The following is a 57,671-nucleotide window of genomic DNA, read 5'->3' as shown; positions in this document are numbered from 1 at the left end:
TCGGCTGCACTGCTAGTTATTGCTCCCCATCCACCATTCACTGGATATTCCCAGTCTATATCTATACCATCTAAAGCATATTGGTTCACATAGTTAAGACAACTTTGTGCAAATGCACTTCTACCTGCAGATGTAGAAGCTGCTTGAGAAAATCCATCCATTCCCCAACCACCAACTGACAAAATAACCTTTAAATTAGGATTCTTTGATTTTAATGCAGTTAGGGTTTTAAGATCTGATGTGTTTTCCACCTTTATAGTATGATCTGAATTTATTGAAGCAAAGGCATAGTTTATATGCGTAAGCTTCGTAGCATCTATACTGCCAGGTGTACCATAAACATAGCCAACTACCTTATATCCGGTTGCTGCTTGTACTTTAATATTAGGGGCATAACCTAATATTAACAAAAATGCAAAAATACTTGCCAAAAAAATCGCTGTAACTCTCTTTTTCATCTTTCCATCTCCCTTTAAATTTTTAAAGCTTGTCCTTTTATTATGAACAGTAAAGTCCAATCACCTCCGATACATTTTACTTTTAAAATCGTTAACTATCGTTGTAACTTGATAACAGCAAATAACGTGCCAAAACTCTAACGAGATACTTTTAGTTGTTTTATTGGCTATATATTAAACTTTCATGAATATTTTTACTGAACTGTTTTATTAATTACCACTGTTTTATTGTAGATTTTTAGTGTTTTGTACTCGAAAACAAAAAAAACTCCAAAATCAAACAAATATATAAATGTGTTTGATTTTGGATGATTTCAAATAAACTATACACCAATACTTATATTAATTTTTTTATCTAAATTTCTTAAGAATTCATTATTATCATCAAATATCATTTCATTACTTAATAACAACCTATCAAACAATCTGTTTATTTCTAAAGTTTCGTTGTATACTTGCGCTAGAGATTTCCCCAGCATAGCTTTCTTTGTTGCTTCCACTACATGCATAGTACTTGCAAAAGGTATAGTTTTCACTTTGACACCTAAAATTTTTTCAATCTCTAACTCCAAGTTTATTAAAGGATCCATGTCAATTAGAAGCAGTATGTCAGATTTTGTTTTAAGTTTTCTAATATTTGATATTACTCTTAATATCAACTCTTGTGGATTTTCATTAAATGCAAAATCAATACCTATTGAATACCTTACACCTAGTAGCTTGTTCACAGCCTCAACCATGGAGCTTGCTGTCGTATTACCGTGTGCTATAACTATCACCTTTACACAACCATCATACTGTATAACTTGATCAAAACCATAAACTAGAAATGCTGCAAATACTGCTACTTCTTTTTGTGGTATGGATATATCAATAAAATTTTCAATGATTTTTATACAATGTTCAGCAAGTTTCATCTCAAAAGGATATTTTGACATTATCTCACTTAAATAATTATTAACTATGTTTTTCTTTCTTTTAATTTGATACTTTAAGTTCTCAATATGCATAGTAATAGCTTTAATAATACTTTTATCTACATTTCGCTTGAAATTTTCTTCACAAAATTCAATTATCTTATAAGTTACTTTCGCAGATAAATTATCAAATACATCGTTAGATTTAAAATGATTGAACTTAAAATCTATACTATCCACGTATTTTTGGATATAAAAATTAAGATTCTGTTCTAAATTAAATTTAATTTGATCAACTCTTTCGCCCTTTTCAAGTTGAGACTTTATCTCAAACTCAATAATCTCGTATATATTAGGCTTTTCATCTTGAGTTCTCAAAAGTGAAGATTTATCATTTACTTTAAATACGCAATATTCTCCGTAAACTGTTCTAAGTTTACTATATATTAAGGTATCTTCCGTATTCTCGTAAACACCATCTTTGATATGATCTGGAATATCTATATCATTTATTTTTATAATATCTTCCTTATTAGATAAAAAATTAAGGAATGCTCTTGCACAAATAATTTGAATATCATTCTTTAATTGTCCTATATTATTTATACATTGATATGAAAGTAGCACTCTTATAGAATTGACAGAAACCATTATTTCTCTATTAAACTTCTTAGCTTCTTCTTCAAAAAATCTGTTTACTAATCTAAACCTTTCTTCATAGGTTCTTTTAGATAAATCAGGTAAAGTAATTATCATTGGAAATCTTCGTGTGAAGGTCTTCAAAAGTGAGAAATCCAAACTTTCGGTAGTTGCTGCAATTATTATTACATCTGCTTTTCTTTCAATTTCTGTCTCACCAAGACGTCTAAATGTTCCTTTATCAATGAAATTGAAAAATATTTCCTGCCCTTCTGGAGGTAATCTATGTACCTCATCCAAGAATAGTATTCCTTTATCTGCTTTTTCAATAAGTCCTACTTTATCAATATCTGCTCCTGTATAAGCACCTTTTTTTACGCCGAATAATTGTGCTAAAAGAAGTTGAGGATTACTTGCATAATCAGCACAGTTAAATGTTATTAAGGATGCTTCACTTCTAATTCTTTTAACCTCTACAGCATATTGATGAGTCATTTCCGCAAACATTGACTTTCCTACACCTGTATTTCCAAAGATTAATATATCCATTCCCTTAGGAGGATATAAAATTGCTGCTTTAGACTGTTGAACAGCGGATAATAAGCTTGGATTATTTTCAGCAAATTCATCGAATCTTGTATCATAATTTCTTGCATTTCGAATTTCTATAGGACTAAATAGCACAGGTCTTCCATTAATTTTATTTACCTTACCTGCTTCAAATAATCTGTTAAGGTCATTACTTACATTCGATCTGCTAAGGTTCAGTTCCTCCGCTATATCAATAGCACTTAAACCATGACCACAATAAAGTACTTTTAACTTTTCATACACAGCGTCTAACCTTCTCATAATCTTCACCTCTACACATAAAATCCTCATTATGTTGATTTGTAACTTTTTTATAAATATGTATATTAATCCATTTACATAATTTTATAATAAAGAGTGAAGTAATTCAATCTAAATTTACAGCTTTAACAAGTAATTTGTTACTTAATCTTTATCCTTATTCAGACCTTCAAAGAATTAAAGAATAAAAATATGTTATTGAATTTTAGGTGCTACTTACTTTGTTTAAACCTATAACCAGTTCCCCATAAGGTTTCAATAAATTCAGGATTAGATGGATCTTTTTCGATTTTTTTTCTTATCTTTTGGATATGTACAGGTACTGTGGCTGTATCTCCAAAAAATTCATCTCCCCAAATTTTATCAAAGATGTGCTCTTTAGTAAAAACAACATTAGGATTAGATGCTAGTAATAATAATATTGAATATTCTTTTGAGGTAAGCTGAATTTCCTTGCTATATACTGAAACTCTGTGAGATGAAATATTTATTTCAAGACCACCTCTAATTATAAGTTCTTTAGCTTCCATATTCCCTTTTAGCCTATTGTATCTATTTATATGGGACTTAATTCTAGCTGTCAATTCTGCTGGACTAAATGGTTTAGTCATATAATCATCTGCTCCAAATTCTAAAACCCTTATCTTATCTATATCTTCAGTTCTAGCCGACACTACTATGATAGGAATTTCGAGACTTTTTCTTATCTCTTTAGTTATCTCATATCCACTTTTACCAGGAAGCATCAAATCAACAATAATAACTTCATAATGTCCTGTTAAGGCCATTTTTAACCCTTCTGTACCATCCTGAACAATTTCAGCGTTATACCCATTTAGTTGTAAAAAATCTCTTTCCATCTCAGCTATATTTATGTCATCTTCTATAATTAAAATCTTCATAACCTTATTCTCCCTTTATATGTTCTTTTTCAGGAAGTATTATAGTAAAGCAGGTTCCTTCACCTTGTCTACTGCTTACTTTAATTTTTCCACTATGTGCTTCAACTAACTCTTTAGATATTGCCAGTCCTAGTCCTGTACTCATCAAGTTTTTTGTTCTAGCATAATCAATTCTATAGAACCTATCAAAGATATACGGTAATTTATCTTCCGGTATACCAGGTCCATTATCCATAATATCAATTTGTATAAAATTATCTTTCTCATACAATCTTACATTTATTTGTAGACCTTTTTCATTTCCATATTTAATTGCATTTCCGATTATATTTCTAAAGACTTGGTGAATTCTTTTTAAGTCTATCTTCACTTCAAGTTTCCTAATTAAATTATCTTCGTAATTAAAGGCTATTGACCTATCTTCAAGTTCAAAATTAAACTCCTCCATTAGATCAGCCATAAACTCTTTGATACTTATATCTTGAAAATCAAACTCCAGTTTTTGCATATCTAATTTTGAAAATAGAAATAAATCATCTATAAGTTTATTCATATAGGCTGCATTATTATATATAATCTGATGATACTTATTTACTGTTTCCACAGGAATATCATTTCTATCAGCCATAGTTTCAATATAACCTTGTATTGATGTAATTGGAGTTTTTAAATCATGAGAAATATTTGCAATGAGGGATTTTCTATTCTCTTCATATTGTTGTTTTAGCACTTCACCTTCTTTTAGCTTATTAACCATTTCATTAAAGGATTTTACTAAAACTCCAATCTCGTTTTCGATTTCACAATCAACCTTTATATCATAGTTACCTTTAGCAACTTCTTCTACTCCATCTTTAAGCTGATTTATTGGCTTAAAAATTCTTTTTTCTAAATTAGCAAGAAAGAAAAATTCAACTAATCCTCCAATGCTAACTAGTAACGCAAAAATAACACTCAATGTTTTAATTCCTAAAAACCGAAATATTAGAAACCATATGATTAAGTTAAAAACTACTATAAAAGGTCTAGAGTACTTTATATGATTTCTATATCTTTCAAATTCGTTATTATGCCTATAGAAATGATTCATATCATGAATTTTTCTTTGGTATTCCCTATGTAGCTGATGCTGCTTCTCATGCATTTCTTTGTGTTCTCTAATCCGCCTACTTGTTTTATAGATTATTTTCTTGATCCATCTATTATTTTTCATGATGTTCACCTACTAATTTTTATTTTATAAAATCATTGTAAAAGTTATTATTAAAAATACCTTAAACTAATTATAAAGATTTTATAAAGTTAATTGAAATATAAAACTAATTTAGGTCTCTTACTTACTTTTAGTAGAATATATTTTACACCTACCCATTCATTAAGATTATACTTGCAAAGCTTTAATAATAATAGTTTTTTTATTTTATAGAAAATTTAAGAAGATTTTAAAATTCTTTATAAAATCTTTAAAAATGCTTTAGTATAAGTTTAAAATTAAGCTTTACTATATGCTCATGAAGAAAATTTAATCAGGAGGCTATAAATTATGAATAACATAATAGAAGTAAAAAATTTCACAAAAAAATATGGCGATTTTAAAGCAGTAGATGATATCTCCTTCGAGGTAGCAGAAGGTTCAATATTTGCATTTCTTGGACCAAACGGTGCCGGAAAGAGTACAACTATAAATACACTTTGTACAATAGTTGATAAGTCGGAAGGAGTTTTAAAAATAAATGGTTATGAAGTTTCTGAAAATAAGAGCAAAGTAAGAAATAGTATCGGTATTGTTTTTCAAGATAGTACTCTGGATGGAAAACTCACTGTTGAAGAAAATTTAAAGTTTCATTGTGAATTTTACAATGTTCCTAAAAAAGATATAAAAAGCAGGATTGATTTTGTTCTAGATTTAGTTGATTTAGTGGAATGGCGAAAAGCTCCAGTACAAAGTCTTTCAGGTGGTATGAAGCGAAGAGTAGAAATAGCTAGAGGTCTTGTTCACTATCCTAAGGTCTTATTTTTAGATGAACCTACAACAGGACTTGATCCACAAACAAGAGCCAATATATGGGAGTATATTTATAAACTTCAAAAACAAAAAAATATAACAATATTTTTGACTACTCACTATATGGATGAAGCTGAAATCTGTGACAAAGTTGCAATAATGGATCATGGTAAGATAGTTGCCTTCGATACTCCGTATAATCTAAAAAAAGAATATACTTCCAACATAACTAAAATTAAAACTTCAAAAATTGCAGAACTTATTGAGCATTTAAAGAACAATTCAATAGATTATGATTTTGATAATGATATATTTACAATTCACTCCAGCAAATTAGACACTATATTAGAGATGACCTCTAGATTCAAGAATGAAATAATAGATTTTGAAACAAAAAAAGGAACATTAAATGATGTATTCTTAGCTATAACTGGAAAGGAGATTCGACTATAATGCGTGGAATGATTGCTATAATACAAAGAAACCTAACTAATTTTACTAGAGATAAAATAAGATTTTTTGCTTCTATTTTTATGTCAGGATTTTTCTTATTTATATTCTCATTCGTAATGAAAGCATCAACTACAGGAGTTGAACAACCTTTAAACTACCTTATTTCTGGAATAATAATAATGACTGTTTTTCAGTCAGCTTTAAGCAATTCTACTAATATAATTGAAGATATATCTATGGGCTTTATGAAAGAGATTATTGTCTCACCTGTTGCAAGATGGCAAATTTCAATTGGACAAGTACTTTCTTCTGCAATAATAGCAGTGCTTCAAGGAATACTTGTAATTATCTTTGCCCTATTTATGGGGCTAAAAATCGATATACTTCAATTTTTAGAAATGACAGGGGTGATGATTGCAGTTGGCGTAACCTTTGGCTCCATAGGACTCTACTTAGCTTCAATTGCAAAAAATTCAGCCGCATTCCAAGTTATAATTACTTTATTTACAATGCCTTTAACTTTTTTATCAGGTGCATATATTCCAACTACTGTTATGCCTAAGCTTTTACGCCCTCTTGTATACTTAAATCCACTTACTTATACAACTTCAATCTTTAGATATATAAGCTTAAAAATGGATAACTTTTCAACCGATAGTTTAATTAAAGCAGGAGTTGCCTTTGATGTAAATGGATTTATCATAAGACCTTACTTCGGTCTATTCATTATATTAGGTATGGGATTAATTTTCTTTATACTTTGCGTAATACAATTTAATAAAGCTGACTTCTCAAAAGTTAAAGTTTTTAATCCGCACCAATAAAAAGAAGCGAACAAATTTGTTCGCTTCTTTTCTATTAATCTATTTTTTATAATTTGCTACTGCTCTATTTCTATATTCCTTTGGACTTTCTTTAACATACCTTTTAAAGAAGTGATAAAAAGTAGAAATACTACCAAATCCACATTTCATTGCAATATCTGAAATAATTAAATTCTCATCTTTAGCACATGAATTCAATAACAATTGTTTAGCCTTTTCTATTCTTAATTTATTTACGTATTCTATAGGTGTCATGCTATATTTTTCATTAAAAAGTTGTATTAGCTGATTTTGACTTATTCCTAGACTTCTGATCTCCAAATTCAACTTTTCTTTATTAAAAAAATATGTATCATATATATTTTTAGCATTTTCTAGAATATCATCTAAAGGATTAAAATCTATTAAATCTGGTCTACATCTTTTACAAGGTCGCAACTCATAGGTAGCTGCTTCATCGCTACTATCAAAGAAAACCACATTTTTCTGCAAAGGTTTCTTCGATTTACATGATGGTTTGCAGTATATTTTTGTACTTAGAACTCCATAATAAAATATTCCATCATAAGAACTATCACAACTTATTATTATGTTCCATTTATCCTTATCTGTTAATTTCATAGTTTACCTCTTTTAAGATACCCATTCTACAAATCACTAATTGCAGCTATTTTCCATAAATAAATTGAAGCTACAGAACCATAAGGTGAGAACTTCTTTCTATATATTTCAAACTGCGTCTTTGTAAGATCTGAAAGATTATATAACTTCATAATGCCTTTTCTAATAGCTAAATCCCCAAAACTCATTACATCTGGTCTTTCCAAACAATTTATTAAAAGCATTTCTGCTGTCCATGTACCTATTCCCTTTAATGATGAAAGTCTTTTAATTATTTCTTTATCCCCTAACGTATAAAGCTCTTCTAAATTAAAGTTTCCATCATAAATATTCTTTGATATGTCCTTTATACAATTAGCCTTTTTCATTGTTATACCACAAGCTTGAATATCTTCTGCATCTTGTTTTGATATATTTTCAGCAGTTATCGCACCAAACCTGTCTTGCATTCTGTTCCAAATAGTATTCACTGCCTTTGTAGATATAAGCTGCCCTACTACAGCATGTATAAGGGCTGCAAATAAATCTGGTATAACTACACGTTCTATTTTCCCTAATTTATCAATAGCTTTTTCTAAATTTTCATCAACACTTCTAAGGTATTGTATTTCCCTTTCTCCATACTCAAAGTTTTTAGTCCTTACACTTTGCATATTCACTCTCCATATCTAAAAGTTTTCTCTTTACATCAATTCCTCCTGCATATCCAACCAAACTGCCGTTAGAACCAATCACTCTATGACAAGGTATGATTATCATTATAGGATTTTTATTATTAGCCATTCCAATAGCTCTCGCTGCTTTTTCATTTTTTATTATTTTAGCAATTTCTCCATAGCTTTTTGTTTCTCCATAAGGAATTTCATTCAAGGTTTTCCAAACTTGCTTCTGAAAAGCTGTTCCTTTTGGATTTAGTGGCAAATCAAAAACAAAAGTTTTTCCATTAAAATAATCTTGCAATTGAGCTACGGCCCTTTTAAATAATGGACTTTGTACTTCATCTGTAATTGTATTTCCATTTTCCTTAGCAAAACATATTTTTGTAATTGCTGTTCCATCATCTTCTATTAATAAAACCCCAATTTCACTATTAAAACAACCGCTATTCATAGCTTTGAACCTCCTATTAATATATCTTTACTTTAATATAAAAATATTTGATATATAAACAACTAAGTAATGTAGATATGTATCTATTTTAATCTTTATCAGATAAAAAGTCTTCCGAAATTTCACTAAGTAATATTATAGAAAAAACTTAGGATATGTTTAAGAATATTGTTAAAATAAAGTGGTTATGAAGGAGATGCTATATGAGCGAGCTATTAGAATTAAATGATTTTTTCAGATGGAATGGCGTTAAAAACTGTACTGTTCGAACGTAGTGAGTTTACAGTTTTAGCCATGGAATATGACAAAATCATATTAATTCTTTGCGTAGCTCATTAAAGCATCGGATGCATAACAACTTTATTTTAACACAGCGCTTTAATATCAATAAAATTCAAAAAGTGAGATATTCATTGTTATCTCACTTTAAAAATTTCTCAATTGCATTATTTAGTTTTACTAAGGCTTCTTCATCATCATTTTTAGCGGCATCAATAATGCAATGATTTATGTGATCTTGTAAAATTATTTTCCCTACATTATTTAAAGCAGATTTAACAGCAGCAATCTGAATTAATATTTCGCTGCAATCTTTTTCTTCAACACACATTCTTTTAATTGCCTCAGCATGACCAATTATCCTTGAAAGTCTATTTATTACTTGCTTTTGACTGGGATGATTGTGGTTATGATTTTCCATTTGCAGTTCTCCCTAAAACTTTAATAAGTATTATTTTCTTAAGATCTTAATCAAGCTTTATATCCTTCCAGCTTCCCTTTAAAAATCTTAATAGTATTATTATACCTCGTATGGTTATATCAAGGGAATAGGCTAGCCAAATTCCTATAAGACCAAATTTAAAGATAATTGCAAATATATATCCAAATACCACTCTTATGCCCCAAACCCCAATTAATGTTGAATACATTGGAAATTTTGTATCTCCTGCGCCTTGTAATGCACTTGCGATTACCATTGTAAGTGATAGAAAGGGTTGGAATAACGCTATTATTCTGAGGACTGAAACTACAAGACTCCGTATTTCCGTATTTACATTGAATAATTCTGCAAAATATGGTGCAAGAAAAAAGAATATAATTCCAACTGTACACATTAAAATTGTAGACAAAACGTTTGAAATCAATGCATATTTTCTTGCCATTTCTGGTTTTCCAGCTCCTAGATTATTCCCCACTAAGGTAGCGGCAGCAACCCCAAAACCCATAGCCGGTAAGTAAGAATAGCTTTCAATAGTACCAGCTACGTTATGAGCTACATAAGAAGAAGTACCCAATGTTATGATTACTCCTCCATAAACCAATTGACCAAATCTCATTATTAACTTTTCAATTCCAGCAGGAACACCTATGTTAAACACTGAAAATAATAGTTTTTTATCGATCTTCCAAAAATGATTTATTCTTAATCGTAGGACACTTTTTCCTAAATATAATTTATACATCAGCATTATTACAGCTAAAATTCTAGCAATTGTAGTAGCTAACCCACCACCAATTATACCTAATCCTTTAAAGTTACCAATACCAAATATCAAAATATAGTTCAGAAATATATTAATTAAGTTCGCTACAGCGGTAACTTTCATCGGTGTTTTTGTATCTCCGGCACCTCTCAATGCACTTGATAATATAAGCATTAAACCTAAAAAAACTATAGGCACAGCTACAATAATATAGTATGGTAGCGCATAAATTAGTACATCCGCTCTTGCACCTAGTAACATTAGTATTGGTTTTGCAAAAATAAAGCTAATAACTCCTATTATAAGACTAATTATAACTGTAAGTAATATTGATTGCTTGACAGCTTCAGAAGCTTTATCTATATTTTTCAAACCTACATTCCTCGAAACAACCGCAGTTGTACCAACTCCTACAGCTGTAAAAAAGGAAATATATATATTCATTATTAAGTTTGTAAGCCCAACTCCTGCGATAGCATTTGAATTAAGTTTTCCTGCAAAATAAGTATCAGTGGTTCCTAAAAAGACTTGCAGAATATTTTCTATAATTACAGGCATAGCAAGAGAAAGTACTACTTTTATAGCATTTTTATCAAAATATACTTTGATACTTTTATTTTCTTTAAATGCTATCATATAAACATCTCCCTATAATTAATATCCCCCATGGGGGGATAATTAAATTATAGTTTTTAAAATTTTTAATGTCAATGATGTACTCTTGATTCTCTTATAGGGAGCCCTGTTTGTTTTAAAAGTAAAATTCTGATGGAAGTAGTACCTCTTTAAGTTAATATATTTAAGACAATCTATATAGGGTTACTGGCTCAACTATTAATTTATACATGTTAAAAGTCATAGTTGCGTGATTTTTTAACAAGTATAAATTAAGTTTCGGCACAGGAACCCTGTAATAATAATTAAATTTAATTATTTATATGACTTTAATACTAAGGTAGCATTATGACCACCAAATCCAAAGGAATTAGTCAAAGCGTATTTAAGGTCAGCACTTATTCCTTCATTTGCAACATAGTTTAAATCACATTCTGGATCAGGAGTATTTAGGTTTACAGTTGGAGGAGCAAATCCTTCTTTTAATGCTTCTGCTGTTATAATAGCCTCTATTGCTCCAGTAGCACCAAGTAAATGTCCAGTCATTGATTTAGTTGAACTAACTAAAAGTTTGTAAGCATATTCACCAAAAACTGTTTTAATTGCAGAAGTTTCACACTTATCCCCTGCATTAGTAGAAGTTCCATGGGCATTTATGTATCCAACCTCTTGTGGAGTTATGCCTGCATCTTTAATAGCTCTTGCCATACATCTTGCAGCACCTTCTCCACCTTCTGATGGTGAAGTTATATGATATGCATCATTTGTACACCCATAGCCTATTACTTCTGCGATTATTTCTGCACCTCTATTTAATGCATGTTCAAGCTCTTCAAGTATTATTACACCTGCACCTTCTCCTAACACAAAACCGTCTCTTTCTACATCAAAGGGTCTGCTTGCAGAAGCTGGATCATGATTAGTGGTCATTGCTTTACTAGCACAAAATCCAGCTAAAGTAAGCCCAGTTATAGGCGCTTCAGATCCTCCTGTTATCATAATATCTGCATCATCTCTTTGAATTGCTTTGAAAGCATCTCCGATTGAATTTGTTGAAGTTGCACAAGCAGTTACAGTACATTCATTAAAGCCCTTTGCACCGTATTTTATCGCAACAAGTCCTGATGCCATATTAGGTATCATCATCGGAACTAAAAATGGACTTACTCTGTTTGGGCCTTTTTCTAAAAATACATTATACTGTGCTAAGGTAGTTTCTATCCCACCTATACCAGTACCAATTATTACTCCCATTCTTTCCTTTTCAATTTTATCTAAGTCAATTTTAGAATCTTCTATTGCCATTTTTGTTGCTGCAAGAGCAAACTGTGAAAATCTATCTGTTCTTTTTACTTCTTTTCTATCCATAAAATTATTTGGGTCAAAATCTTTTATCTCAGCGCCAACCTTTGTTGGCATTTCTGAAACATCTACCCTTTCAATCATGCTTATTCCACTTTTTCCTGATTTAATTCCTTCCCAAAAATTATCAAGCCCTACACCTACTGAAGTAACAACTCCCATGCCAGTAATAACTACTCTTCTATTCATAAAAAACCTCCTGAAATAGCTTTTTAAATATTTGCATATATTTACTTTTCATATTTTAGCGGATATAATAAATTGAACTTGTTATATATCACCTTTTGGTATTATTTTAATAGATTCACTTTTATTAAAATGAACAAATATTGCTTTTTGGTACAGAAACTTATAAAGAGAAAAGGTGTTAGAATATGAAAGATTTGAAAGAAGCTATCGTTTCTGCTATAGAATATATTGAAAAAAACCTTTATAAAAAAATCACTTTAGATGATCTTGCTGATTATACTGGAGTATCAAAATACTATCTTCATAGAATTTTTAAATCTCTAACTGGAGAGTCAATTATAGACTATGCTCAAAGTCGCAAACTTACATCTAGTATCAACGAACTTTTAAATACTAATATGAGAATTATCGATATAGCTCTGAATTACGGATTTGACTATGAACAGTCTTATATAAGAGCTTTTAAGAAGTTTTTCGGTCACACTCCTCTAAAACTTAGATCGGATAAGGTGTCCTTAAGCTTAATAATTAAAGAAAAAATTAATACAAATGATATTCTATCCTTTGAAAATTCCATTACCTATAATCCTCAATTTGTATTTAAACAAAAATTCAATCTAATAGGAATAAAACATAAAATATTAAGCAAATCTGGTGATAGAACTGCTAATGCTTTTGGGCGTGAATTTTTTTACAATCAAAAAAGAAAAATTAAAAACGTAGTCAATCCTGAAGTATACTTTGGTTATACTGATTGGAGCGAAAATGATAAAGGCATTATCTATTATATTCCAAGCACGCAAGTAAACAGTTTAGATGTTATTCCTGATGGAATGACTGGAATCTCCATTCCTAGTCATAAGTATGTAGTATTCAAATTTGTTGGGTTTTTTAGACCTGATGATATAAACGGAAGACATGTAGGTCGTATATTAGTGCAAATGTATTCTCGATGGATATTTAAATCTGGTTATAAATTTGCTGATACTTTTAGGTTCGAGTATATCGATAACTCCATGTCTAAGGATAACTACTGTGAGTTATATGTATATCAACCTATTATAGATATTTGATTTGTTAATTAAGATATACCACTTCAGTTCGAAATTATTTTCAAAACAAAGCACCCTCGACCACCAAAATGGTCGAGGGCTTTATTATTAAATAAATTTTATATTATTTAACCTTATCGTATTTCTATATTTTTAATAGAATATCCCCACTGTGTCGCAGGATCCTTACAATAAATCCTTACATACTTAGCCGAAGTCTTAGTAAAAGTTGTATCAACAGTGCTACCTAAGCCATTGGTCACGGTAGCCACAGTTTTCCAATTACTTTCAACCGTTGGATCAGTATTACATATTTGTAAATCATACCCCTTTGCATATGCTATATCCCAAAGAACCTTCACATCGCTTATATCATATGAATTAGCTAAATCTACATATACAAATTCAGGATGATTGTCTTTGTTAGCTACCCAATTTGAACTCCATCTGCTAACCAAATCTGCATCAGTTACGTTTTGTGCCCCTAATCCGTCCGCCTCATTTGATGAGGATACAGCTTTTTTATTAAGTGCTAAATTATCTCCATTGTTTACCGGTGCAGTACTCTTTACTAATGAGTTCACTGCATTAGTAAGGGTTTGCAAGGCTGCATTAACTGTGTCTTGTGTAGCTTTTAAATCAGCATTAACATTTTTTGCATTATTCAATGCATTTGTTAATACTGCCCAACTATCTGCTGTATAGTCAGTGGATTTTAAAGCACTTGCTTCGCTAATCTTAGCTGAAAGTGCTGTTTTGTCAGCTGCACCAAAAATGGATATATCTTTAATTGAATATCCCCATTGTGTTGCTGCATTTGTACAATAAATCCTTACATACCTTGCTGCAGTTGAATTGAACACTGATTCTCTTATTCCACCTGCTCCATCTGTTATTGTGGCAACTGTTGACCAGCTACTCTCAAGTTGTGGATTAGTAGAAGCTGTTTGAACTAGATATCCCTTCGCATACGCATCACTCCAGTTCACCTTAACATCTCCAACAAAATAAGGTTGTCCTAAATCAACATAAATATATTCAGGATGATTATCTGTATTAGAAGGCCAATTTGAACTCCATCTAGTATCTAAGCTTGTATCTGTAGTATATTGAGCTCCTAATCCATCTGCTTCATTTGAAGAAGATACTGCCACTTTGCCTGCAGCTATATTTGTATCAGCACCAGGAACTGATGTCTTTTTAACAAGCCCTTGAACTGCATTTCTTAAATTATTTAATTCAGTTATAACTTGATCATTAGTAGCAGCAACATTGTCGTTAACACTCTTTGCACTAGATAAAGCCGTGCTATAGGTCTTCCAAGAATCTGCTGTATAGTCATTAACATTAAGTGTATTATCATAATTTATCTCAGCCTTCAAAGCGGTTTTACTTACTGAATTTTTCACAAATGGATCTACTGAAACCATGGCTTTTGGTGCCACAGTAGTATATCCAACCTCACCTGAAGCATTTGCGAACTTAACAGTTATTGGACTGCTTGATGGGTTCCATACTAGTGCTGTGTAAGTTGTACCGTTTTTGTATATTGATGCGCCTTCACCATTTTGTGCCCATACATCATTAGTTCTTTGTCCAAGTGTAGCCATACTGTTAACAAACCAATAAGTATTATATGCTTCCTTTGTTTGTACCTGTGTAGGATTCCACTTACTAAGGACTGCTTTAGAATCACTTAATGACTCAATCGGCCATGTAATGTGCTTCCAATCTGGTTCTACATTGTTTGGATCCGGAGCTGCACCTTTGTTAGGGTCTGTACTCTTATTGTAGTCATTTATTATGTCATTTTTCATACCTTCATAAAGTCCTGCCGCTTTAGCTTTATCTATACCATAGTTTGTCAAGTATTCTGAAGTTGGTAACCAGTGTATTCCATATACATACACAGAATCTCCATTAAAGAAAGTTCCATAGAAATTAGTGCTACCATAAGCTTGTCCTATGGTCTTATGAGTATAATCCGAGATCCAGTTATCTCCATCATAGTTAAACCAGTATTGCTCTATTGATCTTAGCTCTGTTGTGAATCCATATATTCCAGCATCTCTATAAGTAGTATTTCCACTAACTTTTCCCCATAGATATTGGCCTACCCATCCAAATAAGGATTCTCCAGCAGCTTCTTGATTGTTACCATCCCAGTTGTCTGAATATCCACCTGCCCATGAATGACCTTCATATGGATCAAAATTTCTAAATTGAGGGAACATTGAATCTGTTCTTGATGGATTTACATAATCTCTAATCAATGTATCTACCATAGAACCATAATTTTTTAAGAAATCTTGGTCGTAAGTAGCTAGTACCGCTGATGCAAAAGTGAAGTATCCATAAGTAAAGTGATGATCAGTAATTCCTGTATTTGCCCCAAACTCACTATTCTTATATATTAAGGTTCCCCACTCTTTATTGTAATTGAAATAGTAACCTTCTGTTTCTCCTGGAGTATAAGTGTACCAATCTGTTAAAATAGTCTTTAATCTAGATATAAACTTATTTTTATATTCTGTAGCATTGATTTGATCAGCAATTAGAAGTCCCATTGCTAATGGATGTAGGTTTTTCCCTTCCCAATAAGCATCACCAGCCATATAATTTGTTGTCTCTTTATCAAGATTAGCAAGGTATTTTAAAAGTTCAGTACGAGAGTACTCAGAATTCAGTGGTTCTGTAAATTGTGGAACTATTCCATTAAACTTATCTACAGTATTAAAGGAATTCCCTTCATGTATCTTTAAAGTTCCTCTTACAGATGGATAACTTAATGTAGTCTTTGAATCACTGCTCGCTTTCCATTGTGCTGGAAGCATGCTCATTAAAGTTGTATTTGCAAGATCTGTACGTTTTAAAGATACATTATTAGTGAAAGTAGTAGTGACATTTGAACTTACTCCATCATAGTTGTACGTAGCCTTAGTATCAGTAACAAAGGCATAGGCATGCTTATAAAAATAATTTAAGTCACCAGCAGTAGGCATTGTGGCCATGGACAAGTAATTTTGACCTCCTCCTAGCTGCATTTTGATTTTAGAACCAACTCTTTTAAAGGTTGTTCCCTGTGGTGCAAATACTCCATAATATCTTTTTATAGTCTTAGGGGTTGGTGCACCATCAACATTAGTTACTTCTATACCTATATGATCCGTTACAATTGAAGCTTTATCATTTGCAAGAATACTATTGCCGTTGTCATCAAATATTTTTGAAACTACAGTTGAGTATATTTCAGGAGAATTAGAATCGCTAAATTCAGAAAAAACATATGGTGATCCCTTTACAAAAGTAGTTTTCATTTTAGCTGTATCATTATCGCTTAATACAACTGACGCTGAGTAATCCCCATATCCACTTATTTTACTGTTCATTTCTGGTGAATTTATATTATTTGCCATTAAGAACAAATCTATATTCTTTTCTGTTTGTACTGTTCTGTCTTGAAGCCATCCAGCACTTGGTGTTAAAAGTCCAAGACCTTCTTTTTGATACTTAGCTTTTAAGGGTAATGTTATTAGTGCATCCCCAAGATTTTTTATAAGAATTGATTGCCACCAATCATTTGAAGGCAACGGAGAGGTTAAATTACTAGCCTTTTCGAAAGGTTCTTTCGGTTGTGGGAATAAAGTTGGATCACTTACATAACTTCCACTTCCTACTGAGGTCACTGTAGATGCCGGTAAAGCAGGTATTGTATATACTGGCTTTGGATCACCTGTCACATAGTCATATACTCTAAATTCTCTTAATCCGAATTCATAAGTTGTGCCTCTTGTAATGCCATTCATCCTTACATATCTACCAGTAGCATAAAGAGGAACATTTTCTTCCCCACCTCTTCCATTGAGAGTCCTATAAATCTTTTTCCAGTTTGTTGCATCATCTGATACTTCAATATCGTATATTCTTGCAGGAGAATCCCAATTTAAAATTACTCTTCCAATTGTATGAGTTGCACCTAAGTCTACATATATCCATTGACCTTCATTAATCGGAGAACCCCAACGAGTATTCAGATCTCCATCTACTGCTTTTTTAGGATCTACTTCACCTGGCTTTATATACCAGTCTTCATGAGTTCCAGATGCCACTACATTTTTGTTAAGTGCTACATTTTGACCAAGTGGTGCTGTTGGTGGTTGATTCAATCCTCCTGTGCCAAAAACTTGAAATTCAAAGATTGAATAACCGTAAGCGGTTAAAGCTCTCTTTGTAAGATGTAATCGTACGTATCTCCCTTTACCAGTTACTTTAATATCTTCATTTCCACCAGTTCCATTGACTTCGTTATTAATTGTCTGCCAACTACTTTCATCATCACATACATCAATAGTAAAATCCTTTGCATAGGCCCCTTCCCAGTTAATCTTTACTTCAGTGATATTAGCTGACGCTCCTAAGTCAACATATAGCCACTGATCATCTTTTCCCCACTCTGATTCCCAGCGTGTAGTAGTATCACCATCTACCAGCTTATCAGTAGAACTACCTCCATTAGATGATGATGCGTAAACGGTCCTATTTTGCGAAAGCAGATATGAACTTCCAGTGTCTGCTGCTTTAACCGTTGTATTATTTATAAAAGATGTCTGAACTAAACTAAATGCCATACAAAAAGCTGTAAAGCAAGATAAACTTTTTCGGATTTTTCTTCTATTGATACTTTTATACTTAAACATTTCTCCACTCCTTTAAAATTATCCTTTTTATTTTGAATAGGTTTTCATAGCAGAAATCGGACTTAATCTAGATAATTTAAAAAATAGATTCCGGATTTAGATAGCTTATCTTTATATATAAAAGCTCCAAAATTAAACTATAATATTAGCTCTATCCTCCTTATCATCTCAATTTCAAACCCTAATTAATGAAATAACTAAATATCAGAATCAATGTATCTAATATTTGTATAATTGTGAAATTCTGCTATACATTGTAAATATTCGTATGTTATCAGAGATACTTTATAACCAAATTTAACTTTAAATTAAAATATTTGTTTTCAATATGAGACTTTTGTATCATATTTAATATAAAAATGTAGCTTTTGAATTTCTCTTCTTTTTACCTCATAAACTAATTTGGTCTATAAAAAATAAAAGACATAGGACTATTCCTATGTCTTTATAACAATAATTTACTCTGTATTCACTTAATTTCACAGAAATTACTTAAAGTTTTTTTACTTTAAATATTTCGCCAACACTTACAATTTTTATATTTAATACATCCGTTAAGGACTTCAAATTTCTAAGATTACTTATAAATTTGGAATTATTCCTTTTAACAACTAACTCAACTACCTCAATAATATCTCTTTTTTCACCTAAACTTAATCTAAGATCATGATTCATACACTCTTTATTTATATAAGTTAAAGTAGCCCAAAGCTGCTCTTCTGAGATTTTATTTACATCCATTATTACCCATGTGAAATCTTTTCTTCTATTATTTTCAGGATATGCTTCTTTGAAGAACTCTATAAAGTGATTTATTGGCTTTGGATCTTTATCAACAACATACTTTCCAAGTTGTGATTTTAGATTGTTTTTTAAATACATCATTGTGTTAGGTTTTATTTTTTCTTTTAATTCTTCTATCTTCCCATAAATATAACTATATGTATCTTGAATCTTTTCTGGATCCACTTCTAACTTTTTAAATATTCTAGTTATCTCAACATATTCAAGGATATTCTTCTTTGAATTTAACTCCTTGTTATATAACTTTTCCCATACCTCAACTGCAGTTAATTGTTCTAGTTCTTCTTTCGTTAATGTGAAATTATTTTCCATACTTACTCCTTAGCTTTTATTGTAATTACTTACATAATTTTATTCATGCACAGCTATGCTTTTCTAAATTAAAACATAACAATCGATCCTTTATCTTAATCTGTACATCTTTATTTATATATTGTAACACAAATTACCTTCAAAATTTCATATTTCTAACCTCAAGAGCTAATACTCTCAATGTATTTAAAATCCTCTTAACTCATACTCTAGTTCTGTTACAAAACTTTTTATAAATTCTATCTTCTTCATTAGTATTTTCTTTGCAGCTTGTGTTTGTAGTTTATCCAGTTCCTTGTAACAATAATTCAACTCATTTTCTTTTAAAATTTTGTATAGTTCATCAAAAAAATATGGAGTTTCTCTATTCAACTTATTAGAAGCCATGAAAATAGACATTGCTCCAATTTCATCTAGTAAATCTGCATCCTTAAGAATTGATGAAACCAAATCATCATCTTTTCTTCCCTTATTTGAATGATCTTTTATAATACTAATTAGTCTTTTTTTATCTTCAACTAATTCAGCGATATTTGGATTAAGCTCTAGCCAATGCTCTACGATTTCACCGCTTTTCTCTGCATGGTCACCTCTAGAAAATACTTTACCTAAATCATGTAAAATAGCTGTAACTTGAATTAGTTCTACATCGCCCGAAGATAACTCTATCTCATGATTATTTACTATTTCCTTTGCTATGGAGCAAACCCTATAGCAATGCAAAACAATATATTTAGAATCTCTTCTCCAAGGATGTGTAACTTCATATTCCACTACTTTGTCTTTCATAAATGTTTCTAAATAATTTTTCGCTTCTTCCACTAAGTTTATATTCATAAATAACTTCTTACTCCTTTCCATTAAAACTAATCCAATTACTAATTTTTAACTATAATACGAAAATGGAAATTAAGTTTCTAGATTATTATTTTTTATGTGTAAACCTTTCATAAGTAGATTTATTCTTTCTGAACCCAATAACATGGTAACTATATATATTAAAACAAAAAATGGCATAATACTAATTGAGGTTTTAGCCGCTATAAACCCTAAAAGTGGTGGCAAAAATGTAGCGCCAACATAACCGCAAGCCATTTGATACCCTATTATTTTTTGAGAATTTATTTTACCAAAGCGCACTGGAGTTTCATGAATCATGCATGGGAATATAGGAGCGAACCCTAACCCAACTAGCACAAAGCCAAAAAACGAAAGAAATTGTGGCAACGGTAATATCAATAAGAAAATACCGACTAAGGATATTATTTGTCCTAATCTAATTAAGGCTTTATTACTTAGTTTCATAGTAACAAATCCTGTAATAAATCTGCCTACAGTAATACCACCATAATATAAAGATACCCAGCTAGCAGCAGTTGCTGGTGAAAAGCCTTTTGTGTTTACAAGAAAACTGCTTCCCCATAATCCGATAGTTGATTCACCAGCACAGTAAAATAGAAAAGCTGCTAATGCAAACTTTACTCCGGGGAGTGTTACTACATTTCCCTCTCCTGTGTTGTGCTCAGAGTTTATTTCTGTATCAGATTCATTTCCATTAGCATCAATTTGGTCACTACTATTAACTCTCTCCTTTCCTACCTTCTCCCATAAAGGTAATGTGAAGAAAAGTAATAATACCAATGAAAACTGTATAAAAGAAACCGTCCTATATCCATATCTCCAGGAGCTATTCCCCCCAATGAATCTAGACATAATTATTGGACCTAAAGTAGCACCTACACCCCAAAAGCAATGTAACCAACTCATATGATGTGCTTTATAATGATTTGCGACATAATTATTTAATCCGGCATCTACTGATCCAGCACCAAGGCCCAATGGAATTGCTAAAATCATAAGCCAAATGAATGATGGCGAAAAAGAAAAGCCTAACAAAGCAACAGCTGTCATAAAACAACTAATTAGTGTTACCTTACCAGTTCCTAACTTCTTTAGAACAAAGCCACTAGCTAAACTTGATAAAATTGTTCCTCCAGCAATGGACATAGAAATAAGACCTGCAGACTGAAACTGTGCTCCAAGCTCAATATGCATAACTGGCCAAGCAACACCAAGCAATGAGTCTGGCAAGCCTAAACTAATAAAAGCAAAATAAATTATTATAAGAAAAAATGTAGCCAAAAATTATATCCCCCTCTGCTATTAAATGTATTTATACCCTTTAATTAATACTACCACAAAATAACAAATCATATTACCTTTAAAGGCAATTTTCTGAAACAGAAAAATAAAAAATTACTGAAGTGACTTTCTTCAGTAATTTTTTTGCGCATCTGCCTTTACGAATACATATGAGGAAAACATAGCAGGCGACATATTCTTCTTTTTTTATTATTTAAATCACATTATGCTTTAAGACGTTACTCATATTTAGCAACAGATATAATTGGGTTATAAATTCCTAAAGAATAAAAAAGCAGTAACATTTAAATCTATATAAATGTTACTGCTTTTTGCTAAAATACATCTACAATACTAAAATTTCTGTCTCTGCCACTTCAAACCCATTTACTAAAAGTGAAATCTTATGTTTTCCAGGATAGTGACGACGTGTGGTTAAATCAGACCAGCTGTGCTTTTTTGTGCCACTTACAAATGCACCACCAACTACAACCTTATCAGATATTAAAAAGGTTTTGCTCGAAGTTTTCCCGCTTGCTTTAACAAAATATATACGATATTCTATTCTTATCTTGGCATTTTGTCCTTCTCTTATAGATATTGAGTATGTAAATTCACTATTTTCCCCTATCCTTACCGTCTTAGGTTCTATAATTATCGAAGAATTTTCCACAAGCTTTTGTTCACCATGGACCTTTGTATAACCAAACAACTCCATTACATCAGGAACTGCTTTTTTTATTAATGTCCTACAGCCATGTCTAATAATCCAATCTGTATTGGAATTATCATTTTTCCAACGCTTCACAGTTTCTATAACTAAGAGAGGATTATCCTTAGAGATATCATTCAAGTTATTTGCTACGCTTTTTCTAACATACAAAGATGAATCTTTCTTTAATATTTCTAAAATTGATAATACAGGAGTTGGATCTTTTTTGAACATCGATAAAGCAATGCCCCATGGAAGTCTTGGTCTACAACCTTCACTTGCCAATCTTCTTATATGTTCATTATCACTTTTTGCCCATTGTTTCATCTCAGAAAGCATTCTTTCAGGATACTTTATCAAAAAATGCCTTACCGCAAATTCTGATGAGGATCTTATCGTAAACCGTTCCAATGCTTTAATTGATAATTCTAAATTTTGCTCATCTTGTCCAAAGACTTCTACGAAATCTGGGAAAAACAAATATGGGAAACCTACACATTCTTCATCTATAGAAAACATTATTTTAAGCGCTACCTCGTAACTTCTAGGCATGCATTCGCCAAGGCTTTCAGTTATTCTTCTCATTCTCTGTTTTAAAGCAAGTTCTTCCCAATCCTCTTTCAATACTTTTGAAACAAAAATTTCAATATTGAAATCTAAATATGACCGCTTGACTTTTTCTCCAAAATTCCTTAAAAAACTTTCGTTATATACATCCTTTAATAGTTCAGCCATAATTCAATATCCTTCCTTTTATACTTTTGACAATGTAGTTATATCAAATACATATCTTTTCATTAATTTATTTATCCCTCAGCTTTATTCTACAAGTTCTGCTAACCCTAAAATACTCAGATTATTTTACTATTTATAATATCCTTAAAGCTATAACCTTAAGTATATTATAAACATTGGAACATGACACTATTATGTCATGTTCCAATGTTTATAAGAATTAATTTTCAATGCTAGTTTTATTTTTTGTATTATTTTGGTAATTTGTTATTCACTTATTTTACAATAAATGGTATTATTATATATGTACTTAATTTATTTACAGTTTTTTGACAAGATAGGAGGACAAATATGCATAATACTAATTTAGTAAAAATAGTGAACCATTACAAAGAAGATCAACAATCTACCTACAATACTTGGTTTATTAGTAACGAAGTAAGGATAAAATCATTTCCTTCCGTAAAGAACGGAATTTTAGAACTTATTCAATCAACAAGAGATCATTCTTTTGGTAATAACTTCAAGGGATCACCTATAGAAGTTATTTTGGGATATATCACTGAGCAAAAAGAAATGTTTAAAGGAGCAGCGCATCCTTTCTATTGGAAGCCTAAATTAGGTATACCGGATATTTATGAAAATGAACAGAATAAGAAAATTTTTGCTGATTTTTTAGAAACTTGCTTATTATCATCTCGTGAAGATGAAATAATAGAAGAAATAGTAAAATTGGACAACCTTAAAATAAAGGGATTAGGACCTGCAGTAGCAAATATTCTATACTTTATACACCCTACAATCATACCTCCATTCAATACTGCAATAGTGAACGGATTTAATTTATTGTTTTCAGAAAATAAAAAATTAGGTTCTTGGACTGATTACCTTCAAATGCGTGAGATAATTTTAAAAACTAATTATTCAATTTTCCCTTTACTTGCAAAGGATTTAGGAGCAATCTCTGGCTTACTACATGATATAGGAACGGGTAAAATCAACATCGAATGTATCGAAATTGCATCATAGAAAATTCGCTGAAGCGTACCTCTTCAGCGAATTTTTTCACAATTTTATGAAATATACCTATCGTATAAGCTTAGAAAACTAAGTATTTTTTAAATATTTTTTATAAAACATATTATCCTGTTTACTTCCTGAAAGCCAATACTATTATGAAAATCAAAACTACATTTATTGTTTAACTCAATATCAGAAGCAAGCTGGCTGCATCCTTTTTCACAGCTCCACGCTTCTCCATATTCAACTAACTTTCTTGCAATACCTACACCTCTAAAACTTTCTTTAACATAAATGCCCTCAATAAAACCAGTTGGGCTAAAATTAGCTCCCTCAACATAATCATGTCTTAATGAAACATGAATAAATCCTACATATTGATCAAATTTTCTGCAAACAAAAAAAATATTATTATCTGAATCATCTAGTAGAACTAAGGTATCTCTTAACAAATTTTCTCTTTCATTATCTGGCCAAAGTTCCAATGCTAAATCAACCAAAGGATTAATTTTCTCATGATTCACTCTTTCAAAATTATATTCTTGAAAACTTTTGCTGTATTCCATAAATTCTCCCATTATAAAAAACTTATATTACTTTCTATTTTCCATATAAAAACTAATATGTAAATTATAGCACTGAAATTTAATCAGTGCTACAACAATGATTAGAATTCATCATAACTTTCTAATTCTGTTAAAAAGTTTTACAATCTCCCACCAACCTGTTGAGATAACCCCTAAACCGAGAGCTTCCGTAAACGTTTTTAGTCCTAGGGAAGAAGTTTTAAATAACGATTGTAAAACAGGCATATATATAATACTGATTAAAACTAGAACCGTCATTATATTTATTAAAATTCTTGATTTATTTCGATTATCCATTAGTACCTCAATAATTGATTTAGTATTAGAACTGTTAACTAAAACTAATATAATATTGCCTACTATCAATGTTGTAAGTGAAAAACTTCTTGCAAATTCTACAGTAACTCCGTTATCCACTAAGTAGTGGAAAGGTAAAAATGCAGCTAAAAACATAGTAGTCCCCTGCATTAGCACTTTCTTAACCATTTCTTGTGTCAATAAAGGTTCTTTTGTAGATCTAGGTGGTTGATTCATAATATAAGACTCTGCAGGCTCTATTTCAAAAATTATTGAGCAAGTTGGATCTATAATTAATTCTAAAAGCATTATGTGCATTGGAAGTAAAATTTGGGGTAGTTCAAAAATAGGTGAAAAAAGAGCAAGTGTTATAATAGGAATGTGAATTATAAATATATATATCATCGCTTTTCTTATATTATCAAATATTCTCCTGCCATCTCTAACTGAGTCTACGATTGTAGTAAAGTTATCATCAAGCAAAATCATATCAGCAGCCTCTTTTGCTACTTCCGTTCCTCTTCCTCCCATAGCGATTCCAATATCAGCTTTTTTTAACGCAGGAGCATCGTTTACTCCATCACCCGTCATTGCAACTATTTCACCGTTATACCTAAGTGCGTTGACAATCCTCATCTTATGCTCTGGAATGACTCTTGAAAATATATTGCACTCTTTCACTACTCTCATTAGCTCAACATCAGTCATTCGATCAATCTCTTCTCCGGTTACTGAAATATTTGAAAACTTCAATCCAATGTTTTCACCGATAGCCACTGCAGTTTTATAGTAATCACCAGTTATCATTACAACTCTAATACCAGCTGTATTGCAACTTTTTATTGCTTCTTGAACCCCTTCTCTTGGTGAGTCTTGAAGACCGTAAATTCCTTTAAAACTTAAAGAATATTCATCTAATTTTCCAAATAGCTTTTCGCTAGTTCCATCAGCTAATGCTATTACTCGAAGTCCTTTAGTGGCAAAAAAATCTACTTTCAGCTTAATTTCCTCTAAAGTTTCTTTATTACACTTGCAAAGCTTAATTATGGACTCTGGAGAGCCTTTAGCTGATATATAATACCTATCATCCATAATATAAACATTTGCCATTATCTTAGTATTAGAATTGAAATCAAACTTTTTACATATTTCAAGATTTTCTAATTCATAAACTGACATATTTTTCTTTGCAACTTCAATAATAGCTTTTTCAAGTGGATCCGTTGAATCTTTTTGACAGGCTAATAAACTAACCATTGAAAACTCTTTGCTTAGAGAATTAGTATCATTGTGTGATTTTTTATCATAAAAGACCTTACTTACTTTCATCTTATTTTCAGTAATTGTCCCCGTTTTGTCTACACAAAGAACAGTAGTAGAACCTAAGGTTTCCACTGCTGAGATTTTTCTCATGATTACATTTTTTTTAGCAAGTCTAAATGCACCCATTGAAAGAAAAACAGCTAGTACTACAGGAAATTCCTCTGGGATTATTGCCATAGCTAGAGTTATTCCTGACAATATGCTATTAATAAAATTTTGAGTACTCATATAAGATATAAATATTACTGCAATACATAACACGGCTCCAATAGCTGCTAATATTTTTACAAGACCCCCAACTTTCTTTTGTAATGGAGTATCTTCTTCCCTAGCTTCATATATGGATTTACCTATTTTTCCATACTCTGTACTTGCTCCGATTTTCTTAACAATAGCAGTGCATGTTCCTGAAATTGCTAATGTCCCTGCATAAAGCATATATTCTTTCCAATAATCATCTATTCCATCACACTTCTTCTTACATTGTTTATATGCTGGTTCTGATTCACCTGTTAAAATAGCTTCATCTACATAAAAATTAGATGCTTCAACTACTTCACAATCAGCAGGAATTCTTTCTCCTTGTGATATATAAATAATATCATTTGGGACCAATTCTGAACTTTTAATCTTAATTTTCTTTGCGTCTCTAAGAACGTGTATCTCAGGAGATACTAAGTTTTTTAAAGCATTCATTGTCCTATCCGCCTTCCATTGTTGGAAAAAGGTTATAGAACAAACGAATAGGACAAATATAAGCATAACAATGCCTTCTTGAAACTCTCCAAGCATAAAATATATAATTGTTGTGCATAAAAGCAATAAAAGCATTGGCTCTTTAAATACGTCTAGAATTTTTTTTAAAATTGTAGTATTTTCTTTTTTAAACAACTCATTTAAGCCATATTTTTGTTTATAACGCATTACTTCTTCATTACTTAAGCCTTCTTTTATCCGTTCCATCAGTACCTCTATTATCAATTAATATAATGTATTCTATGCTTAAACGCTATAAGTGTGCATATTTTCCCTATACACTCATTATCAATTGATAAGCACTATTGTTTTCCTTTATGTATCCATATTGGAAGCTAAAATTACGATTTAATCGTTAAGTATAAAAGATCAGTTCCAGCAACTTGTCCATCTTCACCTAAATCCTGCCAACCTATATTTTGCACACACGCCTGATACTTTACGTATAACCATGCTGAAGTATCATGTAATTAAATTTTTATGCCATCATATTCGTTTAAACACCAATCTCTTCATCAACTTCTCTTTCTAATTTACCAAAAGATAGTTCTTTATTTTTTGCCCCCAAGGTAACGTAGCCTTTAGCAAGATCTTCAGTTGTATTCTCTAGAAGTTTCATAAACTGTGTATACGCAAAGTTAAGTTTAGGATCCTGCATATCTTTTCCGAAAACTCCATAAATAAGTTCCTCAATCATTTGATCCATTCCCCATAGTTTAATATGCAAAAGTTCGTGTATGACTAACTCTTCCAAATTTGTATACTTTGGATTAAAATTATTTATTAAAAGTATAGCTTTTTTATCTTCTGAATTTATCTTTACATCTCCTGACTTTCTCCAATCTTTTTCAACAAACTGATATTGAATATCCCAATCTCTTAATCTTAAAACATTTTGCCATTCACTTAATAATTCCTTTAAATTATCTTCATTAAACTTCATACTATTTCCACCTCTTTTTAGATTGATTCTAACCATCATTTATTGATTTTATATAAAATAGGTTTTAATAGAATCTATAAAAATATTTTAACATAATTTATATAAAATGGAAAATGAGCATAATTGTACATTAACATATTAATACTTATTTCATTAAATATTTCATTCTCAATATACACTCTCTTTAAGTATAACGAATTTTCTTAAGTGGAATAATAAAGCTGTTACATTTACAAGCCGTACAGATGGTTCTTTAGATTTCATATGAATTGATAATGTAACTCATGGATATAAAGCTTTTGATACAAAACTGAAGATTATATTAATGTTATTTTAAAACCTTAAATTGTTATCTAATTAAGGAGGTTACTCTATGAAAGAACGATTTATTACGCCTCACGAAAGTTTACAATTACATGAACTATTAACACTAAAAAATCTTTGTTTAACAAAAGCGTTTACTAAGTCACCTTTAGTAGAAGATAATGAATTAAAATCACTTAAGAAGGAAAGCGTTTCGGCTGAACAAATTCAGATTGGAGAATTACGAGCATATTTGGAACAGTCTTATGTAGCTAAGTACAATCAATAAGGAAATTATATAAATGATAAAATGTTGTACTATTCTAGTTATAAGTATAGGGTTCATGTTACAAACACTTCTACAACTATTTTTTATGTTATTTATTATGAAATAGATGTATATCAGGTATTTTACAGGAACCCTATAGTATTTTTTAGATTGTTAGTGAGTCTTCAAAGGATCATAATTTATTACTACATCGAACACTAATGTTCCATCATTTTTTATATCATTGATGTTTATTTTTATATTATTGGAATAATCAGCAACTAACTTATCGTAAACAACATATTGGCACTTATAATTATTTTCATCATATTGATATAAGTATAGTTTCCTTGTTCCAGCATATCCTTTATTATATATTGCAGTTATTGTAGTTGCTCCACTCTTTACTTTTTTTATTTTAACATCTGGCTTTGTATATCCTTCCATTGTAAAATAGATATCATTTATTTGCTTCCCTGTCTTATTTGAAACATAGATGTTAGGCCATGACTGCATTATCATTGCTCCAGAAAATCCTGACATATTAAATCCTCCTCTTATTCTTTTTACAAATACAGATACCATAGCGCTTTGCTTATTATTAGTTACATTACTTTAAATTGTCACAATATTAATGAGTTCTTATATTGTCATAATCTAAGGTTACACTAAAGTGTAAAGAGCCTGTCTTATCTACACTTGAAATTAACACGCGTATATTATTACAATAGCCAGCAGTAATTTGATCATATATTATATACTGATGTTTCACGTTATTTTTGTCATAATGATATAAATATAATGCCTTTGTTCCAGAATATCCCCTGTTATATATGCTTGTGGTCTTTGTTTCTCCACTTTTTATTCTTTTAATTTTAGGATCCTTAGCTTTATACTCATCTAGAGTAATAAATATATTTTCTAGATCTTGATCGGTTTTATTTACTACGAAAATTGTTGGTAATACTTGTGGTATAACAAACATTTTTCTCACTCTCCCATAACTTTATTTTACATAAATTTGCATAACTTATAAATATATGATACTCTCCATTAAACTTAAAGTAAACTATAGAACACTATTTTCAACCTTAAGAAAAACTTAATTTTATATACCCTTCCAAAAAGTAAGGACAGGTAGTTTTGCTTTACTACCTGCCCTTACTTTTGCTTTTTATTTAGGCGCTGTTAAAGCACCGTGTTGAAACCATCTGAAAAAATCATTTAATTCTAACAGCTCGTTCATATAGCATCTCCCGCATAACCACTTAATTTCAACAATATTCTTAAATATAGCCTTTATTTAATATCAAAAACTAATACACTAACAGAGTTTGCTGGTAAATCTAATATTATGCTGTTATTGATTAGCTCTACTTCTGACTCAACTGGAATAACCTTTTCATCATTCTTCTTATTTACATTAGGAAGATTGACAATATCTTCTTCTCCTGTTAACACAATTACTTTAGCTTTATAAGTTAAACATATGTCTTTAACATCTATATTTATTTTTTTCTGATAGTTGTCCGCGTTTACAAGCTTAATATAAACATGTTTAGAATCTCTTGTTACTGAATTATATATTTGATTATTATAAGCTTCAAGTTTGTAATCTAAAACTTTACTAAAATTCGCTCCGTCAGTGTATGAACAAATTAAATTACTACCAGTAACCCCACCATAATTTACAGTAATAGTATATGCTATACCATTCCTGATTTCCTCGTATGATGCAGCTCTTAAATTTCCAGCAGCTGTACTTGATGAATAATCACCTAAAGTATAGCCTTCAATCCCATCTTTAAAAACCTTAACACCAGTAGCATTTCCACCATAAGCTATTGCATATTCTAATACATTTTTATTTTCAATCGTAATATCTGTTAATCCCGCTCCAACATAAAATCCATCAATACCTTGAATCTTGGAAGCTACGACTTCTAGTTTATAGTTCTTCCAGTTATCGTTCATTATATATAAACCATTAAGTCCTGATGGTTGAGCTTTAAGAATTAGTCCTTTTGTTGAATCAATTGTATAGCCTGCTGATCCTGGAATCATGCTCCAAATATCATTTAATTCCTTGGTGAAGTCCTGTTCAAAGATTATTTTCCCGCTTTCATTACAAACAACCTTTACACTTTTCACAGCAATATCCGCATTTCCGGTAGCAATTTCGATACCTCCATGTGGAATCAGTTCTTTCTTCTCACCTTTTTGATAACTAGAGAAAGATGTTTTTAATGTCTTCTTCCCTATATATTTAGCAAACAATTGTTGTACATAATAGTTTGGTGTGTGCCATACTGTTTCATCATCAAACCAAATACAGTCTGGTGTCCACCTATAAACATTATCAGTTAATACTTTGTTGAACAGCGGTGCTGTTGCCGCAAGTCTTACTACATCCGAATTGTTTTCAAAGCCAGTCATCACTGCTGCTTCAGCTATTGCTCCTGCTAAGGTATTCTTATCTGTTGAAGCATATTCTCCAACAAATACCTTCGAGGTTTCCTTTTCATTTAAGCTTCCATCCGCATTGTAAGCTCTATAATAATAATTATATCTATCAACATTATTTAAAAGATACTGATTTGAACGATAGTAATGTTCATCTGCTATTGTCTCCATATAATGACTTTGTTTCTTATACCAAGAAACTTCTTCTTCAGTACTTATCCTTCCGTCAGTAAAGCTCACCTTTGCAGTTCCTGTTAAATTACCGCTTAAGAACTTCCATCCATTTTGATATGCATCATCATCTGCTTGAGCTCCGACAGTTGAAATAACATATAACACATAACCAGGATAATTCTTTTCCATATATTCATCGATGGCTGCCTTAAATATTTCAAAACTAGCAAAGAATTCAGAACCCCAGTTTTCATTACCTACTCCTAAATAGTGAAGATCGAAAGCTGCTTCATGTCCAATCTTTTTACGAAGTTTTGCCCATTTATTGTTTTCAAAATCAGTGCTTATTGCAAAGTCTATAAGGTCAGTAAAGTTATTTATATATCTATCTCTAAGTGCACCTCCTGCTGGGTTAGCATAGTCTGAACGAGCTTGACATAAAACTCCACAAGCCATTACAGGAAGTGGTGTTGCATTTAAATCTTCAGCTAATTGGAAGTATTCCATATAGCCAAGCCCCATAGTCATACCATATCCCCATACATTAAAGTTTTCCTTACGTAACTCCACATCATCTACAGAGTCCTTCCAATCATAAACATTGTCCCATATAAATGATCCTTCAGAAATACATCCTCCTGGAAAACGTAAGAAAGTTGGATGAAGTTCTACCAAGGCCTCAACTAAATCTCTTCTTAATCTATAATTTTGATTACCAGTATAGTTAGCGTGAGCAGTGTTTGAGGTTTCTTCTTCAGATACTCCCCATACAGCTTCTGGAATTAAAGATACCATATCAATTGATACCTCACCTTCAAACCTTAAAACAAGCTGACCAAGTACTGACTTAGAACCAGTTAATACAACTTTATTTTCTACACCATACTTTTTCCAAGTATTATTTCCTTCTACCTTAACTATTGCAACATCACTAATTGAATTATTATCACTATCTTTTAATTCAAGTGTTATGGTAGACTCTTTTTCTGCCTTTGCCCAAATTGTAAAGTCATATTTTGCATCTTCTTTTATGAACATTGAGCAATAATTATTAGTATCGGAGAAACCTCTGTTAGATATAGTTGTTCCGTTATCAACTGTTATATAGTAAGAGTTAATTTCTTTATCTTCTATTTTAAAGAAATCATTTAATCCACCTTCATTTTTAACTGTAACTTTATCCAAATCCCCATACCAAGCTTCTAAAGGATTATTATTTCTTCCTGTAGAAACTGCGTTTTCTCCTGACTCTATGGAATATGTATCAAAAGAAAAAGCTTCAAAGGAACGATTTCTTACGAGTTCTGCATAAATTCCACCATCTGCAGCATTATTTATATCTTCATAAAATAGTCCATATAAAGTTTCACTTATATCAACAACTTCCTTACCTCCATCAATTGCTAGTGTATATTGTGGGAACTCTTTAGGAAGAACAGATATTTCAAAAGACCTTTCTGTGGAATAATTCCCCTTTTGCAACTCTGCAGTAATTGTTACTCCTTGTGGCGTTTCTACAACCTTTACTACACCTTCATCAGTTATAAGATCTGTATTACTTGATTTCCAGTAAACATTTACTTTTCCACCCATCAAATCTGTAGGTAATGTTACATCCTTAGATAAAACAGATGCTGGAAATGATAAATACTTGTCTTTTGCTAAATTTACAACCCCTTCATCAGTTAGAGCTTCACACATAACCTCAAGTACTTCATCTTCATTTAAGGCTGCTCGATAAACACGAAAATCTGTAAGTGCCCCACAGAAATCAACATCCACCTCATGCTGAGATTTGCCTATGCTGTTACTGCTATAATTTTCCTCATTATTAAAGGTTTCAAACCATTCTCTAAGTTTTGCATAAGTTCCGCTAGAGGTTTGACTTATTAATCCGTTTGCAACTATCTTGCCATTTACATATATCATTGGTCCCGCATTACTTAAAGTTCCTCCTTCTGTACCCGAAATTGTATATGCAACATGGATCCATTCTCCAACTGGATAAGTTTGTCCAGCATCAGCCACAATATCAGCTCCGGCATTTAATACTCCACGTAAATTACGAGTTAAAAATAAATATGGTCCTTCTGGTCCTTTACCGAAATCAAAAATTCTCTCCCAAACACTCAAACCTCTATCTAAATACACCCATGTTGATATTGTCAACCCAGTGTTATCATTTACACCTTTAAGTAAATTTGAAGGTAGCTTTATATAGGAGGTTTTATGGTTTCCTCCCGCAAACTTCACTGCAATTTTACCATCAACTATATTTATAGTTGGCTTAACATCACCTAATACTTCTCCATGATTTTCATTATCTGAACTATCTTTGCCTACGTGGTTTAAATCATCAAATTTATAATGCGCAATTATATTATCACTATAATTAACCTGATCATTATACTGTCTCATATAATATCCCCTTTCATACTGTTTTAAACAATTAATGATTTATGTTTATATAAATCATTTTACCTTATTATAAAATAGTATGTCAATTTATAATTTTATAACTAATTGATTAATATTCAACAACATTGATTGCGAATCCGCCTTAAGTACTCAATGAATCTCAATTCAACACTTGTATCAGATGGTGTTTCTAGTTTTATAGAAGTTAAATTACAAGCATTTTTCACTGTCTATAATTACATTTAATTGAGATTATAATAAAACAAATAGTTTATCTTCAATACAATATTAAATTAAAGTAACGCTGTATTATTACATTATAAAAAATAAATTGAAACAAAAAAGGTAGTTCAAATCGAACTACCTTTTCATTATCTATCAACGACTTATTTTGTTCACCTATGCTGCATTTAATTCTTGAGCATCATCATCATTGTCTTTGCTCTTAAACATATTAAGTATTAGCCTTAAAGCATAGCCACCACCTAAGAAAGCAAGCATAAATGTTAGAAGTATAATTATGTCTTTATGTAGGACTGCAGTATTTACACCACCAATAATCATTCTAAGTGTATTTATTGCGTACGTCATAGGGAAGATTTGTCCAACAACTCTATAGAAAGTAGGAGCTGTCTCTATTGGGAAAGTTCCACCTGAAGATGATAATTGTAAAAGGAATATAATGAACATAATTGGTGTTCCTATTACCCCAATTGCATAAGATACTCCATACATTACACTAAAGAACACAATTGCAATAAAAATATTACTTACATAGAAACTTGTTATGCTTGTAGCATCAATGTTTAACCCTTTAACTAAAGCAAAGCTTAAAATCAAGGCTTGTAAAGTTGCCATTGCTGCACCAAACGCAAATTTACCACCAAAGCTCTTGATAAACTTATTCTCAGTGACATTAAGTTTCTTTGCTATTGATAATACAAGGTTTATGAACATTGAGCCTAACCATAAAGATAGACATACAAAGTATGGTGCAAGTCCTTCTCCATAATACTTAATAGCATTTATTGAATTATCTTTAAGGGTAACTGGTTCTGATACAAACTTAGACATATTATCGGAGTTAAACTTCAAATTTTCATTCATTTTATCAAAACCACTATTTAGTCCATCTTTAAGTTTAGCAGCTCCATCATTAGCATCATTTAATCCATTCTTTAGCGTTACTGAACCACTGCTTAACTTATTAAGTCCATCTGTTAACTCTCCTGTTTTTACTACAGCTGTATTTAATCCATTTTTTAAACTAGTAGTTCCTGAGCTTGCAGATTGTAATCCATCTCTTAAAGAAGTAGACCCAGTACTCAATTGATTCAATCCATTAGAAAGTTCTCCAGTTTTTTCAGTTGCTGTATTTAAACCTGCTTGTAAAGCAGTGCTTCCAGTTTGAATTGCCTTTGCTCCAGCTATAAGCTGATCTACACCAACTGCTGCCTTATTTTGAGTTTCTGATAGGCCACCTACTAATTGATTTATACCAGAATAAAGATTCTTAGAACCGTCACTTAACTGCTGTAAAGTGTTAGGTAGCGGTTTTACTGCTTCTGCTAAACCTGAAAGATGCCCACCTAAGTTATTATTTTGATTAACAGTATTTAAATTTTGGATAGTTCCGATTATCAAGGCTAGCTTCTGCTTATCACCATCAGCTAAAGTTGAATTATTAATATCATCTAAAAGGCTTTGATCAATCTTGCTGTTTGCATTGCTAATAGCACCACTTTCTAAATTAACTCCATCAGCTAATGCTTTAACATTGTCATAAGTTAAATCTTTTGCTCCAGCTTTTAATGCAGCAGTCCCATCACTAAGAGCCTTAGCACCACCAACTAGTTTAGGTATTTGATCATTACTAGCTGTTAAGCTTTGTTTTAATGTGTTAAGTCCATCAACTAAGCTTCCAGAACCATTTGAAACCTGAGCCTCTCCATTAGCAAGTGTATTTAATCCTGCCTTTAAATCGCTTGATCCATTTGAAGCTTGATTAAGACCACTTGATAATGCATTGGTTCCATCTAATAATTGCTTAGTTCCATTTTCAAGAGTTGTAGCTCCATTACTCGCTTGTACTAAACCATCTTTTAATTGTCCTGATCCACTTGCAGCAGTTTCAAGCCCATCAGCTAAAGTTTTACTACCATCTAAAAGCTTCAGAGTTCCATCTTGTAACTCTGAAGCACCATCACCAGCATCTTTGATAGAAACCTTAACGTCATACAAACTGTCAACTAAGGCTTTAGATATCTCTTTTTGAATACTTGAACTTACTTCAGTCTTAATACTTTCTGCAACCTTTTCAGATATTTGAGAAAATACAAAGTTTCTTCCTTTATTTCCTTCATAAATTACCTCAGGAGTATTAAATGTTCCATCCTGTGAAGCAGCAATTTTTTGAGAAAAATCTTCAGGTATTTCTATCATCGCATAATAGTCAGTACCTTTTACACCCTTTTGTGCCTCTTCATAGCTCACAAACTTCCAAGCTACTTTATCATTTGTTTTTAGATTTTTCTCCAGTTCTTTTCCTACTGCATACTCCTTGCCATCCTTAGTAACTGACTTATCCATATTTACAAAGGCTACAGGTACATTATCAAGTCTACCATATGGATCCCAGAAAGCTCCAAGGTAAATAGAAGAATAAAGCATTGGTATGAACATTACTGCTGCTAATGCTACGCTTAAAATGATAATTAATGTTTTTTTACTGCTTGTCTTACTTTTTCCGTTCATTCTTTTACCTCCCTTAATTTGTATAACAATTTTTCTTATCATGTAAGATAAGTTTTTTAACATGGAGGTTTAAATGGATAATATATTTTACGTTTATTCGTTTAATCAATTGAACCAATGATGCAAAAAAATTTATCTAAAATGACAAGTGCCCTCTATATAGTTCATAAGTTGCTTAATTTTTTCTATTGGGCTTTTTAAAGTAAGAAAATAAAAATTTTCTGTACCTACTTTTTTTATTCCTACAAAACCTGCTTGTTTTAGTATCTTTAGATGATGTGATATTGCAGGTCTAGAAAGTGGAATTCCTTCAGTAATCTTATTTACATTAAGTCCAGCTTCTTCTTCTGCTAAAAGCATAATTATATTTTGTCTATTTTCATCTGCTAAAACGTTAAAAAAAGGAATACATTGCCTAAATGTATCTATTATTAGTTCCTTATTTGGCTTATTATCCATATTAACCTCCAATCGTTTATTGGTTTAACCTCTTAAACATATTATTATAATAAAACTTTATAATTTCATTGTCAATATGTGTCGAAGAATGTATACAATTACATAAAAATCTTATTTTTTATTTTGAATTATATAGTTTTACTAACTAAATTTACCTTATAATTCTTTGCCTAATCTAAATAGAACCGGATTGATAACCACTTAATTTCAACACAATACTTTGACTTTTAAGCTCAAAGGCATTTACAATAATTATTGCTGCAAATGCCTTTATTTAATCATATAAACTGGATTTAATGTATAATATCTAATGAATAAAAATATTATACATTAATTAATAATATATCCTCAAAGTACTGAGTTATTGCTTTTTTATTATTTCCTAGATTTATTTTTACTCCGTTTATATATATCATTAAATGTTCTGTAAAATAAATATTTACATCATACTTCAGATTTCTTTTTTCATATTCCCTAGACATAAATTTATTCACATAAAGCTCAATATCTTTTATAGATGCAATAGCCTTTGCTTGTTTTTTACTTTTTAATTCATCTAATAATGTATTTTTAACTTCCTTCATTATTTTGTAAAGATTCATTTGTTTCCATCTTATTGTTCTAATTTTCAAATCTTTAAAAATTTCTTCTTGTTCTTTTCTTACTATAGGAACCCCATGCAACTGTTTTTCAAGCTTCCTAATTGTTGAGTTATTTCTATCAAACTTGCTCATAATAAAAAGGGCTCCATAATCATATTCTGTTCTAATAATTCTTCCATAAATCTGTTTAAGATCAATAGATACAATAGGAAAATTAACATTCGCATAAGATTGCCAATAATCTTTTCCTTTTTCAAGGCCCTTTTCTACTAAGGATTTGTATAACGGTTCCTTGCTATTAATATTTGGTACCTTATCCAAGATTACAGTAGTCATAGTATCCCCTGGAATATCTATCCCTTCAAAAAAGCCTTTAGATCCTAAAAGTATGAACCTTTTATCTCTCAATTTAAGCTTTTCTATATCTTTTTTTCCTTCTACAATTCTTACACCAACATTTTTAAGTTCCAATGCCGCGGATGATTTAAAAGCTTGCAATCTTTTTTTACTTGTAAAGAGAATAATTATGTTCCCCTCAATATTATTTAAGAGCTCTAACACAAAGTTTTTCATATCTTCTGAGAAAGCTCCAATATCGTTTGGATCCAGGTTTTCAAAACTATATATTGAACTTCTTCCTTTATAATCAAAAACCGGATCTATTGGAGGTACCTCCACTATTTCTTTGTTTTGGGCTTTAGCTATGCTAATTCCTAAATTATTTTTCAAATTATTGTATCCATTATCTGTACTTAATGTAGCAGAAATAAACAAACAACTTTTAGTTCCATTTAGCACTTTTTCATAAAAATCACTTGATACATCTAAAGGAATGCTTGATATCTTCCACCATTTAAGATTTTTTTCAACTTCAAAATAAAAACAGTAATCATTTTTACTTTGTTCAATTACATTTTCAATTAACTTAATATATCCCCCTAAAACTTCAACCTTTTCAATCATTATCTTAAGTCGTTTATCTTTTTCTAAAGCTGTTATTTCTTTTAAAACATTAACAGCCTTATCTATATTTAAATTTAAGTCCGCAATATCTTCTTTTAAATATTGTAAACAGCTTATAATTCGTGCCATATTAGGATTATTTTTATTAAAGTGTTCTTTTATATTATAATCTCTATTTATTAAGTTAGAATTTATATAACTATCAAAAGCTAATCTTACGTTGTCTAGCTGCTCCAAACAGTGATTTATTCCAATTTGTATATTTTTTAAAGGCAGATTTTTATTTTTTGCTCTTAAAGATAGGTAATATATGAATCCATTTTTTCCTTCCTCATCGTATATCTCTGTTAAAAATTTATGTAATTCATATGATATAAGCGTCTCCTCAAAAGCCTCATATGCCTCCTGTACAAGGTTATGTGCTTCATCAATTACGATATTTTCAAGTGGCGCTATGCTCTGATATGGCCACTTAACTAACAAGGAATGATTCACTACTATTAATTGAGCTTCTTTTAATGCTTCCACTTTTGATGCATAATAACACATATCTCTATATTTACAGCTGTCTACATCACAAAGCTCAGAATCACAAAAACACTGTTCTAGTAAATCATTCAAATTAAATTTCTCTTTTATTAGGTAATTAATTTCTTCAATGTCACCAAAGCCTTTTTCTGTGATTAATCTCTTTAAATATACATATCCAATAAGATTTTTCATATCTTTTGGATACTCTATTTCTTCAAACCTATCATAACATAAATAATTGCCTTTCCCTTTTATCAAGGTATAGTTAATATCATTCTTCAAATTCAATGCTTCTAAAAGGTTTGGAATATCTTTCTCAACTAATTGATTCTGAAGTCCTTTTGTATTTGTAGAAATAATAACTTTTTCCTCTTTTAAATGTGTGTAAATAGAAGCAGGTAGTAAATATGCCATACTTTTACCCAACCCAGTAGGAGCTTCCATTATAGTAAATTTATTTCCTTCTAAACCTTCTTTAATAAACTTAGAGGCATCTCTTTGCTGTGGCCTAAGCTTATAGTCACTTCTGTTTCTTTTCCACACATCTTCATTTTCAAAAAGCTTTTCATAGTCCTTCAAAGCAAAGATAGTATAAGCTTTTTGATTTTCCACCTTAGCTTGTGGAGGTATATTGGAAATAAAATCTTTAACATCATCCATATTTATATTTGTTATATATTTATACCAATCCCACGATTCTAATTCTGTGATACTCATTGGAATTGTGAAACCATTATCAAAATAGAAGTTACTTATTGCATAGTTTACAACCTCTATAGTGTCTTCTGAATCGCTTAGTGCTCTATGCTGCTCTACTCTACTATTAGGTAAAAGCTTTTTTATTAAATATTGAAGATTAAATTCATGAAACTCAGGAAAAAGAACAGCAATAAGTTCCAGTGAATCTAAAAAACTATTTTCCACTTTTAAAAAACTCTTTTCAAAAGCTGCATTATGACATATAATCGGAAAATCCTCAATAAATTCAACTAAATTTATCATTACTACATCTATTTGTGGCGCATTATCTAAAGCTTCTTGATTTATTCCAGTGCACAAATCAATAATATTTAGTGGAACTTCAATTTTGGGATTCACTAAACTGCTAAACTTAGTAACGATACTATCTTTTATTTTAACTGCACCAATTTCTATTATTCTATCTTCAAGTGGATTGAGTCCAGTTGTCTCAATATCCAAAAATACTACATTATTTAATATACTAAAGGGGTACATACTCTCTCCTCGATTTTCATTAGTAAATTCTAAAAAAGTCGCTGAAGCGATTTTCTTCAGTGAGCTTTTTTGCGCATCTGCCTTTCCGAATGTATATGAGGAAAATCTGGCAGGCGACACATTTTTTCTTTTTTTTATTCTTTAATTTATATTATGTTTTAGTCTGTTATGTATACTTATCCAGATATCTAATTGAATTATAATTATCAAAAGAATAAAAAATTGCTGAAGCGATTTTCTTCAGTGAGCTTTTTTGTGCATATTTCTTATTTTTCTATTATATCTCGAACTAAATTTCCCTACAATTTAAATTTTAGCTTATTCCTCATCTAAATATGGAACAATAATACTAAAAGTAGTTCCAATACCAAGCTTACTCTCTATCTCAATTCTTCCATTATGCTCATTAATAATTTCATAGCATGCGCTAAGACCAAGACCAGTACCTGTTTTTTTTGTAGTGAAGAAAGGTGTTCCTACCTTTTTAAGAGTATCTTCACTCATACCTTTACCATTATCCTCTATTTTTATATATACTTCCTTGGATTGTTCATTTAGCCCTGTACTAATAAATAATTTTGGAGCTGATACATGTTCTAAAGCCTCAACTGCATTTTTGCAAATATTTAGTATTACTTGTTTTATTTGAGTTTCATCACATAATATATATCTCTCGTCATAATCTAATTTCAAAGTCAGTTGCACTTTACTCATTAATGATGATGTCTCTATAGTACTTTTCATTGATGAAATTAAATCATAAAATGCTACTTCTTCTAATTCAGTTTCTCTTGGTTTGGATAAATTTAAAAAATCGCTGATAATTCTATTTACTTCATCTGTATCTGAATTTATCTTATTGGCAAACCCTTTGATTCTGTCATTATCAGTATATAGTTGTATTAATTGGCTATTTCCTTTTATAGTGGTTAAAAAATTTCTTGTTTCATGAACAATGGTAGCTCCCATCTGCCCAAGCAACGCCAATTTTTCTTGATTTATTAATTTTATTTGATTCTCTTTTATCTTAGATACATCTTGTACAACTATCATTAGTCCAATACTCTCGTTATAGATATTCTTTATTACAGATGTACTTATCTGTATATTTTTTCTATTCACTCTTGGAGTCACTATAACGCAGTCAATTTTATCATCTCTAAAATTAGGTGGAGAAAATATATTGTGAACTTCATTACTATTTAATTTAAGAAGTTTATTCAGCTCATATATGTTCATTCTATTTATTTCTTCATAATTTACTTCCACTAAATCTGCAAAATAATTATTGCATGCAATTATTTCACCATTATAATCTACTATGATTGTAGGTACAGATATAGAATTTAATATAGTTTGGGCTTGTAAATTCAAATTTTTAATTTGTTGTTCTTGTTTAATATCATTTGTAACAACAAGAACTCCGCCCTTAATCTTATGAGCATTAATCAAAACTTTTATTTCTTTATTATGTGAATCTAAATAAGTTCTAATGATATTCTTAGTATTTTCTTCATCATTATAGACTCGGTATGGTAAGGATTTTTCATGATTGTTTCCTACCTTTCGTAAAACCTTTGATATTTCTTCATCATCTAAACCTAATATATTTTCCTTTGAATATTTGAATAACTCTTCAAATTTGTTATTAACAAAATCTATTTTATTATTTAAATTATAAGTATGAATAGGTATAGGGATTGCATTGAGAATATCAGATAATCTTTGATTATTTTCATTTATTTTATCATAAGGATAATTAATGGAACTTTGAAACACCGCTTTGTAAAGATAAAAATAACTACATATCTTTAAAATATGACCATAAACAAACCAAAGGGAATCCGTACTTTTAAAAAGTGTAAAACATACCTCTGATGGAATCATCAAAAGTATGGATATGTAAAGAAATTTAAAATTAATCAACTGTTCTCTAACTAAATTATTTCTTAATTTATATAAAGCCAAAATTGCTATCATTATTACTAAATACTCTAAAACTATTTTAAACATCGTAATTCCATTAGTAGTATAAAATGCAGGAATATAAGCTTTGTTATTCTCTAAAACATAAGACAAAAAAGCAATAAATAATACAGTTTTAAACATGGCAATATATTTATTGCCATTCTTCCTATATGGTGCATAAGAAAACATCAATAATGAAATAACTTCTATAATTCTAGCAATCATCCAATACTTTAAAGATGTATCACTCCTAGCAATATCATTGATAACCATATACTTATAAAAATAAGTATGAATTACATCCATAACTGAAACAATCAAGTACCCAAACCCTAATATATAGTTTATACTTTCTTCTGTACTATGTTTGTTCCAAATTATTAAGAAAGTGGATGCTCCCATAAAAACACTCAATAATTCAAGGGTCTTATGAGTCAATTCTTTATACCAAAACCAAAATTCATAGAATACACCTATAGATATCATAAGGGATATAAATAATACAATTATAAATGTAATTATGATATTTATACTTATCTGTCGATTAATGTCCTTATTTACTAACTCGTTCTTACTGTTAACCATACCCATATAACCCCTTTTAGTCAGATGTAAATATCAGAAAATTCTATGTTTACCATCTCAGCTTTATCCTTTTTATCTATCCACCTATCTAAATATTGATCTGAATTTGACATTACGTTTTCATTTTCAACTTTTTTTAACGGGATTAAAATATCAAATTGTGTAAAAATTCCATATTCACTTGTAACGCTAATTGTTCCACCATGCATCTTTATCAAATCATTAGCTAGAGACAATCCAATTCCTGCACCTTCGCTTATTCTAGATAAGGATTTATCCACTTGAATAAATCTTTCGAAAATCAAACCTAGTTTATCTTTTGGAATACCAATCCCTGTATCCTTTACACTTATTTTTACTCTATCCCTAAGGTCATGTACTGACACATCTATAGTACCTCCAGGCTTGGTAAATTTTACGGCATTTGAAAGTAAACTTAATACTACTTTCTCTATTTTATCTTTATCACACCCAATCATCTTTTCTTCAACATCAGTATCAAATATAATTTGAATGTTCTTTTCTTCCATATATGATGCAACGGATTGCGTCATATCCTCAACTATTTTTACGATGTTATGGTTGTGCAAATCAAGTCCATAATAACCAGAATCTATTTTGGTTATATCCAATAAATTGTTAATAAGTCTAAGAAGTCTGTAACAGTTTTGTTTCATTACCTTAATATATTTCCTTATATCCATTATTTTTGGATTTGAGTCATCTACAACATATAATTCAATGAGTTGCAAAGAACTAAGTAATATATTTAAAGGAGTTCTCAATTCATGAGAAATATTTGAAAAAAACTCAGTTTTCAACCTATCGTACTCTAAAGTTCTTTCTAAAAGTTTCTTATTTTCTTCCGCTTTCTTTTTTTCTGTAATATCTCTCACGGTGGAAATAATATTTACCTTTTGGTTATAGGAAAATCTAACGGATATAACCTCAACATCAATTAAATCACCTTGTTTAGTAACAAATTTATACTCAATAGGACTGAGCATTATATTATTGGCTAAAAGTGAATTCAACCTTTCATCTACAACTTTCTGAAACACTTTGTCTGCAACCATGGCCAATTTCTGTCCAACTAATTCATTTGGACTATCATATCCTAGTATCTTTATATAAGAATCACTGACAAAAGAAAATGTTTTTCCGTCATGTATGCTTATCCCTATAGGTAATATATCAATTAAATTTTTATATAGTTCTCTACTTTCCTGAAGTTCAGCTTGCAACTGTTTTCTCTCAGATATATCTCTAATATTTAGAAATATAAAATTACTATCCCCAAACTTTTCATCATTACATTTTAATTCTATTTCTATTTCATTTCCTCTAGAATTTTTAATTCTATATTCACCATCTTCTATATTAAATAGATGTTTCATTTTGGTACTGAGTATATTATTTTCTTCTTCAAACAATTTATAAACTGACTTTCCCATTATCCACTCATAATCACACTCCATAATTTTAAGAAGTGATTCATTAACATAAACTATTTCATTATCCTTTTGAACCAAAATTGCACTTGGTATAAAATCAAAGCAAGTGAAGTCTAAATCTAATATTTTATTACTTCTTTCTTTATCCTTCGATTTAATATTATCAACAGTTGTCGTATCAAACATCTGATTAGCCCCTCCATGTTATAGAAAAAATCTCATATTTTACTATAATTCTTCATATTATACAAAATTCCTCTTATAGCTTCCAATTTTTACATTTATTCCATAAAACCACACATAATCTTTTATTAAACTGGTAGAACTATCAGCTTAATTTTATAATATAAAACCCTCAAAGACTTATCTATTATGTCTTTGAGGGTTTTTATGATTAGTTTTTATTCTATTTTTTACCTTTATGAAATTGTCCTGGATTCCCAAACTCAAAATCCCCATCTGCTACTATAGCAAAATGAGCCTTAGCTATTCCCAAATCAATTAAATCAAATACGTAAGTATTTTCTATACCGGCAGTAATATTGCCTTGATTATAATTAAATCTAACCTTCTGAGTGTTCTTAGCAGATGGTGCTTTCTGTACGGCCTTCATTCCTTCTGAAAACCACTGAGGAACCTCTCCAACTGCTGTGTAAAATTCTTCTACTGCTTTTGTTTTTCCATGTGCCGCTTTATATATAAGTTTTTCTTTTATAGTTTGAGTTTCTTCAACATTTCCGATTGGAATAACACAAACTAAGCTTTCATCATCTCTCAGTTTGCCAATTGGAGTTTTTTTATCGAAAGAACCACCAACCCAACAAGTTCCTAAATTCAATTTAGTTGCTTCAAGTACTAAAAGTTCACCATAATATCCTAACTTCTCACTTAGATGAGGATCTTCAGATTTTCCAATAAGGGCCAATATACTCTTAACACCTGAAAACATTCCATAACTCTTTCTTAATCCATTGAACGCTTGGCTTCCATCTTCAATTAGTTGTATTGATATATTGCCCTCTTCATTATATTTAGAGATAAGCCTTTCAATTTTTTCAATCTTATCATTTGCTATTGGTGTAGACAAATAACTTCTACGAGATTTTCTTTTTTCTATAGCTTCTAAAATATTCATTTAAACTCTCCTATATTTAGTTATAATTCTAATTAAATTAATAATAATTATGCTTTTCATTTATGTCAACAAATTTGATTTTATATATTACATCCTTTTAAAATTTTTTTATTATTTTTTAATATTATTTTAAAGAAATCTATTTCCATATTTTGCAAAATAAGTATAGTATAACTTGTGCCTTTACTTTTAAGGGGATTTTAGAATGAATAGGAAAATAACAAAAAAAGCTTGAGTTTCCTCAAGCTTTTTTGTTTAGACTTTTGCAAGCTGTATATTAATTATCAATCCTCTAGAACTAATAGTTCTTCATTCTCATTTTCTTCTTCATCTTTATTTAGATGTTTTAAATCTTTCCATAACCAAATTCCAGTTAACACTGCGGCCGAAAAATCAGCTAAAGGTCCTGCATAAAGAACTCCATCCAATCCAAACATTCTCGAAAGTATTAAGATTGCAGGTATAAGTATAAGAACCTGTCTAGATAGGGTTAAAAACATAGCAGGCTTCATCTTACTAACTGCCTGGAAGTAGTTGGCTCCTATAATCTGAAACCCAGTCACTGGTAAACATAAAAAGAATATAAATAATGCATGTGTTCCGAACTTAATTAATTCTTCATCTGAAGCAAATATACCAATAAATTGGTTTGGAAACAATCTAGTTAATACAAATCCAATAACTACGATAATTGTAGCTGCTGATATAGCTAATTTCAAGGTTTCTTTTATACGGTCATATTTTTTAGCTCCAAAATTGTATCCGATTATTGGTTGAGAGCCTTGGCTTACTCCAATTACTGGCATTAACATCAGAGTTTGAATACTATTAATAATTCCCATTCCTGAAATAGCTAAGTCTCCACCATATACAATAAGAGTTTTATTCAAGATAACATTTAATAAGCTATTTGATAATTGCATTGCAAAGGGTGGCGTACCTATGGTTAAGATTTTTTTTACGATTTCCGAATCTAACTTAAGGTTTTTCGATCTAAGTTTAAGAGAACTCTTTCCCATAAGAAAATATGACATTATCCAAGTACTTGACACTAATTGTGCTAAAGAAGTAGCTAAACCTGCTCCTACCATTCCCCACTTAAATATAAATATAAAAATTGGTGCTAATATTGCATTAATTAAAGCACTTATAAGCATTGTAAGCATTGCTATCTTTGGGTTTCCATCAGCACGAATAAAGTTATTCATACCAAATCCAAGTGTACCAAAAATCATTCCTACAAGAATTACCTTAACATAATCTCTTGCATAAGGTAATACAGCATCACTTGCACCAAATGCCTTAAGCAAAGGATTAAGAAATATCAATCCTAAAATTGTTAAAACTATAGAAATTACTACTAGCAGAGTAACCGCATTACCCATAATTTTTTCTGCTTCTTCTTTTTTTCCTTCACCTAAACGAATTGATACTAAGGAAGTTGCCCCAATACCAATAAGCATACCAAAAGCCATCATTATTATTTGAATAGGAAATCCAATTGTTATCCCTGCAATTCCAAGTTCATTTACACCATGACCAATTACTGCTCTGTCAATAACATTGTACATAGCATTTACAAGCATCCCTATAATAGCTGGCGCAGAAAAAGTAATAAGGAGTTTTGAAATCTTCTCTTCCCCTAATCTGTTTGTTTTATCCATACTTACACTCCTTTATGAATTATTTTATTTTCATTAAAATATCTCTTAATCCTGCAACTGAAGCTGATAATTTCATCAAATCTGCTTCGCTTAAATCTGATACCTTTTCTTTCAAAAATTCTTGCACTTTATACCTTTTGTTTTCCATGAAATCTTCTCCGACACTTGTGAGTTTAATAAAAGTGTATCTTCTATCCTTGTCATCAACGAATCTTTCTATATAGCTTTTATCTATCAATTTTTGAACAAGAGGTGTAAGATTTGCTTTGCAAATCCCCAGGTGTTTTCCAATTTCTGATATGCATATACTTCCTTTTTCCTTTACCATAAAAAGTATAGTCATATGAGTTCCTGTTAAGTCATTTTCTTTTTCCTCTTTATCAAAAGGCTTTACTAACTTAGTTTTAAGTAAAGGAAATGCCCAATATAGATTTTCAATCATTTCATCATATATCTGTTTATCCATTTATGCCTCCAAAAAGGATATTGTATAAATTTTAGTTATGTTTATATAATAGTTATATTTTCATAACTATTATAGTATATAATCTTCTATCTAAAGTGTCAACGATGTTTAATTAAATAGTTAGATTTCTAACTAAATTTTCTTATTTAGAAAAACTCTATTTTTTTTACAGTGAGTAAGAAAAAAGTTGGAGTTTTTATTTCCCCAACTTTTGCAAAAAACACTTAATTTTAGTCACATAAAGAATGATAGTATTTTTCAATTATCAAAAGTTTAAATCATATTACAAATAAACTTGATTATTTTTTCTTCTTACCATTGCCTTTAGCTTTGTGCTGATTATAATTAGTTTGTTGATTATCTGAAGTTTGCTTATTAATAGTATTATTAGTTCCTTGATCTTGCAGTTTATCATCACTAGTTGCATCTCCTGAATTATCATCTTGAAATTGCTCATTAGTTTCTTGTGTTGCTTTAGGTATACTTTGCACTTTATTTTCAGCATTAGATTTATTTATTTCTTTATCTCCATTATTACTTACACCACTCTCTCCTAAAAGATACATCGAAGCAAATAATAAAATTAAGAAGAATGGTATAATTAAAAAAATCTTTCTTATCTTAAATCTTTTCTTTACCTTTTTGACTTCTCCCTTTGAATTACTAAAAAAAACGGTCTTCTCATATTTTTCAAAAATGGATAATTTAATAACTTCTTTTTTTAGATCAGAAACAGAAGAATATCTATCTTTAATTTCAGGCTGTACACATTTCTTTATTATTTTTACAATATCTTTATTTATATTTTTATCATAATTTTCATCAAAAAATGGCTCTGCCCCACTAAACGGAACTTTACCAGTAAGCATAAAATACATAACCATTCCCATACCGTAAATGTCTGTTTGTCGGCAAGATTGTGCTAGTCCATGCTGCTCTGGTGCAGCATATCCACTTGATCCCATACATATTGTATCACTATCGCTATCTACTTTATAAATTTTTGAAATGCCAAAATCCACAAGAAAAACTTTTCCGCTTGAATTTATTATTATATTTGATGGTTTTAAATCCCTATAAATTATTGGTGGATTAAGACTATGCAAATAATCTATTATTTCACTAATTTCAAGAATAATCGTTTTAATGGTTTCTAAATCAATTTCTTGTTCATCATTTACATACTCAAATAAAGTTTTTCCTTCTACATAATCTTCCACTAAATAAACATAGCTCTTTTCATAAAATATATCAACTATCCTAGGAATTCCAGGATGATTCAGGTTCTTTAGTATATTACACTCAGATAAAATATCTATATTTATATCATCACATTTTTCTGTTTCTTTTATCGCCCACAAGTTGTCCAGACGTAAGTTTTTGCATAAATAAACCGTGCCCATACCTCCAGAACCAATTATTTTTATAACTTCATATTTATCATCTAAAATATGTCCAACTTCAAGCATTGTTACCCCCATTTACCGATGTATAAAAATTTCGCCTAGTATTATATACGTTCCTACTCTATATTTTATGGGGGTACTACTATTGTTTATTATTAATTTTTTCTATTTTTAAGATTCTCTCACTGTGATGAAACAATTAAAAAACCTTTCCACTAATCTATCTGACGCGGTAAAGAACTTTAAAACAGAGTAATTAGTAACATTCATTTTTATAATTTCTCAAGAATAAACATAAAAAATTGCTAAAGAAGTTTTCTTTAGCAATTTTTTATGTTCAAAAGTACTATATATATTCAATCAACCATTGAAGTATTCCATTTTATTACACGATTTTTCCCAATGGATTTTGCGTAAGCATTTGCTTTCTCAGCTCTATTTACAAGATCATCTAAAGTCTTTCCATCACTTGGATAATGTGCTACTCCTACTGAAATAGTTGTAGGATATATATAATTCTTAGTTTGAACTTCAACTGTTCTTCTTACTCTTTCTGCCAGCTTAAAAGTGTTTTCCTCATCTATTTCCCTGAGTATCACCACAAATTCATCACCTGACAGCCATCTAAACACCTTATCTTCACTTCTAATAGAGCTTTTTATTATAGTACTAAGATTTCTAATCATCTGGTTTCCTGCTTCATAACTTATATTATTATAACGTTTCAGGTTATCTCCATCTATAAACATTATTCCAAACCCTTTTTTACTTTCTAAATATTCTTCCATTAATTTCGATAAAAACAACTTTCCAGCTCTATGGTTTGAAATACCAGATATATCATCTATAAATGCAAGTTCGTTTGCATACTTATAAGAATGAAGTGTGTTTCTTATATTAGTTGTTAACATATGTATTATACGTTTAATTTTCTTAATAGAAACTTCTTTATTTTCTTCTAGCTTTATAGCATTGTTAAATAGCAATTCATAAAAATCTTCTACAGATTCAATCTCTTGATTATATTGCACAATGAATTTACTTAAACTCATATGTGAGTTTTCTATAGTATTCATTATATTATTCAAGCAAGTTTCCACTTTATAAGATATTCTTTCGATATCAGCGAAATTATAGTTTGGAAAAGTAATTATTATATCATTAATCCCTATTATAAAACCATATACATTCGAATATTTGGAAATTACGTTCCTAATTAACTTAAAAATATTTTCAATATATACTTCATCCTCTTCTTTTTTAGAATTAAAAATATTGAAAACTATAAATGCACCTTTTTCTCCAAATATTTTACTAACATCAGCTTCAAGAAAATCAAAGAAGTTTGGACGTACTGAAGAATAATTACCGTAAACATTGTCAAATGCCTTTATTTCCATTCAAAACCTCCTAATTATCGCTTAAGTATACCTACTAAAATTTTACTTAATTAGCTTTTTCATATAGATATCATTTCAATTACTGTAATATACTAATTAAGATATTTATAATAATTTATTATGTAGCTTACCATCATATTCCGTTTATTATATTTTGTGATTGAACATATCTTGGCATAGTCAGATAGCTTTTCATAAAATCTTCTACAGACGTAATATCATTTTTATATTCAATCATAAATTTATTTAACTGTGCTCTATTAAGACCTAAAGAATTTACATTACTTTTATACTGCATTTTGATTTCAAGTGAAATGCCATTAATCTGCTTTGAAGTATAATTTGGTAATATAACTACAAAATCATTGCTTCCAAATCTAAAACAATATGATTTTTTGTACTTTGATGAAATAGTGGTAATTGCTTTAATCAAAGCTTTAACATGCAAATCACCGAAACCTCTTCCATACTTTTCATTAACCTTACTTAAAGCAACTATATTGAAAACTATAAAACTGCCCTTTTTTTCAAATACTTCACTGACATCAGAATCTATAAAATCAAAAAAATTAGGTATTGCTGTGTAATGACTCCAATCTAGTGTCTTAAATGTTTGTGTTTCCATGTATATCCCTCACTGTTTATTATCATATGTATTTGCACCCTTACACCATCATGTTGTGCTTCCAAGACATGTAATCTTTAGCTACCTTAGTTTAAGTCCTCCTATTGTTGAAACCCATTGCCCTACTCATAACTCTTTGCATAATAATGTACGATTGGTCTTCTAACATTTAAGGGGGTTATACTTTTAATTTTTTTATTTGATACCAAAACATTTTAAGATCTTTTTGTTAAATAGATTATTTATAGGCGAAAAAAGCAAAAAAACTAGTCCTATGAATCATCATCTGTCAATTTGACAGGTGACAATTCATAGGACTAGTTTTTAACTAATATAAGTGACATGCTACAGAATGTCCACCCTCTACTTCTTTCATTTTAGGTGTGATTTCTTTGCATATTGGTTTTGCATACGGACATCTAGTATGAAATCTACATCCGGAAGGAATATCTATAGGACTTGGTATATCCCCTTCAATAATTTGTCTTTCAGCTATTTTAGCCTTTTTAGGGTCTGCTATAGGTATAGCTGAAAGTAATGCTTTTGTATATGGGTGAAGAGGATTATTATATAACTCATTACTCTCAGAAATTTCTACAAGATTTCCTAGGTACATTACTCCAATCCTATCTGATATATGTCTTACCATTGATAGATCGTGAGCTACAAAAAGATATGTTAATCCCATCTCTTTTTGTAAATCTTCAAGCATGTTTACCACTTGAGCTTGTATAGACACATCTAAAGCTGATATTGGTTCATCACACAATATGAAATCAGGCTCAGTTGATATAGCCCTCGCAATTCCTATTCTTTGACATTGCCCACCACTAAATTCATGAGGGAACTTTTCCATGTCTGTTTTCTTAAGTCCAACCATCTCAAGCAAGTGCTGAATTTTATCAATCCTGTCTTTCTTAGAAAGATTTGAATGTAATAATAGAGGCTCACTAATAAGTTCTTCTACGTTCATGTTAGGATTTAGTGATGAATACGGATCTTGAAAAATAATCTGCATTCTTCTATTATATTCTTTCATTTCTCTTCTATTAAATTTAGCAATATTAGTCCCTTCAAAAAAGATATCACCAGAAGTAATATCATATAGTCTAGTTATCGATCTACCAAGAGTAGATTTTCCACAACCTGATTCTCCAACAAGTCCGAAGGTTTCACCTTTCTTTATATCAAAAGAAACTCCATCTACAGCTTTTACAAACTTCTGTTCGCCTCCTATAAACTTATTTTTTACAGGAAAATATTTTTTCAAATCTTTTACTTCTATTAATACTTTATCTGAGTAATTCATTTACTCTCCTCCTTTACTATCCTTAATGTATATTAATATTTCTACACTGATAAAAAGCACATTGACCTGTGTGTATCACCAAACTTTTTATAATCAGGCATTGTATCAAAACATTTTGAGTTTGCAAATTCACATCTATCTGCAAATGGACAGCCTTTAGGAGGATCCAATAAGGATGGTGCTGAACCTTCTATAGGTTTAAGTCTTACTTTTTCATCCCCCTCAACCTTTGGAATAGAATTTAATAAAGCTTTTGTATAGGGATGTTTAGTTTCATAAAAGATTTCTTCTGTAGTTCCTTCTTCCATTATTAAACCACCATACATAACTGCTATTCTATTACATATATTAGCAACTACACCTAAGTCATGAGTTATAAGTATTATGGACATATCATTATCTTCTTTTAGTGACTTCAAAAGTTCTAAAATTTGCGCTTGAATAGTAACATCTAAGGCAGTGGTTGGCTCATCTGCTATTAACAACTTAGGTTTGCAGGCAAGTGCCATAGCAATAAGAACTCTTTGCCTCATTCCACCGCTAAATTCGTGTGGATACTGATTTATTCTTTTTTCTGGCATCGGTATTCCAACATCAGCTAGGATTTTCACAGCCATTTCCTTTGCATCTTTCTTGCTAAGACCTTTATGTCTAATTAATACCTCTACAATATGATCTCCGATTTTCTTCAACGGATTTAAAGCAGTCATAGGATCTTGAAAAATCATCGCCATTTCTTTGCCATTGATTTTTTTCATTTCCTTGCGGGATAATTTCAACAAATCTTTTTCCTCAAAGAAAATTTCACCAGAGTCTATCTTAGCATTTTCTTGAAGTATGTTCATAACTGATCTCATAAGTACGCTTTTTCCACTACCTGATTCACCTACGATTCCAAGAACATCTCCTGAAGCAACTTTAAAATCAACGCCTCTAACCGCTTCTATTTTCTTATCTTTATTGTAAAATGTAGTCTTTAAATTTTTCACTTTGAGAAGTGTTCCATTATTCATAATGTTATCTACTACCTCCTGCAGTCCTTGGCTCAGCAAATACCCTTAAAACATTTCCCAATTTATTAAAAGAATAAATTGTAAGTATGATTAATACCCCCGGTAAAACGGCCATATATGGTGCACTTTGTAAATTTGTTTGCGCATTCTGAAGTAAATTCCCCCAAGAAGACATTGGCTGTTGAATTCCAAGTCCTAAAAAGCTTAGGGAGGATTCTGTCATTATAGCATCAGCTATACTTGAAGTTGAGGCAATTATTATAGTGGGAAATACACTAGGAATAATATGTTTAAAAATTACATTCCTTGAGGCTTCACCGATTGAGTTTGCATAAAGTACATATTCCCTTTGCTTTATAGAAAGGGTTTCAGCACGTACCAGCCTCGCAGTTCCCATCCAAGAAAATAAACCTATTACTATAATTATGGCTTGAAGCCCAGGCTTTAAAAATATACTTACTACAGTTACAAGTATCATCCAAGGAATAGAGGATATTATATCAACAAATCTCATTAAAAGATTATCTATATACCCTCCGAAATATCCACTTATAGTTCCAACTCCAATACCAATACTCGTAGAAATAATCATTGCAAGGATTCCCACTATAAGAGATACTCTACCTCCATAAATGGTTCTTGCAAGGTAATCTCTACCTAATTCATCAGTACCAAATAAATGATTCATACTAGGAGTTTGTAATATATTTGACGTATCAGTAGCATTAGGATCTATAGGTATTAAAAATGCAAATAATGATATAACTATTATAAATACAAGAAAGGCTATTGAAAATAAAGCACTTTTATTACCTTTTAATTCATCTATGACTTTTTTTAATCTTACGCTTTTCATAAGCCTTACTCCATTTCTTTTATTCTAGGATCAACGATTGAATACAATATGTCTGACAATAAATTTCCTATTATGACCATAGAAGAAGATAACACTAAAATAGCCATAACTATCGGATAATCTAAGCCTCGAACTGCTGTAACAAAGTACGGCCCTACTCCTGGCCATCCAAAAACAGTTTCTGTAATCATTGCTCCTGTGACTAACATTGGTAGTGCCATACCTATCTTAGTAATAATTGGTAGAAGTACATTTTTACAAATATGCTTAAATAATATCTCGCTCTTGCTTGCCCCAAAAGCATTTTGCACCATGACATATCCCTCAGAAGTTTGTCCTATGGTTGAAGATCTAACATATCTAACAAGCTCTGGAGTGTAAGCAATAACTAGCACAATACATGGCATTATATAATGTAGTAAAAAGTCTGACATGGACCCTTCCATTCCTATAGTATTCATACCCAATATAGGAAGTATGGATAGCTTATATCCAAAAATAAAAATCAAAATCATTGCAAACCAAAAGGTTGGAGTTGCTATACTTATTGAGCAAAATCCGTCTATTATCTTATCTACAAGCTTATTTTTATTTGATCCAGCTATAAGTCCAAGAACTATCGCAATAACAAGGGAGATCAAGTAAGCAGGAAAGACCAAAATCATTGTTGCTGGTAGCCTAGCCGATAGGTCATTTGCGATGCTTTCATGGGTGACAATGGAATAGCCAAATTGGCCACTTAACATGCCCTTAAGCCATAAAAAATACTGCACATAGGCAGGTTTATCAAATCCATATTTTGCTTTTATTAAGTTAATTGTTTCTTGAGGCATTTTTGGAGTTGTCATAGCATCCACTGCATTGTAAGGTGCCATCTGTATCAATGCAAAACATATTATAGTAATAATTAAAAGCAGCGGAATAGCTTGTAGAATTCTTTTAAGTATGTATTTTGCCACTTATGCTCACTTCCTTAATTAATAAATTATACATGGAGAATATAAGTTTATATATTCCCCATGTATCTACATCTTTAAAACTCTTATTTAAAATAAAGTTTAGACATATCTTCAAAAGTATAAACTGGTACTAGTTTAGCATCATCTACACCTTGAAGGTTTGAACTCATAACAACAATTCTTTTGTTTTCAAGAATTGGGAAGAAGTATGCATTAGTTTGAAGTTTTTGCTGAATTTGATTGTATATATCTTTTCTCTTTGCTTCATCTGTTTCTACTCTTCCAGCATTAAATAAGTCATCAATTTGTTTATCTGCAAAATGACTGTAATTCCATTGGCTATCTGATAAAAATAATGAGTTAAAAGTATCTGGATCTATTCCCATGATATATCCACCAAGGAACATATCATAATTACTATTTTTGTCTTTCATTTGTTTACTTATAGCAGCATCTTCACCTGCAGCAAGCTCAACATCTATTCCTACTGCCTTTAGATTTTGTTGAATTATAGCAGCTTCCTTTTGGTAAGGAACATTGCTGCCTGGATATCCAAGCTTAAGTTTTAAACCAGAAACACCTGCTTTTGCTAAAAGTTCTTTTGCCTTAGCTTGATCAAACTCATATTTTTCAACATTGTCTGTATGGAATTTACTTTCATTAGGAAGGAAGGAATAAGCTTTCTTAGCATATTCTTCCGATCCAAATGAAGCGTTTATTAAATCAGTTCTATTTAGTGCATAGAAAATCGCTTGTCTAACACTTGCATCCTTAAGCTTAGGTGAATTAGAGTTAAGCACAGCATATGCAACTCTACCTTCATCATACTTATAAGGAGTTAAATTATTACCTTTTAATAAACTGTCCAAATCTCTTGATTGAACTGATAAAGCATTTATTTCTCCCTTTTGAAGAGAAAGCTTAGCAGTATTTGCATCTGGTATTACTCTAAAGATAACATTTTGTATCTTTGCTTTACCTAAGAAGTAATCATCGTTTCTAACCATCTTAACATATTGGCCAGCTTTATATTCTTCCAATTTATATGGTCCAGTTCCTACTGGTTTTGCATTCTTAGTACTATTCTCAAAATTAGTTTCACCTTCATAAATATGCTTTGGCATTATAAAGATGTTAGCTAAAAGTTCCATTCCAGGAGCGCTTACTTCTGGTAATGTGAAATCTACAGTATAGTCATCAACCTTTGTAATCTTCACGGGTTTTCCATTGAATATCAATTGGCTATATGCCCATCCAGCGTTTTTCTCTTTTAACATTTCATTGTATGTGAATACTACGTCATCAGCAGTAAACTTAACCCCATCACTCCATTTTACATCTTTTCTTAGTTTGGCAGTATAAGTTAATTTGTCTGCTGATTGAGTCATGCTTTCAGCAAGGAAATAATTAATTCCATCAACATTATACATATAAAGTGGCGAATATAATGCCTTTATTTCCATTAGTCCATAACGATCACTTGTGGTTATTACATTTACAGAGTTACCAGGATCACCATCAATACCATAGGTAAAGGTATCTGATTTAGTTGCAGTTCCTGATGCATTTGTTGTACTTTTTGTTGCTCCACCACAGCCTACTAATAAAAAAGCTGCTGTTGTTAGAGCTGTTACAAGCATTGATATTTTTTTAAATGTCATGTCTGTTCCCCCTTGTAAAAATAATTAATAAATTTAAGCTAAACACATGAAATTACTAGGTTTATATATCATTAAATTTTATAGTTTCTTATGCAGTAAAAAAGTTGTTGAAGTGCCCTTCTTCAGCGAGCTTTTTTAACGCATCTGCCTTTCCGAATGTATATGAGGAAAATCTGGCAGGCGAATAAGTTTTATTTTTTTACTGCATAGTGATAAAAAACTTCTAAAATCATTGAAATATATAGATTCACCTTAATTTAAAATTTATAGTTTCTTATGCAGTAAAAAAGACCCCGTCTCTAATTCAGAGACGAAGTCAAAGCCTCGCATTCCACTCTGATTTTTATGCAAATACACAAAATCTAATAGTATATTGGTACAAGCATACCGCACCGCTATATCGGGCGTTCCCGCTGAAGTCTACTTAAGATGTGCCAATTCAATGTTAAAACTATTTTCAAAACTCCTCTAAATTATTATAGGATGATTTGAAAATATAAGTTTTAAAATTAAGTGGTACAATCATATAATTCGATTCAGAACTCAGAGATGCACTTCCATTAAGCTTTACCCAAAACCTCTTCCACCCTAGGAGATTTTTCTCTGTTGGCTATTCTTAACTTACTCTTCTCATCATTGTTCATTTCCTATATTTCTTATATGTTTAGTACGATTTAATTCTAAACCACAATTTGCTAACTGTCAATAATTAATTTGCTTTTTATATTTATATGTTAACTTTTGAAATATAGAACTTGTCTCACTTTTATCAAAATTAATTAAGTAAATTACTTTCAAATTAAGGACTTTCCATAAATTTAAGTTACATATCGTAAAACACTTATGAAGCTCTTATATATATCAATCTATTGACTAATTAGTTTTGTACTTTACTGTATTTCCCAAAGAATTATTCAAATCATATTAAGCTACTAGGTTAACATAATATCAAAATTTTATGTAGAGTCAGGACCACCCGTCAAACGGGTGGCTTGCTTTAGCCCTATAAGGGCATATTACTGGCCGTGCTACTCGCACGCTGAACGGTTTGCCAACCGCATGCCTTCACAGGCTGCACCTAAAGGTGCTCTATTTTTTGCTTTTCTTTTCTGGCTCACCCGTAAACGGGTCGATATATTCTTTTAAACTTAATTGTTCATATGCTAAATCTTCTTGTATCTGATTTTT

The 57,671-nt window shown here is 30.6% G+C and carries 43 protein-coding genes and 1 pseudogene (1 of these 44 running past the window's edge); 5 read left to right on the top strand and 39 right to left on the bottom strand.

The window, feature by feature from the left end:
* The 4 genes from J3477_RS00220 to J3477_RS00205 all read right to left on the bottom strand — a co-directional run.
* Positions 1 to 458: the 5' portion of a glycosyl hydrolase family 18 protein gene (locus J3477_RS00220; protein WP_206867560.1), read on the bottom strand. The gene continues 1,003 nt to the left of window position 1, outside the view; the window shows 458 of its 1,461 coding nt (coding positions 1–458); its start codon is at positions 456 to 458; the stop codon falls past the left edge of the window.
* Positions 459 to 781: 323 nt separating this feature from the next.
* Complete coding sequence (locus J3477_RS00215) at positions 782 to 2,866, bottom strand: sigma-54-dependent transcriptional regulator (protein ID WP_206867559.1); 2,085 nt, start codon at positions 2,864 to 2,866, stop codon at positions 782 to 784.
* A 212-nt stretch (positions 2,867 to 3,078) separates the two neighbouring features.
* Positions 3,079 to 3,768, bottom strand: a complete 690-nt coding sequence (locus J3477_RS00210) for a response regulator transcription factor (RefSeq protein ID WP_206867558.1) — start codon at positions 3,766 to 3,768, stop codon at positions 3,079 to 3,081.
* 4 nt (positions 3,769 to 3,772) lie between these two features.
* On the bottom strand, positions 3,773 to 4,981 hold the full coding sequence (locus tag J3477_RS00205; protein WP_206867557.1) for a sensor histidine kinase: 1,209 nt from the start codon (positions 4,979 to 4,981) through the stop codon (positions 3,773 to 3,775).
* A gap of 330 nt (positions 4,982 to 5,311) precedes the next feature.
* Here J3477_RS00205 and J3477_RS00200 point away from each other — a divergent pair, with 330 nt between their 5' ends.
* Entirely contained in the window at positions 5,312 to 6,226 is a 915-nt protein-coding gene (locus J3477_RS00200; RefSeq protein ID WP_206867556.1) for an ABC transporter ATP-binding protein, read from the top strand.
* Positions 6,226 to 7,050, top strand: a complete 825-nt coding sequence (locus tag J3477_RS00195; protein ID WP_206867555.1) for an ABC transporter permease — start codon at positions 6,226 to 6,228, stop codon at positions 7,048 to 7,050. The genes J3477_RS00200 and J3477_RS00195 overlap by 1 nt, the downstream gene beginning before the upstream one ends.
* A 39-nt stretch (positions 7,051 to 7,089) precedes the next feature.
* Here the strand turns inward: J3477_RS00195 and J3477_RS00190 are convergent, their stop codons facing one another.
* The 6 genes from J3477_RS00190 to fabF form a co-directional block, all read right to left on the bottom strand.
* A complete protein-coding gene (locus J3477_RS00190) occupies positions 7,090 to 7,671 on the bottom strand; it encodes a bifunctional transcriptional activator/DNA repair enzyme AdaA (RefSeq protein WP_206867554.1) in 582 nt (193 codons plus the stop codon).
* A gap of 26 nt (positions 7,672 to 7,697) precedes the next feature.
* Positions 7,698 to 8,324 carry a DNA-3-methyladenine glycosylase family protein gene (locus J3477_RS00185; RefSeq protein WP_206867553.1) on the bottom strand — a complete coding sequence of 209 codons (627 nt, stop codon included), beginning with the start codon at positions 8,322 to 8,324 and terminating at the stop codon, positions 7,698 to 7,700.
* Complete coding sequence (locus J3477_RS00180) at positions 8,305 to 8,781, bottom strand: methylated-DNA--[protein]-cysteine S-methyltransferase (protein ID WP_206867552.1); 477 nt, start codon at positions 8,779 to 8,781, stop codon at positions 8,305 to 8,307. The genes J3477_RS00185 and J3477_RS00180 overlap by 20 nt, the downstream gene beginning before the upstream one ends.
* Positions 8,782 to 9,202: 421 nt before the next feature.
* Positions 9,203 to 9,481 carry a metal-sensing transcriptional repressor gene (locus tag J3477_RS00175; protein WP_183277286.1) on the bottom strand — a complete coding sequence of 93 codons (279 nt, stop codon included), beginning with the start codon at positions 9,479 to 9,481 and terminating at the stop codon, positions 9,203 to 9,205.
* 46 nt (positions 9,482 to 9,527) lie between these two features.
* Entirely contained in the window at positions 9,528 to 10,901 is a 1,374-nt protein-coding gene (locus tag J3477_RS00170; RefSeq protein WP_206867551.1) for an MATE family efflux transporter, read from the bottom strand.
* A gap of 294 nt (positions 10,902 to 11,195) precedes the next feature.
* Entirely contained in the window at positions 11,196 to 12,431 is a 1,236-nt protein-coding gene (gene fabF, locus J3477_RS00165) for a beta-ketoacyl-ACP synthase II (protein WP_206867550.1), read from the bottom strand.
* 185 nt (positions 12,432 to 12,616) lie between these two features.
* Between fabF and J3477_RS00160 the strand changes: the two genes are divergently transcribed.
* Positions 12,617 to 13,504, top strand: a complete 888-nt coding sequence (locus J3477_RS00160; RefSeq protein ID WP_206867549.1) for an AraC family transcriptional regulator — start codon at positions 12,617 to 12,619, stop codon at positions 13,502 to 13,504.
* A 113-nt stretch (positions 13,505 to 13,617) separates the two neighbouring features.
* On the opposite strand, the gene J3477_RS00155 is transcribed toward J3477_RS00160, so the two are convergent.
* The 5 genes from J3477_RS00155 to J3477_RS00135 form a co-directional block, all read right to left on the bottom strand.
* Positions 13,618 to 18,180, bottom strand: coding sequence for a galactose-binding domain-containing protein (locus J3477_RS00155; RefSeq protein WP_206867548.1), 4,563 nt, complete (start codon positions 18,178 to 18,180; stop codon positions 13,618 to 13,620).
* Positions 18,181 to 18,672: 492 nt separating this feature from the next.
* The gene (locus J3477_RS00150) at positions 18,673 to 19,296 is read right to left on the bottom strand and encodes a hypothetical protein (protein WP_206867547.1); all 624 of its coding nucleotides are present in this window, start codon (positions 19,294 to 19,296) and stop codon (positions 18,673 to 18,675) included.
* 186 nt (positions 19,297 to 19,482) lie between these two features.
* Positions 19,483 to 20,133 carry an HD domain-containing protein gene (locus J3477_RS00145; protein ID WP_206867546.1) on the bottom strand — a complete coding sequence of 217 codons (651 nt, stop codon included), beginning with the start codon at positions 20,131 to 20,133 and terminating at the stop codon, positions 19,483 to 19,485.
* 72 nt (positions 20,134 to 20,205) lie between these two features.
* Entirely contained in the window at positions 20,206 to 21,438 is a 1,233-nt protein-coding gene (locus tag J3477_RS00140; RefSeq protein WP_206867545.1) for an MFS transporter, read from the bottom strand.
* 346 nt (positions 21,439 to 21,784) lie between these two features.
* On the bottom strand, positions 21,785 to 22,885 hold the full coding sequence (locus tag J3477_RS00135; RefSeq protein WP_206867544.1) for a DNA alkylation repair protein: 1,101 nt from the start codon (positions 22,883 to 22,885) through the stop codon (positions 21,785 to 21,787).
* A 351-nt stretch (positions 22,886 to 23,236) separates the two neighbouring features.
* Between J3477_RS00135 and J3477_RS00130 the strand changes: the two genes are divergently transcribed.
* Positions 23,237 to 23,914, top strand: coding sequence for a hypothetical protein (locus J3477_RS00130; protein WP_206867543.1), 678 nt, complete (start codon positions 23,237 to 23,239; stop codon positions 23,912 to 23,914).
* A gap of 89 nt (positions 23,915 to 24,003) precedes the next feature.
* Here the strand turns inward: J3477_RS00130 and aac(6') are convergent, their stop codons facing one another.
* The 4 genes from aac(6') to J3477_RS00110 all read right to left on the bottom strand — a co-directional run bounded on the left by aac(6') (position 24,004) and on the right by J3477_RS00110 (position 27,811).
* Positions 24,004 to 24,471, bottom strand: a complete 468-nt coding sequence (gene aac(6') / locus J3477_RS00125; RefSeq protein ID WP_206867542.1) for an aminoglycoside 6'-N-acetyltransferase — start codon at positions 24,469 to 24,471, stop codon at positions 24,004 to 24,006.
* A 111-nt stretch (positions 24,472 to 24,582) separates the two neighbouring features.
* On the bottom strand, positions 24,583 to 27,075 hold the full coding sequence (locus tag J3477_RS00120; RefSeq protein ID WP_206867541.1) for a cation-translocating P-type ATPase: 2,493 nt from the start codon (positions 27,073 to 27,075) through the stop codon (positions 24,583 to 24,585).
* Between the two features lie 134 nt (positions 27,076 to 27,209).
* Positions 27,210 to 27,293: a hypothetical protein gene (locus tag J3477_RS26355; protein ID WP_206869589.1), complete on the bottom strand. Its 84-nt coding sequence runs from the start codon at positions 27,291 to 27,293 to the stop codon at positions 27,210 to 27,212.
* 71 nt (positions 27,294 to 27,364) lie between these two features.
* Positions 27,365 to 27,811 carry a hypothetical protein gene (locus J3477_RS00110; protein WP_206867540.1) on the bottom strand — a complete coding sequence of 149 codons (447 nt, stop codon included), beginning with the start codon at positions 27,809 to 27,811 and terminating at the stop codon, positions 27,365 to 27,367.
* Positions 27,812 to 28,184: 373 nt separating this feature from the next.
* Between J3477_RS00110 and J3477_RS00105 the strand changes: the two genes are divergently transcribed.
* Positions 28,185 to 28,403 carry a spore coat protein gene (locus tag J3477_RS00105; RefSeq protein WP_206867539.1) on the top strand — a complete coding sequence of 73 codons (219 nt, stop codon included), beginning with the start codon at positions 28,185 to 28,187 and terminating at the stop codon, positions 28,401 to 28,403.
* A 153-nt stretch (positions 28,404 to 28,556) separates the two neighbouring features.
* Here J3477_RS00105 and J3477_RS00100 read toward each other — a convergent pair whose 3' ends face one another.
* From J3477_RS00100 to J3477_RS00005, 20 genes and pseudogenes are all read right to left on the bottom strand, one after another.
* Entirely contained in the window at positions 28,557 to 28,925 is a 369-nt protein-coding gene (locus J3477_RS00100) for a hypothetical protein (protein WP_206867538.1), read from the bottom strand.
* A gap of 88 nt (positions 28,926 to 29,013) precedes the next feature.
* A complete protein-coding gene (locus J3477_RS00095; RefSeq protein WP_206867537.1) occupies positions 29,014 to 29,367 on the bottom strand; it encodes a hypothetical protein in 354 nt (117 codons plus the stop codon).
* A 314-nt stretch (positions 29,368 to 29,681) separates the two neighbouring features.
* Entirely contained in the window at positions 29,682 to 33,437 is a 3,756-nt protein-coding gene (locus J3477_RS00090; protein WP_206867536.1) for an alpha-L-arabinofuranosidase family protein, read from the bottom strand.
* Positions 33,438 to 33,836: 399 nt separating this feature from the next.
* The gene (locus tag J3477_RS00085; protein WP_206867535.1) at positions 33,837 to 36,191 is read right to left on the bottom strand and encodes a YhgE/Pip domain-containing protein; all 2,355 of its coding nucleotides are present in this window, start codon (positions 36,189 to 36,191) and stop codon (positions 33,837 to 33,839) included.
* A 132-nt stretch (positions 36,192 to 36,323) separates the two neighbouring features.
* Positions 36,324 to 36,650 (bottom strand): ArsR/SmtB family transcription factor, encoded by a 327-nt coding sequence (locus J3477_RS00080; RefSeq protein ID WP_206867534.1) that lies wholly within the window; start codon positions 36,648 to 36,650, stop codon positions 36,324 to 36,326.
* 323 nt (positions 36,651 to 36,973) lie between these two features.
* Entirely contained in the window at positions 36,974 to 39,982 is a 3,009-nt protein-coding gene (locus J3477_RS00075) for an exonuclease domain-containing protein (RefSeq protein WP_206867533.1), read from the bottom strand.
* A gap of 318 nt (positions 39,983 to 40,300) precedes the next feature.
* Positions 40,301 to 42,535 carry an MASE3 domain-containing protein gene (locus J3477_RS00070; protein WP_206867532.1) on the bottom strand — a complete coding sequence of 745 codons (2,235 nt, stop codon included), beginning with the start codon at positions 42,533 to 42,535 and terminating at the stop codon, positions 40,301 to 40,303.
* Positions 42,536 to 42,555: 20 nt separating this feature from the next.
* Positions 42,556 to 44,175, bottom strand: a complete 1,620-nt coding sequence (locus tag J3477_RS00065; RefSeq protein WP_206867531.1) for a PAS domain-containing sensor histidine kinase — start codon at positions 44,173 to 44,175, stop codon at positions 42,556 to 42,558.
* Between the two features lie 220 nt (positions 44,176 to 44,395).
* Entirely contained in the window at positions 44,396 to 45,124 is a 729-nt protein-coding gene (locus J3477_RS00060) for a nitroreductase family protein (protein WP_206867530.1), read from the bottom strand.
* 284 nt (positions 45,125 to 45,408) lie between these two features.
* Positions 45,409 to 46,788, bottom strand: coding sequence for an MATE family efflux transporter (locus J3477_RS00055; protein WP_206867529.1), 1,380 nt, complete (start codon positions 46,786 to 46,788; stop codon positions 45,409 to 45,411).
* 19 nt (positions 46,789 to 46,807) lie between these two features.
* A complete protein-coding gene (locus J3477_RS00050; RefSeq protein ID WP_206867528.1) occupies positions 46,808 to 47,254 on the bottom strand; it encodes a MarR family winged helix-turn-helix transcriptional regulator in 447 nt (148 codons plus the stop codon).
* A 299-nt stretch (positions 47,255 to 47,553) separates the two neighbouring features.
* On the bottom strand, positions 47,554 to 48,723 hold the full coding sequence (locus J3477_RS00045; protein WP_206867527.1) for a serine/threonine-protein kinase: 1,170 nt from the start codon (positions 48,721 to 48,723) through the stop codon (positions 47,554 to 47,556).
* Between the two features lie 293 nt (positions 48,724 to 49,016).
* On the bottom strand, positions 49,017 to 50,060 hold the full coding sequence (locus tag J3477_RS00040) for a GGDEF domain-containing protein (RefSeq protein ID WP_206867526.1): 1,044 nt from the start codon (positions 50,058 to 50,060) through the stop codon (positions 49,017 to 49,019).
* A gap of 133 nt (positions 50,061 to 50,193) precedes the next feature.
* Positions 50,194 to 50,685 carry a diguanylate cyclase domain-containing protein gene (locus J3477_RS00035; protein WP_206867525.1) on the bottom strand — a complete coding sequence of 164 codons (492 nt, stop codon included), beginning with the start codon at positions 50,683 to 50,685 and terminating at the stop codon, positions 50,194 to 50,196.
* 328 nt (positions 50,686 to 51,013) lie between these two features.
* Positions 51,014 to 51,994: an ABC transporter ATP-binding protein gene (locus J3477_RS00030; RefSeq protein ID WP_206867524.1), complete on the bottom strand. Its 981-nt coding sequence runs from the start codon at positions 51,992 to 51,994 to the stop codon at positions 51,014 to 51,016.
* 41 nt (positions 51,995 to 52,035) lie between these two features.
* Positions 52,036 to 53,007, bottom strand: a complete 972-nt coding sequence (locus J3477_RS00025; RefSeq protein WP_206867523.1) for an ABC transporter ATP-binding protein — start codon at positions 53,005 to 53,007, stop codon at positions 52,036 to 52,038.
* A 4-nt stretch (positions 53,008 to 53,011) separates the two neighbouring features.
* Positions 53,012 to 53,863, bottom strand: a complete 852-nt coding sequence (locus J3477_RS00020; RefSeq protein WP_206867522.1) for an ABC transporter permease — start codon at positions 53,861 to 53,863, stop codon at positions 53,012 to 53,014.
* Between the two features lie 5 nt (positions 53,864 to 53,868).
* The gene (locus J3477_RS00015) at positions 53,869 to 54,822 is read right to left on the bottom strand and encodes an ABC transporter permease (protein ID WP_206867521.1); all 954 of its coding nucleotides are present in this window, start codon (positions 54,820 to 54,822) and stop codon (positions 53,869 to 53,871) included.
* Between the two features lie 83 nt (positions 54,823 to 54,905).
* On the bottom strand, positions 54,906 to 56,483 hold the full coding sequence (locus J3477_RS00010) for an ABC transporter substrate-binding protein (RefSeq protein ID WP_206867520.1): 1,578 nt from the start codon (positions 56,481 to 56,483) through the stop codon (positions 54,906 to 54,908).
* 1,089 nt (positions 56,484 to 57,572) lie between these two features.
* Positions 57,573 to 57,671 (bottom strand): annotated as a pseudogene (locus tag J3477_RS00005) (IS200/IS605 family transposase); the annotation flags it as partial.

Origin of the sequence: Clostridium zeae, assembly GCF_017312485.1 — a bacterium.
GTDB lineage: Bacteria > Bacillota > Clostridia > Clostridiales > Clostridiaceae > Clostridium_AR > Clostridium_AR zeae.
Note: the sequence above shows the minus strand (reverse complement) of the source record. Positions and strands in the feature narration are given on the sequence as shown.

Bases quoted from the DNA above. Each gene is read 5' to 3' on its own strand.
- J3477_RS00210 (WP_206867558.1), bottom strand. From the start codon at position 3,768: ATGAAGATTTTAATTATAGAAGATGACATAAATATAGCTGAGATGGAA.
- J3477_RS00185 (WP_206867553.1), bottom strand. From the start codon at position 8,324: ATGCAAAGTGTAAGGACTAAAAACTTTGAGTATGGAGAAAGGGAAATA.
- J3477_RS00105 (WP_206867539.1), top strand. From the start codon at position 28,185: ATGAAAGAACGATTTATTACGCCTCACGAAAGTTTACAATTACATGAA.
- J3477_RS00170 (WP_206867551.1), bottom strand. From the start codon at position 10,901: ATGATAGCATTTAAAGAAAATAAAAGTATCAAAGTATATTTTGATAAA.
- J3477_RS00060 (WP_206867530.1), bottom strand. From the start codon at position 45,124: ATGAATATTTTAGAAGCTATAGAAAAAAGAAAATCTCGTAGAAGTTAT.
- J3477_RS00195 (WP_206867555.1), top strand. From the start codon at position 6,226: ATGCGTGGAATGATTGCTATAATACAAAGAAACCTAACTAATTTTACT.
- J3477_RS00145 (WP_206867546.1), bottom strand. From the start codon at position 20,133: ATGAATATAAACTTAGTGGAAGAAGCGAAAAATTATTTAGAAACATTT.
- J3477_RS00155 (WP_206867548.1), bottom strand. From the start codon at position 18,180: ATGTTTAAGTATAAAAGTATCAATAGAAGAAAAATCCGAAAAAGTTTA.
- J3477_RS00065 (WP_206867531.1), bottom strand. From the start codon at position 44,175: ATGTTTGATACGACAACTGTTGATAATATTAAATCGAAGGATAAAGAA.
- J3477_RS00110 (WP_206867540.1), bottom strand. From the start codon at position 27,811: ATGAAGTTTAATGAAGATAATTTAAAGGAATTATTAAGTGAATGGCAA.
- J3477_RS00020 (WP_206867522.1), bottom strand. From the start codon at position 53,863: ATGAAAAGCGTAAGATTAAAAAAAGTCATAGATGAATTAAAAGGTAAT.
- J3477_RS00130 (WP_206867543.1), top strand. From the start codon at position 23,237: ATGCATAATACTAATTTAGTAAAAATAGTGAACCATTACAAAGAAGAT.
- J3477_RS00025 (WP_206867523.1), bottom strand. From the start codon at position 53,007: ATGAATAATGGAACACTTCTCAAAGTGAAAAATTTAAAGACTACATTT.
- J3477_RS00180 (WP_206867552.1), bottom strand. From the start codon at position 8,781: ATGAATAGCGGTTGTTTTAATAGTGAAATTGGGGTTTTATTAATAGAA.
- J3477_RS00040 (WP_206867526.1), bottom strand. From the start codon at position 50,060: ATGGAAATAAAGGCATTTGACAATGTTTACGGTAATTATTCTTCAGTA.
- J3477_RS00135 (WP_206867544.1), bottom strand. From the start codon at position 22,885: ATGGCTGAACTATTAAAGGATGTATATAACGAAAGTTTTTTAAGGAAT.
- J3477_RS00100 (WP_206867538.1), bottom strand. From the start codon at position 28,925: ATGTCAGGATTTTCTGGAGCAATGATAATGCAGTCATGGCCTAACATC.
- J3477_RS00190 (WP_206867554.1), bottom strand. From the start codon at position 7,671: ATGAAATTAACAGATAAGGATAAATGGAACATAATAATAAGTTGTGAT.
- J3477_RS00095 (WP_206867537.1), bottom strand. From the start codon at position 29,367: ATGTTTGTTATACCACAAGTATTACCAACAATTTTCGTAGTAAATAAA.
- J3477_RS00080 (WP_206867534.1), bottom strand. From the start codon at position 36,650: ATGGATAATAAGCCAAATAAGGAACTAATAATAGATACATTTAGGCAA.
- J3477_RS00090 (WP_206867536.1), bottom strand. From the start codon at position 33,437: ATGAGACAGTATAATGATCAGGTTAATTATAGTGATAATATAATTGCG.
- J3477_RS00200 (WP_206867556.1), top strand. From the start codon at position 5,312: ATGAATAACATAATAGAAGTAAAAAATTTCACAAAAAAATATGGCGAT.
- J3477_RS00045 (WP_206867527.1), bottom strand. From the start codon at position 48,723: ATGCTTGAAGTTGGACATATTTTAGATGATAAATATGAAGTTATAAAA.
- J3477_RS00120 (WP_206867541.1), bottom strand. From the start codon at position 27,075: ATGGAACGGATAAAAGAAGGCTTAAGTAATGAAGAAGTAATGCGTTAT.
- J3477_RS00150 (WP_206867547.1), bottom strand. From the start codon at position 19,296: ATGGAAAATAATTTCACATTAACGAAAGAAGAACTAGAACAATTAACT.
- J3477_RS00175 (WP_183277286.1), bottom strand. From the start codon at position 9,481: ATGGAAAATCATAACCACAATCATCCCAGTCAAAAGCAAGTAATAAAT.
- fabF (WP_206867550.1), bottom strand. From the start codon at position 12,431: ATGAATAGAAGAGTAGTTATTACTGGCATGGGAGTTGTTACTTCAGTA.
- J3477_RS00075 (WP_206867533.1), bottom strand. From the start codon at position 39,982: ATGTACCCCTTTAGTATATTAAATAATGTAGTATTTTTGGATATTGAG.
- J3477_RS00055 (WP_206867529.1), bottom strand. From the start codon at position 46,788: ATGGATAAAACAAACAGATTAGGGGAAGAGAAGATTTCAAAACTCCTT.
- J3477_RS00050 (WP_206867528.1), bottom strand. From the start codon at position 47,254: ATGGATAAACAGATATATGATGAAATGATTGAAAATCTATATTGGGCA.
- J3477_RS00205 (WP_206867557.1), bottom strand. From the start codon at position 4,981: ATGAAAAATAATAGATGGATCAAGAAAATAATCTATAAAACAAGTAGG.
- J3477_RS00085 (WP_206867535.1), bottom strand. From the start codon at position 36,191: ATGAACGGAAAAAGTAAGACAAGCAGTAAAAAAACATTAATTATCATT.
- J3477_RS00010 (WP_206867520.1), bottom strand. From the start codon at position 56,483: ATGACATTTAAAAAAATATCAATGCTTGTAACAGCTCTAACAACAGCA.
- J3477_RS00030 (WP_206867524.1), bottom strand. From the start codon at position 51,994: ATGAATTACTCAGATAAAGTATTAATAGAAGTAAAAGATTTGAAAAAA.
- J3477_RS00035 (WP_206867525.1), bottom strand. From the start codon at position 50,685: ATGGAAACACAAACATTTAAGACACTAGATTGGAGTCATTACACAGCA.
- J3477_RS00215 (WP_206867559.1), bottom strand. From the start codon at position 2,866: ATGAGAAGGTTAGACGCTGTGTATGAAAAGTTAAAAGTACTTTATTGT.
- J3477_RS00070 (WP_206867532.1), bottom strand. From the start codon at position 42,535: ATGGTTAACAGTAAGAACGAGTTAGTAAATAAGGACATTAATCGACAG.
- J3477_RS00160 (WP_206867549.1), top strand. From the start codon at position 12,617: ATGAAAGATTTGAAAGAAGCTATCGTTTCTGCTATAGAATATATTGAA.